The sequence below is a fragment of the Pseudomonas gorinensis genome (assembly GCF_042015035.1).
Lineage (GTDB): Bacteria > Pseudomonadota > Gammaproteobacteria > Pseudomonadales > Pseudomonadaceae > Aquipseudomonas > Aquipseudomonas gorinensis.
The window spans coordinates 6,005,054-6,062,724 of sequence record NZ_CP167125.1; the positions used below are offsets into that span (position 1 = coordinate 6,005,054).

The 57,671-nt window shown below is 60.6% G+C and carries 46 protein-coding genes, 2 tRNA genes and 1 pseudogene (2 of these 49 running past the window's edge); 28 read left to right on the forward strand and 21 right to left on the reverse strand.

Translation table 11 applies throughout. From position 1 onward, the window contains the following. The 4 genes from AB7933_RS27450 to AB7933_RS27465 form a co-directional block, all read left to right on the forward strand. Positions 1 to 447, forward strand: the end of a protein-coding gene (locus AB7933_RS27450) for a fumarate hydratase (RefSeq protein ID WP_024077182.1). The gene continues 1,077 nt to the left of window position 1, outside the view; 447 of the gene's 1,524 nt are visible here — the last part of the coding sequence; its start codon lies beyond the left edge, outside the window; the stop codon is at positions 445 to 447. Positions 448 to 839: 392 nt separating this feature from the next. Further along, positions 840 to 2,606 carry an ATP-binding protein gene (locus AB7933_RS27455; RefSeq protein ID WP_041161010.1) on the forward strand — a complete coding sequence of 589 codons (1,767 nt, stop codon included), beginning with the start codon at positions 840 to 842 and terminating at the stop codon, positions 2,604 to 2,606. Then, the gene (locus tag AB7933_RS27460) at positions 2,600 to 3,925 is read left to right on the forward strand and encodes a sigma-54-dependent transcriptional regulator (RefSeq protein ID WP_024077184.1); all 1,326 of its coding nucleotides are present in this window, start codon (positions 2,600 to 2,602) and stop codon (positions 3,923 to 3,925) included. Before AB7933_RS27455 ends, AB7933_RS27460 begins: the two co-directional genes overlap by 7 nt. Positions 3,926 to 4,219: 294 nt before the next feature. Next, positions 4,220 to 5,539 carry an MFS transporter gene (locus AB7933_RS27465; RefSeq protein ID WP_024077185.1) on the forward strand — a complete coding sequence of 440 codons (1,320 nt, stop codon included), beginning with the start codon at positions 4,220 to 4,222 and terminating at the stop codon, positions 5,537 to 5,539. Positions 5,540 to 5,594: 55 nt separating this feature from the next. Here the strand turns inward: AB7933_RS27465 and AB7933_RS27470 are convergent, their stop codons facing one another. After that, complete coding sequence (locus AB7933_RS27470) at positions 5,595 to 6,350, reverse strand: membrane protein (RefSeq protein ID WP_024077186.1); 756 nt, start codon at positions 6,348 to 6,350, stop codon at positions 5,595 to 5,597. A 195-nt stretch (positions 6,351 to 6,545) separates the two neighbouring features. Here AB7933_RS27470 and AB7933_RS27475 point away from each other — a divergent pair, with 195 nt between their 5' ends. Continuing rightward, complete coding sequence (locus AB7933_RS27475; RefSeq protein WP_024077187.1) at positions 6,546 to 7,178, forward strand: flavin reductase family protein; 633 nt, start codon at positions 6,546 to 6,548, stop codon at positions 7,176 to 7,178. Positions 7,179 to 7,301: 123 nt separating this feature from the next. Here the strand turns inward: AB7933_RS27475 and AB7933_RS27480 are convergent, their stop codons facing one another. Together AB7933_RS27480 and AB7933_RS27485 are read right to left on the reverse strand one after the other, a co-directional pair. Beyond that, positions 7,302 to 7,547 (reverse strand): hypothetical protein, encoded by a 246-nt coding sequence (locus AB7933_RS27480; protein WP_024077188.1) that lies wholly within the window; start codon positions 7,545 to 7,547, stop codon positions 7,302 to 7,304. Between the two features lie 42 nt (positions 7,548 to 7,589). Beyond that, positions 7,590 to 7,931 (reverse strand): antibiotic biosynthesis monooxygenase family protein, encoded by a 342-nt coding sequence (locus AB7933_RS27485; protein ID WP_024077189.1) that lies wholly within the window; start codon positions 7,929 to 7,931, stop codon positions 7,590 to 7,592. 328 nt (positions 7,932 to 8,259) lie between these two features. On the opposite strand from AB7933_RS27485, the gene AB7933_RS27490 reads away from it, so the two are divergent. Further along, the gene (locus tag AB7933_RS27490) at positions 8,260 to 9,189 is read left to right on the forward strand and encodes an AraC family transcriptional regulator (RefSeq protein WP_024077190.1); all 930 of its coding nucleotides are present in this window, start codon (positions 8,260 to 8,262) and stop codon (positions 9,187 to 9,189) included. 62 nt (positions 9,190 to 9,251) lie between these two features. Here AB7933_RS27490 and AB7933_RS27495 read toward each other — a convergent pair whose 3' ends face one another. The 4 genes from AB7933_RS27495 to edd form a co-directional block, all read right to left on the reverse strand. Continuing rightward, positions 9,252 to 10,721, reverse strand: coding sequence for an ATP-binding protein (locus AB7933_RS27495; protein WP_024077191.1), 1,470 nt, complete (start codon positions 10,719 to 10,721; stop codon positions 9,252 to 9,254). Then, positions 10,711 to 11,445, reverse strand: a complete 735-nt coding sequence (locus tag AB7933_RS27500; RefSeq protein WP_024077192.1) for a response regulator — start codon at positions 11,443 to 11,445, stop codon at positions 10,711 to 10,713. Before AB7933_RS27500 ends, AB7933_RS27495 begins: the two co-directional genes overlap by 11 nt. A gap of 133 nt (positions 11,446 to 11,578) precedes the next feature. After that, entirely contained in the window at positions 11,579 to 12,535 is a 957-nt protein-coding gene (locus AB7933_RS27505) for a glucokinase (RefSeq protein WP_024077193.1), read from the reverse strand. Then, positions 12,532 to 14,358 carry a phosphogluconate dehydratase gene (gene edd / locus AB7933_RS27510; protein WP_024077194.1) on the reverse strand — a complete coding sequence of 609 codons (1,827 nt, stop codon included), beginning with the start codon at positions 14,356 to 14,358 and terminating at the stop codon, positions 12,532 to 12,534. The genes AB7933_RS27505 and edd overlap by 4 nt, the downstream gene beginning before the upstream one ends. A gap of 221 nt (positions 14,359 to 14,579) precedes the next feature. On the opposite strand from edd, the gene gap reads away from it, so the two are divergent. The 7 genes from gap (at position 14,580) to AB7933_RS32530 (ending at position 23,769) form a co-directional block, all read left to right on the forward strand. Further along, a complete protein-coding gene (gene gap, locus AB7933_RS27515; protein WP_024077195.1) occupies positions 14,580 to 15,581 on the forward strand; it encodes a type I glyceraldehyde-3-phosphate dehydrogenase in 1,002 nt (333 codons plus the stop codon). Positions 15,582 to 15,931: 350 nt separating this feature from the next. Beyond that, entirely contained in the window at positions 15,932 to 16,450 is a 519-nt protein-coding gene (locus AB7933_RS27520; protein WP_024077196.1) for an RNA polymerase sigma factor, read from the forward strand. 77 nt (positions 16,451 to 16,527) lie between these two features. After that, complete coding sequence (locus AB7933_RS27525) at positions 16,528 to 17,493, forward strand: FecR family protein (protein WP_051448906.1); 966 nt, start codon at positions 16,528 to 16,530, stop codon at positions 17,491 to 17,493. A gap of 116 nt (positions 17,494 to 17,609) precedes the next feature. Beyond that, entirely contained in the window at positions 17,610 to 20,174 is a 2,565-nt protein-coding gene (locus tag AB7933_RS27530; RefSeq protein ID WP_024077198.1) for a TonB-dependent receptor, read from the forward strand. A 133-nt stretch (positions 20,175 to 20,307) separates the two neighbouring features. Beyond that, positions 20,308 to 20,916, forward strand: a complete 609-nt coding sequence (locus tag AB7933_RS27535) for a biliverdin-producing heme oxygenase (protein WP_024077199.1) — start codon at positions 20,308 to 20,310, stop codon at positions 20,914 to 20,916. Between the two features lie 173 nt (positions 20,917 to 21,089). Next, complete coding sequence (locus tag AB7933_RS27540) at positions 21,090 to 21,491, forward strand: YbaN family protein (protein WP_024077200.1); 402 nt, start codon at positions 21,090 to 21,092, stop codon at positions 21,489 to 21,491. 139 nt (positions 21,492 to 21,630) lie between these two features. After that, on the forward strand, positions 21,631 to 23,769 hold the full coding sequence (locus tag AB7933_RS32530) for a methyl-accepting chemotaxis protein (protein WP_024077201.1): 2,139 nt from the start codon (positions 21,631 to 21,633) through the stop codon (positions 23,767 to 23,769). A 128-nt stretch (positions 23,770 to 23,897) separates the two neighbouring features. On the opposite strand, the gene AB7933_RS27555 is transcribed toward AB7933_RS32530, so the two are convergent. Beyond that, complete coding sequence (locus AB7933_RS27555; protein WP_024077202.1) at positions 23,898 to 24,461, reverse strand: NAD(P)H nitroreductase; 564 nt, start codon at positions 24,459 to 24,461, stop codon at positions 23,898 to 23,900. Positions 24,462 to 24,601: 140 nt separating this feature from the next. Between AB7933_RS27555 and AB7933_RS27560 the strand changes: the two genes are divergently transcribed. The 5 genes and pseudogenes from AB7933_RS27560 to AB7933_RS27580 form a co-directional block, all read left to right on the forward strand. After that, positions 24,602 to 26,029, forward strand: coding sequence for a di-heme oxidoredictase family protein (locus AB7933_RS27560; protein ID WP_024077203.1), 1,428 nt, complete (start codon positions 24,602 to 24,604; stop codon positions 26,027 to 26,029). A gap of 31 nt (positions 26,030 to 26,060) precedes the next feature. Continuing rightward, entirely contained in the window at positions 26,061 to 27,125 is a 1,065-nt protein-coding gene (locus AB7933_RS27565; protein ID WP_024077204.1) for an imelysin family protein, read from the forward strand. Between the two features lie 2 nt (positions 27,126 to 27,127). Continuing rightward, positions 27,128 to 28,225: a DUF1513 domain-containing protein gene (locus AB7933_RS27570; RefSeq protein WP_041161011.1), complete on the forward strand. Its 1,098-nt coding sequence runs from the start codon at positions 27,128 to 27,130 to the stop codon at positions 28,223 to 28,225. Between the two features lie 192 nt (positions 28,226 to 28,417). Further along, positions 28,418 to 29,563, forward strand: a complete 1,146-nt coding sequence (locus AB7933_RS27575) for an efflux RND transporter periplasmic adaptor subunit (protein WP_024077206.1) — start codon at positions 28,418 to 28,420, stop codon at positions 29,561 to 29,563. After that, positions 29,560 to 32,577 (forward strand): annotated as a pseudogene (locus AB7933_RS27580) (multidrug efflux RND transporter permease subunit); the annotation flags it as partial. The gene AB7933_RS27575 and the pseudogene AB7933_RS27580, both read left to right, overlap by 4 nt. A gap of 640 nt (positions 32,578 to 33,217) precedes the next feature. On the opposite strand, the gene AB7933_RS27585 reads toward AB7933_RS27580, so the two are convergent. The 5 genes from AB7933_RS27585 to colR form a co-directional block, all read right to left on the reverse strand. Then, positions 33,218 to 33,445: a hypothetical protein gene (locus AB7933_RS27585; protein ID WP_024077208.1), complete on the reverse strand. Its 228-nt coding sequence runs from the start codon at positions 33,443 to 33,445 to the stop codon at positions 33,218 to 33,220. Further along, positions 33,442 to 34,161, reverse strand: coding sequence for a lipopolysaccharide kinase InaA family protein (locus AB7933_RS27590; RefSeq protein WP_024077209.1), 720 nt, complete (start codon positions 34,159 to 34,161; stop codon positions 33,442 to 33,444). The genes AB7933_RS27585 and AB7933_RS27590 overlap by 4 nt, the downstream gene beginning before the upstream one ends. Before the next feature lie 4 nt (positions 34,162 to 34,165). Then, on the reverse strand, positions 34,166 to 34,846 hold the full coding sequence (locus AB7933_RS27595) for a class I SAM-dependent methyltransferase (protein ID WP_024077210.1): 681 nt from the start codon (positions 34,844 to 34,846) through the stop codon (positions 34,166 to 34,168). Between the two features lie 188 nt (positions 34,847 to 35,034). Further along, positions 35,035 to 36,315, reverse strand: coding sequence for a sensor histidine kinase (locus tag AB7933_RS27600; protein ID WP_024077211.1), 1,281 nt, complete (start codon positions 36,313 to 36,315; stop codon positions 35,035 to 35,037). Next, on the reverse strand, positions 36,305 to 36,988 hold the full coding sequence (gene colR / locus AB7933_RS27605) for a two-component system response regulator ColR (RefSeq protein ID WP_016975511.1): 684 nt from the start codon (positions 36,986 to 36,988) through the stop codon (positions 36,305 to 36,307). Before colR ends, AB7933_RS27600 begins: the two co-directional genes overlap by 11 nt. 201 nt (positions 36,989 to 37,189) lie before the next feature. Between colR and AB7933_RS27610 the strand changes: the two genes are divergently transcribed. Next, positions 37,190 to 39,139 (forward strand): LTA synthase family protein, encoded by a 1,950-nt coding sequence (locus AB7933_RS27610; RefSeq protein WP_024077212.1) that lies wholly within the window; start codon positions 37,190 to 37,192, stop codon positions 39,137 to 39,139. Between the two features lie 49 nt (positions 39,140 to 39,188). Continuing rightward, positions 39,189 to 39,926, forward strand: coding sequence for a phosphatase PAP2 family protein (locus tag AB7933_RS27615; protein ID WP_024077213.1), 738 nt, complete (start codon positions 39,189 to 39,191; stop codon positions 39,924 to 39,926). A 305-nt stretch (positions 39,927 to 40,231) separates the two neighbouring features. Here AB7933_RS27615 and AB7933_RS27620 read toward each other — a convergent pair whose 3' ends face one another. The 6 genes from AB7933_RS27620 to AB7933_RS27645 form a co-directional block, all read right to left on the reverse strand. Continuing rightward, positions 40,232 to 41,257, reverse strand: coding sequence for an IS110 family transposase (locus tag AB7933_RS27620; RefSeq protein WP_024074122.1), 1,026 nt, complete (start codon positions 41,255 to 41,257; stop codon positions 40,232 to 40,234). Between the two features lie 125 nt (positions 41,258 to 41,382). Next, positions 41,383 to 43,029 carry a chaperonin GroEL gene (gene groL, locus AB7933_RS27625; protein WP_024077214.1) on the reverse strand — a complete coding sequence of 549 codons (1,647 nt, stop codon included), beginning with the start codon at positions 43,027 to 43,029 and terminating at the stop codon, positions 41,383 to 41,385. Between the two features lie 50 nt (positions 43,030 to 43,079). After that, the gene (locus AB7933_RS27630; RefSeq protein ID WP_003175874.1) at positions 43,080 to 43,376 is read right to left on the reverse strand and encodes a co-chaperone GroES; all 297 of its coding nucleotides are present in this window, start codon (positions 43,374 to 43,376) and stop codon (positions 43,080 to 43,082) included. A gap of 246 nt (positions 43,377 to 43,622) precedes the next feature. After that, positions 43,623 to 44,099: an FxsA family protein gene (locus AB7933_RS27635; protein ID WP_024077215.1), complete on the reverse strand. Its 477-nt coding sequence runs from the start codon at positions 44,097 to 44,099 to the stop codon at positions 43,623 to 43,625. Between the two features lie 67 nt (positions 44,100 to 44,166). Next, positions 44,167 to 44,898 carry a HugZ family protein gene (locus tag AB7933_RS27640; protein WP_024077216.1) on the reverse strand — a complete coding sequence of 244 codons (732 nt, stop codon included), beginning with the start codon at positions 44,896 to 44,898 and terminating at the stop codon, positions 44,167 to 44,169. Between the two features lie 114 nt (positions 44,899 to 45,012). Continuing rightward, positions 45,013 to 46,020 carry a DUF481 domain-containing protein gene (locus AB7933_RS27645; protein ID WP_024077217.1) on the reverse strand — a complete coding sequence of 336 codons (1,008 nt, stop codon included), beginning with the start codon at positions 46,018 to 46,020 and terminating at the stop codon, positions 45,013 to 45,015. A 194-nt stretch (positions 46,021 to 46,214) separates the two neighbouring features. Between AB7933_RS27645 and AB7933_RS27650 the strand changes: the two genes are divergently transcribed. From AB7933_RS27650 to AB7933_RS27665, 4 genes are all read left to right on the forward strand, one after another. Then, positions 46,215 to 46,529, forward strand: a complete 315-nt coding sequence (locus AB7933_RS27650) for an MGMT family protein (protein ID WP_206379640.1) — start codon at positions 46,215 to 46,217, stop codon at positions 46,527 to 46,529. Between the two features lie 43 nt (positions 46,530 to 46,572). After that, positions 46,573 to 48,105, forward strand: coding sequence for an AmpG family muropeptide MFS transporter (locus AB7933_RS27655; protein ID WP_024077219.1), 1,533 nt, complete (start codon positions 46,573 to 46,575; stop codon positions 48,103 to 48,105). Between the two features lie 205 nt (positions 48,106 to 48,310). Then, positions 48,311 to 50,026, forward strand: a complete 1,716-nt coding sequence (locus tag AB7933_RS27660; RefSeq protein ID WP_024077220.1) for a proline--tRNA ligase — start codon at positions 48,311 to 48,313, stop codon at positions 50,024 to 50,026. 20 nt (positions 50,027 to 50,046) lie between these two features. After that, complete coding sequence (locus AB7933_RS27665) at positions 50,047 to 51,000, forward strand: hypothetical protein (RefSeq protein WP_024077221.1); 954 nt, start codon at positions 50,047 to 50,049, stop codon at positions 50,998 to 51,000. A 225-nt stretch (positions 51,001 to 51,225) separates the two neighbouring features. On the opposite strand, the gene dinB is transcribed toward AB7933_RS27665, so the two are convergent. Next, positions 51,226 to 52,284 (reverse strand): DNA polymerase IV, encoded by a 1,059-nt coding sequence (dinB, locus tag AB7933_RS27670; RefSeq protein ID WP_024077223.1) that lies wholly within the window; start codon positions 52,282 to 52,284, stop codon positions 51,226 to 51,228. Between the two features lie 276 nt (positions 52,285 to 52,560). Between dinB and AB7933_RS27675 the strand changes: the two genes are divergently transcribed. The 4 genes from AB7933_RS27675 to AB7933_RS27690 all read left to right on the forward strand — a co-directional run bounded on the left by AB7933_RS27675 (position 52,561) and on the right by AB7933_RS27690 (position 57,111). Next, a tRNA-Met gene (locus AB7933_RS27675) sits at positions 52,561 to 52,637 on the forward strand. 208 nt (positions 52,638 to 52,845) lie between these two features. Next, positions 52,846 to 52,922, forward strand: a tRNA-Met gene (locus tag AB7933_RS27680). Between the two features lie 266 nt (positions 52,923 to 53,188). Next, the gene (gene mprF, locus AB7933_RS27685) at positions 53,189 to 55,831 is read left to right on the forward strand and encodes a bifunctional lysylphosphatidylglycerol flippase/synthetase MprF (RefSeq protein ID WP_024077224.1); all 2,643 of its coding nucleotides are present in this window, start codon (positions 53,189 to 53,191) and stop codon (positions 55,829 to 55,831) included. Beyond that, the gene (locus tag AB7933_RS27690; protein WP_024077225.1) at positions 55,831 to 57,111 is read left to right on the forward strand and encodes a virulence factor family protein; all 1,281 of its coding nucleotides are present in this window, start codon (positions 55,831 to 55,833) and stop codon (positions 57,109 to 57,111) included. The genes mprF and AB7933_RS27690 overlap by 1 nt, the downstream gene beginning before the upstream one ends. Before the next feature lie 136 nt (positions 57,112 to 57,247). Here AB7933_RS27690 and recJ read toward each other — a convergent pair whose 3' ends face one another. Next, positions 57,248 to 57,671: the end of a single-stranded-DNA-specific exonuclease RecJ gene (gene recJ / locus AB7933_RS27695; protein ID WP_024077226.1), read on the reverse strand. 1,286 nt of this gene lie beyond the right edge of the window; 424 of the gene's 1,710 nt are visible here — the last part of the coding sequence; its start codon lies beyond the right edge, outside the window; the stop codon is at positions 57,248 to 57,250.

Here is a 57,671-nt window from a genome sequence, read left to right on the forward strand (position 1 = left end):
GGCGAAGCCCTGCCGGTGGACCTCAAGGGTCGCTTCATCTATTACGTCGGCCCGGTTGATCCTGTGCGCGAAGAAGTGGTTGGCCCTGCCGGCCCGACCACCGCAACGCGGATGGATAAGTTCACCCGCCAGATCCTCGAGCAAACCGGCCTGCTGGGCATGATCGGCAAATCCGAACGCGGCCCGGCCGCCATCGAAGCGATCAAGGACCACAAGGCCGTGTACCTGATGGCCGTCGGCGGCGCTGCTTACCTGGTAGCGCAAGCCATCAAGAAGTCGCGTGTGGTGGCTTTCGCCGAACTGGGCATGGAAGCGATCTACGAGTTCGACGTGAAAGACATGCCGGTCACCGTGGCGGTGGACAGCAAGGGCGAATCCGTCCATATCACCGGTCCTGCCATCTGGCAGAAAAAGATCAGTGAAAGCCTGGCGGTGGAAGTGCAGTAAGCACTTTCCCCGCAAGGATAAAGGCGACTGCGGCGATAAGCCCGGTCGCCTTTTTTTCTGACTGCCGATTGCCCTTTGGCAATCGAGGCGGTCACGGGCGACCAGGCGTCCTGTGGCAAGCGGGCTTGCCATAATGCCGTTCAGTTAAGGCTTTTTTGTAGGAGCGAGCTTGCTCGCGAAGAACTCACAGGCGCCGCGTTCACTCAGGAAACACGCGTTATCGTTGACGTTTTTCGCGAGCAAGCTCGCTCCTACAGAAGGCGATGTACGCTTAACTGAACGGCATTAGGGCTTGCCACAACAAGCCCTCTAGCCACCGTAGCCTCTCCCACCACAAGATCCAGGCAGCTCATGCTATGGTGCTCCCCCTTACTGTGCCTGTTCATCATCGTATGATCGTGATCCCTCGCCCACTGCGCCTGACCTTCTATTCCCTGCTCATCATCGCCGGTGCACTGCTGGCCGCGGCCCTGGCCACGCGCCACGCCGAACGCGTGGCCCTGGTGGACGATGCCGCCCGCGCCAACCAGCAACTCGCGTTGTACGCCAACTCCCTGCACACCTTGATCGAACGCTACCGCGCCCTGCCCGCCGTACTGGCCTTGGACTCGGAAATGATCAGCGCCTTGAAAGGTCCGCTGGATGCCACCACCCAGGACATGCTCAACCGCAAACTGGAACGCATCAACGGTGCCGCCCAGTCTTCCACCCTGGAGTTGATGGACCGCACCGGCCTGGCCGTGGCCGCCAGTAACTGGAACCTGCCCAGCAGTTATGTCGGGCACAACTACGCGTTTCGGCCTTACTTCAGCCAGACCCAGAGCCAGGGCGCCGGGCGCTTTTATGCGGTCGGGGTGACCACCGGGGTGCCGGGGTACTTCCTCTCCAGTGCGGTGCTCGATGAACATGAGCAGTTCCTCGGCGCCATGGTGGTCAAGCTGGAATTCCCCGAGCTTGAACGCGAGTGGGCCCAGGGCAATGACCTGCTGCTGGTCAGCGACGCGCGCGGTATCGTGTTTATCGCCAACCAGCCCGGCTGGCGTTATCGCAACCTGAGCCCGCTGTCGGCCAGCGACCTGGCCGAACTCAAGGCCACCCGCCAATACGACAAAAAACAATTGCAGCCCCTGGAAACCCAGGCGTTGCAACGCTTCGACGACAACAGTCACCTGATGCGAGTCAACGGACCTGACGGCAACGCCAACTACATCTGGGAATCCTTGCCGCTGAAGGCCGAGGGCTGGACCCTGCACCTGCTGCGCAAGCCCCAATTCGCCTTTGAAGACCAACGCAACGCCGGCCTGGCCGCCGCTGGCTCATGGCTGGCGCTGGTGTTCCTGGTGCTGTTCCTGACCCAGCGCTGGCGCCTGGCCCGCTTGCGGCAGCGCAGCCGCGAAGAGCTCGAACAGCTTGTGGAGGAGCGTACCCAGGCGCTGCGCACCGCTCAGGACGGCCTGGTGCAATCGGCCAAGTTGGCGGCGCTGGGGCAGATGTCTGCCGCCCTCGCCCATGAAATCAACCAACCGCTGACCGCCCAGCGCATGCAATTGGCGACCCTGCGCCTGCTGCTTGACCACGGCCGTATAGACGATGCCTACAAGGCCCTGACCCCACTGGACGATATGCTCACACGCATGGCCGCGCTGACCGGCCACCTCAAGACCTTCGCGCGCAAGAGCCCCAGCGGCCTGCGCGAACGCCTGGACCTGGCCACCGTAGTCGATCAGTCTCTGCAGTTGCTCGACGCGCGCCTGCGCGATGAAGGCATCGGCACCCTGCTGGACCTGACCCGCCCCGCCTGGGTACGCGGCGATGCGATCCGCTTGGAACAGGTACTGATCAACCTGCTGCGCAATGCCCTGGATGCGATGGCGAACAAGCCGCGCAAACGCCTCGAAATCCACCTGCACGCTGATGAGCAGCTGTGGCGACTGACCGTCAGCGACAGCGGTGGCGGCATTGCCGAAGAACACCTGAACAGCGTGTTCGACCCCTTCTTCACCACCAAGCCGGTGGGAGACGGCCTCGGGTTGGGGTTGGCGGTTTCCTACGCTATCGTGCACGAACTGGGCGGGCGCCTGATCGCCGGCAACCGTGGCGACGGCGCCGTCTTCACCCTGACCCTGCCTATCGCACTGGAGACACCCGACCTATGTTGAATGCGGTGATTGTGGTCGATGACGAAACCAGCATTCGCACGGCCGTCGAGCAATGGTTGAGCCTGTCGGGATTTGAAGTGCAGCTTTTCAGCCGTGCCGAAACGTGCCTGGCGCAGTTGCCCAAGGATTTTCCCGGGGTGATTCTGAGCGACGTGCGCATGCCCGGGCTCAGCGGCCTGGAGCTGCTGGCCGAAGTGCAGCGCCGTGATGCCGACTTGCCGGTGATATTGCTCACTGGCCATGGCGACGTACCGATGGCCGTCGAAGCGATGCGCGACGGTGCCTACGATTTCCTGGAAAAACCCTTCAGCCCCGATGCGCTGCTCAACAGCCTGCGCCGCGCGCTGGACAAACGTGGGCTGATTCTCGAAAACCGTCGCCTGCATCAACAGGCCGACCACCGGGAGAAACTGGAGAACAGCCTGCTGGGGGTGTCCCGAAGTTTGCAAAACCTGCGACGCCAGGTGCTGGACCTGGCGACGTTGCCGGTCAATGTGCTGATCCGTGGCGAAACCGGTAGCGGCAAGGAAATGGTCGCCCGCTGCCTGCATGATTTTGGTCCTCGGGCGAAGAAGCCGTTTGTGGCGCTCAATTGCGCGGCGATCCCAGAGCAGCTGTTTGAAGCCGAGTTGTTCGGCCACGAAAGCGGTGCATTCACCGGCGCCCAGGGCAAGCGCATCGGCAAGCTGGAATACGCCCACGGCGGCACCCTGTTCCTGGATGAAATCGAAAGCATGCCCCTGGCCCAGCAAGTGAAATTGCTACGGGTGCTGCAGGAGCAAAAGCTGGAGCGGCTCGGCTCCAACCAAAGCATCCACGTCGATTTGCGCATCATCGCCGCCACCAAGCCGGACCTGCTGGAAGAGGCTCGCGCCGGGCGCTTTCGCGAAGACCTGGCCTACCGGTTGAACGTCGCACAACTGCGCCTGCCACCGCTGCGTGAGCGCCGCGAAGATATTCCCTTGCTGTACGAGCACTTTGCCCAGAGCGCCGCCGAACGCCTGGGCCGCAGTGCCGAGCCATTGAGCGGCCCGCAACTGGGACGCCTGCTCAGCCATGACTGGCCGGGCAATGTGCGCGAACTGGCCAACGTCGCCGAACGTCAGGTCCTGGGGCTGGGCGATCCGGAACCCGAGGGCATCGAGGTCGGGCAATCGCTGGCGGCGCAGCAGGAGGCGTTCGAGGCGCACTGCCTGAAAGCCGCGCTGGCGCGGCACAAGGGCGATATCAAGGCGGTGCTGGCCGAGTTGCAACTGCCGCGCCGTACCTTCAATGAAAAGATGCAGCGCCATGGGTTGGTGCGGGAGATGTTTCTCTAGGCGAATCCTTGTGTTGACTCGCAGGCCGCTATCGGGGCAAGCCCCCTACCACATTTTGATCTGTGAACACGCTCAAGTGTGGGAGGGGGCTTGCCCCCGATGAGGCCTGCAGCGATAAGCGGATTTCCGCTCACCCCCCTTAAAACCATCAGCGACTTTCCGCTCAAAAAATCCGCCAAAACCCTCTAGACCGGGCGTTCATCCAGCTGGCACAGCTCCTGCTATAGCTCGAACCAGGCTGCGTTCGCTTTGCTCACGCCGCTCCATAAAAACAACTAGATGAAGGATCCTTCAATGGATAACTCCAACGCCCTGCCTCTGGGGTCGGCGGCCGCGCCGACAAAAGAGCGCACCACTTCCAGCCGGATCAAGTCGATTTTCAGCGGCTCTGTCGGCAACATGGTCGAGTGGTACGACTGGTACGTCTACGCCGCTTTCTCGTTGTACTTCGCAAAAACCTTTTTCCCGAAAGGCGACACCACCGCCCAACTGCTCAATACCGCCGCGATCTTCGCCGTGGGCTTCCTGATGCGCCCGATCGGCGGCTGGCTGATGGGCCTGTACGCCGACAAAGTGGGGCGTAAAAAGGCCTTGATGGCCTCGGTGTACCTGATGTGTTTCGGCTCGCTGCTGATTGCCCTGAGCCCGAGCTATGAAGTCATCGGTATCGGCGCGCCGATCCTGCTGGTATTTGCCCGTTTGCTGCAGGGCCTGTCGGTCGGGGGCGAATACGGCACCTCCGCCACCTACCTCAGCGAGATGGCAACCAAGGAGCGTCGTGGTTTCTACTCCAGCTTCCAATACGTGACCCTGATCTCTGGCCAGCTCATCGCTCTGGCCGTACTGATCGTGCTGCAACAATTGCTGACCACCGAGCAGTTGTATGCCTGGGGCTGGCGCATCCCGTTCGCCATCGGCGCCCTGTGCGCGGTCGTGGCGCTGTACCTGCGTCGTGGCATGGAAGAAACCGAGTCGTTCACCAAGAAGGAAAAAGCCAAGGAAAGCGCAATGCGCACCTTGATGCGCCACCCCAAGGAACTGATGACCGTGGTCGGCCTGACCATGGGCGGTACCCTGGCCTTCTACACCTACACCACCTACATGCAGAAGTACCTGGTGAACACCGTCGGCATGAGCATCTCCGACTCCACCACCATCTCGGCGGCCACACTGTTTCTGTTCATGTGCCTGCAACCCCTGGTCGGTGGGCTGTCGGACAAGATCGGCCGTCGGCCGATCCTGATCGCATTCGGTATCCTCGGCACCCTGTTCACCGTGCCGATCCTCACCACCCTGCACACCATCCAGACCTGGTGGGGCGCGTTCTTCCTGATCATGGCGGCGCTGATCATCGTCAGCGGCTACACCTCGATCAACGCGGTGGTGAAGGCCGAGCTGTTCCCGACTGAAATCCGCGCGCTGGGCGTGGGCCTGCCGTATGCACTGACCGTGTCGATCTTCGGCGGTACCGCTGAATACATCGCGCTGTGGTTCAAGAGCATTGGCATGGAAACCGGTTATTACTGGTACGTGACGGCCTGTATCGCGGTGTCTCTGGCGGTCTATGTGACCATGAAGGACACCCGCAAGCATTCGCGGATTACCACGGACTAACCGCTGGATGCAGTAGAAAATGTGGGAGGGGGCTTGCTCCCTCCCACATTTGGCATCAGGACAACTCTGCCACTTCGCGCCGCACATAGCGCCGCTGTGCGTACGACGCCCCGACAATCATCACCACCAGCACCGCCGCCAACACCGCCGACGAACCGATGGTGCCGAAGTCCAACCCGCCCTTTTCGTGGGGCTTGGTCAGGAAATCGCCCAGGGTCGCACCAAATGGCCGAGTCAGCACGAAGGCCACCCAGAACAACAACACCGACGAAATCCGCGTGAAGTACTTGAGCGCCACCACCGCTGCGATGGTGGAGCCAATCAACAACGCGCCACCGGCGAAGCCGAGCCCGGAATCATCCGCCAGGAAGTCGCCCAGCGCGGTCCCCAGGGTGTTGGAGAACAGGATCGCCATCCAGTAGAACAACTCTCCCCGGAAGGTCTGCACCTTGTTCACGTTCAGCGAGTCGCCACTGAGGTGCCACAACGCAAAGATGATCATCAAAATCACGATCAGGATCATCGACCCCGTGGCATAACCCAGGCCCAGGCTGCGGTCCATGAAGTCCGACATGGTGGTGCCGGCAGTGCTGGTGGACAGGATCACAATCCAGTACAGCACCGGGTTGTAGGCTTTCGACCAGAGTTGCGTCACCAGGGTAACCAGGAACACGCTGATCAGGATCATCGAGCTGATGGCGTAGCCAACGTTCAGGGTCATCGACAGCAAGTCCCCGGCGGTTTCGCCCAGGGTGGTTGCGCAGATTTTCATGACCCAGAACGCCAGGGTGATCTGAGGAAGTTTGTTCATTGGGGGGCAAGGCTCCGAAGCTTCAGTCTGTCAAATAGCCGACTTATAGGGGGTGTCGACGTTGCGCGCAGACTGAACGGGGCGCTGTGAAAAATAGGTGGGCGTTGAATGAAAATTCCATAGGGCCAATGGAAATTCACTGCCGTGAATTGCACTATGGCTACCTTCCCGAACCCCGCAGCAGGAACCCCGGCCATGCCTGACGATATCTATTTCTACGAACCCGCCAACGGCCACGGCCTGCCCCATGACCCGTTCAATGCCATCGTCGGTCCACGGCCGATTGGCTGGATCTCCTCACACGACAGCGACGGCCGCCTGAACCTGGCGCCCTACAGTTTCTTCAACGCGTTCAACTACATTCCGCCGATCATTGGTTTTTCCAGTGTCGGGCGCAAAGACAGCCTGAACAATATCGAACAGACCGGCGAGTTTGTCTGGAACCTGGCCACCCGCCCGTTGGCCGAGCAGATGAACCAGAGTTGCGCGGCGGTAGGACCAGAGGTGAACGAGTTCGAGTTGTCCGGGCTGACACCGGTGGCTTCGAAGATCGTGAGCGTTCCGCGGGTGGGCGAGAGCCCGGTATCGTTCGAGTGCAAGGTCACGCAGATCATCCAGCTGCAACGTGCGGACAAGCAACCAGTGCCAAGCTGGCTGGTGCTGGGCGAGGTGGTCGCGGTGCACATTGCCAAGTGGCTGCTCAAGGACGGGATCTACGACACCGCCGCCGCCGAGCCGATCCTGCGGGGCGGCGGCCCGGCGGATTACTTCCAATTGGGCCCTGAGGCGCTGTTCAAGATGTATCGCCCAGGCGCCACCAAACCCTGACTGAAATACAGTCAAAAAAAGGGGGGGGCTTGCCCCGATGGCAATGGCACATTCAACATCTTTGTTGACTGTCACACTGCTATCGGGGGCAAGCCCCCTCCCACATTAGATTGTCGGCGTTGTTCAGCTGGCGGCGCTCGCCCAGGTCAGTTGACCCTCTTCATCAACATCGATCAACCGCTCAAGCTGCACGGTGGCCGCATCATCGGCGTCGGAGGCCGTCTTGAACGTCTGCCCATCCAGGATCTTGTGAAATTTCGGGGCGCCCATGCCATCCAGTGCCTTGACGGCGACGGCAGCGCTGTAGGCCCCTTCACCCGGTACTACGGCGGAAACGGCTTCGTGGTGGGCAAATTGTTTACGTGCCATGTTGCAGGTCCTGGCCAATGGAAAAGTTGGCCATTCTAACCATTAACCGGCCAGTTGCAGGTACTCACCGTAGGCGTTGGCGGCGGATGCATCGGTGAAGGTCTGGAAGTCCATGCTGCGCACCACCATGTCGTTCAACAATTCGGTGAAGAGCATCAGGGCCGGCGAACTGAAGTAAGCGCTCATTGCCTGCTCGCTGCTCCAGAAGCCGGAGACCAACCAGACATCGGGGTCGACCTGGGAATGCTGCAACGAAAATTGCAAGCAACCCTGAGCCTGGCGGCCCGGTTCGATCAAACTGCTCAAGCGTGCACCGAGTTCGGTGCTGCACCCGCTGCGGGCGCGGATAAAGGCCATATGGCTCGCGGGAATGGGGGTGGACATATTCGACTCTCCCGTTGAGAAGTGATGCTCGGCAAGCACTGTGAGGGTGTGTTGCCACAGGATCAAAGATAGCGGCGCAATGGTGAGCGCGGTTAGTCGATTCCTGCCGGCTTATTGCACAATCCTGCGAAAAGCGTAGAGAAGGACGCTCGGCCCGCCGGTTTATTCCGTGGGCAAACGCCTTGTTTCAGGGAGATGACAGCCCCTACGCTTGCCTGATTCACGAAAGGTCGCAGGATCAGGCAAGGATTGTGCAGAATCGTCGTAACACTGTTTGAAAAGCGGCCGCTAAGCTGAGCCCATCAAAAAAGCATGCAGAGGACGCCTCATGTCGTCGCCAGAACATCAGTCCATGCCCCTCGATGCCGAGACGGAAAAACAGCGCGCCGAGCTGGCGAGTATCGTGCATCGTCATACCTGGGAAGACGGCTCCTATGGCACGGCGATTACGTCACTGTTCTTGAACCGCCACAACACGCCGCGTGACTTCATGCCGGTGCTGGTGGAACCGGCGTTGTGCATCCTCGCCAACGGCAGCAAGGAAGTGCGCCTGGCCGACGAAATCTTTGCCTACGACCCGCTCAACTACCTGGTGTTCTCGGTGGCGATGCCGGTGGCCGGGCGGATCATCGATGCCACGCCGGAAGATCCGAACCTGTCGGTGCGCATCAATATCGACCCGGCGCAGCTCACGGCCTTGATCGCCGAAGCCGGCCCCATGGGCGTGCCCACGCGTCCGACATCGCGCGGGATGTATGTGGACCGCATCGACCCCCAGTTGCTCGACGCCGTGCTGCGCCTGGCGCGCCTGCTGGATACCCCGAAAGACATCGCCATGCTCGCGCCGTTGATCAACCGTGAAATCCTCTACCGCTTGCTGCGTGGGCCGCAAGGTTATCGGTTGTATGAAATTGCCGTGGCCAACAGCCAAAGCCATCGGGTCAGCCAGGCGATCAAGTGGCTCAACGGCAATTACGAACAACCGCTGCGCATTGATGACTTGGCCAAGGAAGTGAACCTGAGCGTCTCGACCTTGCACCACCGCTTCAAGGCAATCACCGCCATGAGCCCGCTGCAATACCAGAAACAGTTGCGCTTGCAGGAGGCCCGGCGCCTGATGATCGCCGAAGGGCTGGAAGCGTCGGCGGCCGGGTATCGGGTGGGGTATGAAAGCCCGTCGCAGTTCAGCCGGGAGTACAGCCGGTTGTTTGGGGCGCCGCCGCTGAGGGATTTGGCAAGACTGCGCCAGAGCGTCTGAGCCAATGAAGATCAAAATGTGGGAGGGGCTTGCTCCCTCCCACATTTGATCGGCGCTGTTTGCTAATCCAGGGTTCGGGGGAGTTGTAACGTGACTCGCAAGCCGCCTTCGCGCAAGTTCTGCAAACTCACCTCGCCGCCATGGCTATGGGCGATATTGCGCGCAATGCCCAGGCCCAAGCCGTAGCCCTGCTGCTGGCCGGCAAGGCGGAAGTGCGGTTCGAAGACTTGCTCCAGACGCTGTTCCGGTACGCCGGGACCTTCGTCATCCACGTGCAGGATAAATTCCGCGCCATCGTCCTCGATGTGCAAATGCGCGTTCTGCCCATACTTCAAGGCATTGTCGATCAGGTTGCCGATGCAGCGCTTGAGCGCCAGCGGCTTACCCGGGTAAGGCGCCAAGGCATAGCCGTCCAACGTGACGCGGCCGTTGCCGTTGGGCGCCACATACGGCTCCACCAGGCATTCGAGCACATGATTGAGGTCCACCGGTTCGATGTTTTCGTGGATGTCGGTGTCTTTCACACATTGCAGCGCGCCTTTGACCAGCAACTCCAACTCATCCAGGTCGCGGCCGAACTTGGTTTGCAGGTTCTCATCTTCAAGCAATTCAACCCGCAGGCGCAGGCGGGTAATTGGCGTGCGCAGGTCGTGGGAAATGGCGCTGAACAACTGGCTGCGTTCGGTCAGGTAACGGCTGATGCGTTCGCGCATGGCGTTGAACGCACGGCCTACCTCCACCACTTCACTGCCGCCGCCTTCGGCCACCGGCTCCACGTCGGCGCCCAGGGACATATCCCGCGCCGCCCGTGCCAGGCGCTTGAGCGGCCGGCTCTGCCAGTGCACCAGCAGGCCGATGAACAGCAGTAAAAAGCCACTGGTCAGCACGATAAACCACACCTGCTGAGACGGCAGGCCCTGTTCTTCGAGACTGGTGTAGGGCTCGGGCAACAGCGACGCAATGTACAACCATTCGCCGGGGGCGAGTTGGATCTGGGTGACCAGTACCGGTGGATTCACCGGCTCCAGGGTCAGCGCGTAATGCGCCCAGGAGCGGGGCAGTTCATCGAGCTTCAAACCGGCGTTGAAGATGCGCAGGTCTTCGGCGCTGACGAACTCCACCGAGATATGCACGTCGGCGCCCAGGGTCTGGCGCAGCACTTCGTCGACCGCTTCCAGCACCGCTTGCTTGCGCGGGGTCTGCGGCAATATCGCCATGTCCAGCGGGCGATCGTTGAGGGTGACCACAAACCGGGTGCCGCCCATGCTGCGCAACTGGTCGAGCACCAAGGGGCGGTAAGCCACCGGCAGCGAACGGAAATAACTCACGCTCGCGGTCATCGAGTGCGCCAGGCTGCGGGCGCTGGTGACCAAGCCTTCGAGCTGGGTGGCGCGCAATTGCGAAACCCAGATCACGCTGGACAGCGCCTGGGCGAACAACACCGCGAGCAAAGTCAGCAGCAGCATGCGCCCCAGCAACGAACGCGGTACCGGGAAGCGCCGGCGACGCTCGGTCAGGTGTTCAGTGGGCATTGCCGGCAACCACGCTGGCTGCCAGTTGATAACCGCTGCCACGCACAGTGCGGATCAGCCTCGGGGGTTTTTCGGTATCGCGCAGGCGTTGGCGCAGGCGGCTGACGGCCATGTCGACGATGCGGTCCAGCGGCATCAGGTCACGGCCACGGGTGGCGTTGCCGATGGTGTCGCGGTCGAGGATCTGTTGCGGGTGATCGAGAAACAACTTGAGCAAGGCAAAGTCGGCACCGGAGAGAATCACCTCTTCACCGTCCACATGAAACAGGCGGTGGCTGATCATGTCCAGGCGCCATTCATCGAACACCAGCACGTCGCCATTGCCGCTGCGCTCCTGGCCAAACTGGCAGCGGCGCAACAGGGCCTTGATGCGCGCTTGCAACTCGCGGGGGCTGAAGGGTTTGCCGATGTAGTCATCGGCGCCCAGCTCCAGGCCGATCACGCGGTCGGCTTCGTCGGAACTGGCCGTGAGCATAATGATGGGCACCTGCGCCTGGCGCGGGTGCTGGCGAATCCAGCGGCAAAGGCTGAAACCGTCTTCGTCCGGCAGCATCACATCAAGGATAACCAGGTCGCACGGCGCTTCGTTCATCGCCTGGCGGAACCCCGCGCCATCCGGCACGCCACGCACCTGGAAGCCGGCACGACTGAGGTAGGTTTGCAGCAATTCGCGGATTTCCTGGTCGTCATCGACGAGGAGAATCGATTTACTGATTACGCTCACGGGGTCCTCCTTGTTGTTATGGGGGTGTTATTGATGGCCTCATCGGGGGCAAGTCGAATCGTCGCACCACCCCTCCTACATTGGAATACGTTCCAAATGTGGGAGGGGCTTGCCCCGATGAGGCCATCAGTCCCTATGCAAACGCCTGTTCCAGTGCGACGCCAGCCCCGGTCAACCCGGAATACGGCGCGGTCACCAACCACACCGGAATACCTTTGAAGTAGTCGCTCATGCAGCCTTTGTCGCTGAAGCTTTTGGCAAAACCGCTGTGGATAAAGAAGTCGGCAAACCTCGGTATCACACCGCCCACGATGTAGACGCCACCGCGACCACCCGTGGTCAGCACGTTGTTACCCGCGACCCTGCCCAGCCAGATGCTGAACTGATCCAAGACTTCCATCGCCACCGGGTCGCCGGCCAGGCCTGCCGCCGTCACGGCTTCAGGAGTTTCCAGCACCGGGGTGTGGCCGTCCACGGCACAGATCGCCCGGTACAGACGCGGCAAACCGGCGCCACTCAAGACGCTTTCGGCGCTGACATGGCCGATCTCATTGTAAATGTGCTGCCACAGCTGGGCTTCCCGCGGGCTGCTCAGGGGCAGGTCGACATGACCGCCCTCCCCCGGCAACGCGGCCCAACGGCCGCCGCCCAAGTCCAGCAAGGTGCCGACACCCAGGCCGGTGCCCGGGCCGATCACCACCGCCGGGCGCAACGGCTCCGGCGTGCCTTCGCAGACCACGCGGAACTCGTCGGGCTTAAGGCGGGTCATGCCCAGGGCCATGGCCGAGAAATCATTCACCAGCAACAGCTCATCCACCTGCAAAGCCCGGCAAAACGCAGTCTTGCTCAAACGCCAGTGATTGTTGGTGAATTTAAATTCATCCCCGCTCACCGGACCGGCCACCGACAGGCACACCGCACCGATGTCGCCGATTTCCAGGCCTTCTTCCTGGAGATAGACCTTGATCGCGTCTTCAGGGCTCTTGTGATCCGCCGTGGCATGCACACGAATCGAATGCAGGGCCTGATCCCGCCACAACGCAAAACGGGCGTTGGTACCCCCGATATCACCGACCAGCGCAAGCTTCACTTAAGCGTCTCCAGGGCAGAGGTAAAGGCGCTGGCGCCTTGCTCTGCGGAGCTTGCGGCCAAGCGCATAAATGCAAACAGCTCGCGACCGGCCCCCACGTTATTGCCCAACAGGCCCGTGGCTGGCGCGCGCGCTGCAAATTCTTCGGCGTCCACCTTAAGCTCCAAGGTGCCTTTCACGCCATCCACACGAATGATATCGCCATCGCGCACCCGTGCCAGCGGCCCGCCGCTCTGGGCTTCGGGGTTGACATGAATCGCGGCGGGGATCTTACCCGACGCGCCCGACATACGCCCATCTGTCACCAACGCCACCTTGAAGCCACGGTCCTGCAATACGCCAAGGAACGGCGTCATCTTGTGCAGTTCCGGCATGCCGTTGGAGCGTGGCCCCTGGAAGCGCATCACCGCGACGAAGTCTTTTTCCAACTGGCCGGCCTTGAACGCATCGGCCAGGTCCTGCTGGTCCTGGAACACCACCGCCGGAGCTTCGACGATCTGGTGCTCCGGCGCCACGGCGGAGACTTTCATCACGCCACGGCCCAGGTTGCCTTCCATCACGCGCAAGCCGCCTTCCGGGGAGAACGCACGGGCCACCGGGCGCAGGATGGCTTCATCGAGGCTTTCGATCGGGCCATCGCGCCAGATCAGCTCGCCGTCGACCAGGAACGGTTCCTGGGTGTAGCGGCTCAGGCCCTTGCCGGCCACGGTATTGACGTCTTCGTGGAGCAGGCCGGCTTCCAGCAGTTCGCGGATCAGGAACGACATGCCGCCCGCCGCCTGGAAGTGGTTGATGTCGGCCTTGCCGTTTGGATACACGTGGGACAGGGTGGGCACCACCTCAGAGAGGTCGGCCATGTCTTGCCAGGTCAGGATGATCCCCGCCGACATGGCGATGGCCGGCATATGCAGGGTGTGGTTGGTGGAACCGCCCGTGGCGTTGAGGGCGACGATGGAGTTGACGATGGATTTCTCGTCGACGATCTCACCGATTGGCGTGAAGTTGCCGTTCGCCTTGGTCAAGCGCGTGACCTGATGGGCGGCTTCGCGGGTCAGCGCATCGCGCAGCGGCGTGTACGGGTTGACGAACGAGGCGCCGGGCAAGTGCAGGCCCATCACTTCCATCAACAGCTGGTTGGTGTTGGCAGTGCCGTAGAAAGTGCACGTGCCAGGGCTGTGGTAGGACTTCATCTCCGATTCCAGCAGCTCTTCGCGACTGGCCTTGCCTTCGGCGTAGCGCTGGCGCACATCGGCTTTCTGCTTGTTGGAGATGCCCGACGGCATGGGCCCGCCAGGAACGAAGATCATCGGCAGGTGGCCATAGCGCAGTGCGCCCATCATCAGGCCGGGCACGATCTTGTCGCAGATGCCCAGCATCAGCGCCGCGTCGAACATGTTGTGGGACAGCGCTACCGCCGTGGACATGGCGATCACTTCACGGCTGAGCAGGCTCAGTTCCATGCCGGGCTCGCCTTGGGTCACGCCGTCGCACATGGCCGGGGTGCCGCCGGCGAACTGGCCGACCGAGCCGACTTCGCGCAGGGCTTTCTTGATCTGTTCAGGGAAATGTTCATACGGCTGGTGCGCCGAGAGCATGTCGTTATATGACGAAACAATTGCCACGTTGGCGGCGTTCATCATGCGCAGGCTATTTTTATCTTCGGTGCCGCAACCGGCCACGCCATGGGCAAAGTTGGCGCATTGCAGCTTGCCGCGCATCGGGCCGTCGCTGGCTGCGCCGCGAATGAGCGCAAGGTATGCCTCACGGGTTGCACGACTGCGGGCGATAAGCCGTTCGGTGACCTCAAGAACGCGGGGATGCATGTGTAGAACTCCAGGCTAACGGATGTGGCGACCTGAGTGTCTATGCTGATCAAACGCCCGCAGCACATGGGATGGCAGGGAGTCGTTTAAATCATCGGACCAGTTGATTCAGGTCACTCGTTGTAGATTGAACAAAATATTGCCACTAAAAAGGCTTGTTTTCTATTTTTATGCGAATAATCTTGTAATTCTTACAACAAATCGACGACAGGCACTTTCCAATGACTCTTCGAATCGCAATCAATGGTTTTGGCCGTATCGGCCGCAATGTCCTGCGCGCACTGTATACCCAAGGCTACCGCCAGGATTTGCAGATCGTCGCCATCAATGATTTGGGCGACAGTTCGATCAATGCCCACCTGCTCAAATACGACACCGTACACGGTACTTTCGAGGCAGAGGTCGCCCACGATCAGGAAAGCCTGACCGTCAACGGTGACCGGATCGCCGTCAGTGCCATTCGCAACCCGGCCGACCTGCCATGGGCCGCGCACAAGATCGACGTGGTGTTCGAATGCACCGGCCTGTTCACCGACCGCGACAAGGCGGCCGCCCATATTACCGCTGGCGCGCGCAAGGTAATCATCTCGGCCCCGGCCAAGGGCGCGGACGCTACCGTGGTCTACGGCGTGAACCATGACATTCTGCGTCAATCCCACCAGATCATCTCCAACGCCTCCTGCACCACCAACTGCCTGGCGCCGGTGGCCCAAGTGCTGCATCGCGAGCTGGGCATCGAAAGCGGCTTGATGACCACGATTCACGCCTACACCAACGACCAGAACCTGACCGACGTCTACCATACCGACCCGTACCGGGCGCGTTCGGCCACCCAGAACATGATCCCGAGCAAGACCGGCGCCGCCGAAGCGGTTGGCCTGGTACTGCCGGAACTGGCGGGCAAACTGACCGGCATGGCCGTGCGGGTACCCGTGATCAACGTGTCGCTGGTGGACCTCACCGTACAACTGAAGAAAGAAGCCAGCGCGGAAGAAGTCAACGCGCTGCTCAAGGAAGCCAGCCAGCACTCGAAAATCCTCGGCTACAACACCCTGCCGCTGGTATCCAGTGACTTCAACCATAACCCGTTGTCGTCGATCTTCGACGCCAATCACACCAAGGTCAGCGGCAAATTGCTGAAGGTGCTGGCCTGGTACGACAACGAATGGGGCTTCTCCAACCGCATGCTGGATAACTGCCTGGCGCTGTGCAACGCCGAATAACGCCTGTGTTCAGGCGGGGCTTGTTGTGGCGAGCGGGCTTATTTTGGTGAGCAGGCTTACTGTGGCAAGCGGGCTTATGCGGCAAGCAGGCTTATTGCGGCAAGCGGGCTTGTTGTGGCGAGCGGGCTTGCCCCGCGTTGGGCTGCGTAGCAGCCCTAATAAGAACACCGCGTTTTTCCAGGCAAAACGCGGCGGCAGTTTTTGGGGCTGCTACGCAGCCCAACGCGGGGCAAGCCCGCTCGCCACAAAAGCGCGCGTCTGCCGAGTTCACCGTGTTGCAGCAAAGTGCCACTTGCCATTTGCATTGATGATAAGCATTATCATTAACTGCCAATCGGTCAGGTATCACTGTGAGCCTATCTCGCTTCAACCATGTCTTTCTCAGCCAACGGCTGATTCTGCTACGCACCTTGCAGCGGATGGTGAATAACCCCAGCACCGCCGAAGACCTGGTGCAGGAAACCTACCTGCGCGTCACCCGGGCCCTGAGCGAGCGGCCGATCGACCACCTTGAACCCTTCGTCTACCAGACCGCCCGTAACCTGGCGCTGGATCACTTGCGCTCGCGCAGGGTCCAGGCCCGCACGCTGCAGGAAGATGTGCCACTGGACATCCTGCAAAGCGTCGCTGCCCCCATCAGCACCCCCGAAGACGCCACCCAGGCCGAACAATTGCTCGAACACTTGAGTGTCAGCCTTGGCCGGTTGAGCGCGCGCCAGCAGCAGATTTTCATCCTCAGCCGCCTGCACGGTTGCAGCTACCAGGAGATTGCCGATCAGTTGAACGTGTCCTTGAGCACCGTGCAAAAGGAACTGAAATTGATCATGGCCATCTGCGTAGGTGTGGCCGAACGGCTGGATCAGCCTTAAGCTTCATCCGACAGAAATGTCGACCAAGGCTGTAGAAAAGATAAACAAAACGTGGCGAAGACCCGAGGCACACCGTGATGGACCCGAATAACCTGCGCCCCCATGAGCTGGCGGATGAGGTGTTGCAAGACCCGGCTATGGACCAGGCACTGGACTGGCTGATCGCCTTGCAGTGCCCGCGGGCCGGGCAGCAGGCCGAGTTTGAAGCGTGGCTGGCCCGCGACCCGGCGCACGTCCACGCGTTCGGGAAGGCGCAGGCTGCCTGGGGTGGCGCTCCCGTACACAGTGCCGCGGTGGCCCTGGCGGCGCCACGCAAACCCAGCGCCTGGCGTCGCCTGCAGCCGCATTGGAAACCCTTGGCCACCGCTGCCGTGTTGCTGCTGGGGTTGTTCAGTTTCAGCAACCTGCCCGTGCGCCTGCAGGCGGACCATCTCACCGTGGTAGGTGAGCGCCAGCGCCTGCAATTGGACGATGGGTCGAAAGTACTGCTGAATACCAATTCGGCGTTTTCCAGCCGCATCGAGGACCATCAGCGCATCGCCCGCCTGTACCAGGGCGAGGCGTTTTTCGAAGTGCTACCCAGCCGCGGCCTGCCCCTGGAAATCGACGCCGGCCCCGTCCGCGCCAGCGTGCGCGACACGGCCTTCGCCGTGCGCTACCTCAATGGCGAAGCCCAGGTGCAAGTGCAGCGCGGCGATGTCGACCTGAGCACTACCTTCGACGACGCCCGTGTGCGCTTGAGCGCGGGCGAAAGCATCCGTATCGGCCCCAAGGGCTTTGGGCCGCCCGCCAAACTCGATGCCAACAAAGACCTGGCCTGGGTCCAGGGCCGGCTGATTTTCGAAAACTGCCCGATGAGCGAAGTGCTTGCCGAATTGCGCCGCTATTACCCGGGCTGGATCGTCAACACCAACGACAAGCTCGCCAGCATCGCCGTCACCGGCAATTACCGCCTCGACCAACCGCTGGACGTGGTGCGTTCCCTGGCGCACATCACCTCAGCCAAGCTGTCGGAATATCCGGCGCTGGTGATCTTGAACTAAATGAGAATTATTTTTACTCGATAGCCTGCGGCAGTACGTCTCGTCTTAGCCAATGCAACTGATTCCTATTTGGAGCGGTTCGCAACTATAAGACTCGTACCTCCGGAGCGCTCTCGATGTCCTCTCGTTTCAACCGCCGGTCTTCTTCGCCCGTGCTGTCCTTGCTGACCGTCGCCATCCTGCTGGCCGGTGCGCCCGTGATGGCCGCCACGACCACCGAGCCCGTTGCCCGCAGCCACGGCAACTACCGTTTCAGCATTGAGCAGCAGCCGCTGGTCTCGGCCCTGAATGCCTTCACCAGCGTGACCGGCTGGCAAATCGGCCTGCCGGCGGAGCTGGGCCAGGGTGTATCGTCCCCTGGCGTACACGGTGCGCTGTCACCGGAAAAAGCCCTGGAGCGCTTGTTGGTGGGGACCAACCTGAGCTACCGCAAATTGGGCAATAACAACATCGTGCTGGAAAAGCGCGTGGCGGGCAGCACGTTGAATCTGCAACAGGTGACCATCAGCGCCACCCGTAATGAGCAGGACATCAACAGCGTACCGAGCACCGTCAGCGTGCATGGCCGCGAAGAGCTGGACCGCCAGAACGTCAACACCATTCGCGAACTGGCGCGCTACGAGCCCGGCGTCTCGGTGGGCGGCGCAGGCACCCGTTCCGGCAACGCGGGCTACAACATCCGTGGCATCGACGGCGACCGCATCCTCACCCAGGTGGATGGTGTCGAAGTGCCGGACAACTTCTTCAACGGCCCCTACGCCAAGACCCGTCGCAACTACGTCGACCCGGAAATCGTCAAGCGCGTGGAGATCCTGCGCGGACCGGCCTCGGCCCTGTACGGCAGCAGTGCCATCGGCGGCGCGGTGAGTTACTTCACCCTTGACCCGGATGACATCATCAAGCCCGGCCAGGACGTCGGCGCCCGTCTGAAAACCGGCTACAGCTCCGCCGACGAAAGCTGGCTGACCTCCGCCACGGTCACCGGCCGTATGCAGGACTTCGACGGCCTGTTGCACCTGAGCCAGCGCAATGGCCATGAAACCGAATCCTACGACGGCAACAACGCTACCGGCCTGGCCCGCACGGGCGCCAACCCGGAGGACGCGCGCACCACCAACGTGCTGGCCAAGTTGGGCTGGAATTATGGCGATGACAACCGCCTGGGCGTGACGTATGAGAAGTACAAGGATGATCGCGACGTCAACCTGAAGAACGCGGTGGGCGGCCCGTTCATCGGCGGCCGAGGCTTCAACCTCTACCGTGATCGTCGCGGTAACGACACCATTACCCGTGAACGTTTCGGCCTGGAAAACAGCGTTGCCCTTGAGTCGCCGATTGCCGACCGCATCAAGACCAGCCTCAACTACCAGATCGCCAAGACCGACCAGACCACCGCCGAAATCTATCAATCGGGCCGTCGCGTCTTGCGCACCCGCGACACGCTTTACGAAGAAAAACAGTGGGTTTTCGACGCGCAGTTGGACAAAGCGTTCAGCCTCGGTGAGACCGATCACCAAGTGACCTATGGCACCACCCTCAAGCAGCAAAAAGTCACCGGCTCGCGCGAAGGCAGCGCCACCTGCCTGGTCGTCGGCAGTGGTTGCACGGCCGTGGGCGCGCCCAGCCCAATGGCCAGTGACAGCGTGAATAAATCCAGCGACTTCCCGGACCCGACCATCAACACCTATTCGCTGTTTGCACAAGACCAGGTCACCTGGGGCAGGTGGACCTTCCTGCCCGCCGTGCGCTACGACTACACCCAGCTCAAGCCCAAGCTGACCCAGGCGTTCCTCAATACCGTAAACCCCACGGGGGCCGACCCCGTGAGCGACCAGGAAAAGACCTGGCACCGCGTGACGCCCAAGTTTGGCCTGACCTACGCCCTGACCGATCAATACACCTGGTTCGGCCAATATGCCGAAGGTTTCCGTACACCCTCCGCCAAGGCGCTGTACGGCCGCTTTGAAAACCTGAACCTGGGCTACACCGTCGAGCCGAACCCGGACCTCAAGCCGGAAACCAGCAAGGGTCTCGAAACCGGGATTCGCGGCAAGTTCGACGCGGGTTCCTTCGAGATCACCGCGTTCTATAACAAGTACCGCGACTTCATCGACGAAGACAACGCCGTTGTCGGCGGCACCCTCGAACAGTTCCAGGCCATCAATATCAAGCGCGCCACCATCAAGGGCGCGGAAGCCAAAGGCCGCCTGAACCTGGATGCGTTCGGTGCACCTCAGGGCCTGTACACCCAAGGTTCGGTGTCCTATGCCTACGGTCGCAACGACGATAACGGCGAACCGCTGAACAGCGTCAACCCGCTCAAAGGCGTATTCGGCCTGGGCTACGAGCAGGACAACTACGGTGGCCTGCTGAGCTGGACCCTGGTGAAAAAGCAGGATCGCGTCGACAGCAGTACCTTCCACGCACCGGACGGCGACACCAGCGGCCCCTTCAAGACCCCTGGTTTCGGTGTCGTCGACCTGACCGCCTTCTACAAAGTCACCAACGACGTGACCATCAATGGCGGCCTCTACAACCTCACCGACAAGAAGTACTGGAACTGGGATGACGTGCGCAGCTACGACAGCGTGGGTGAAGCCGCGGTGACCGGCCCTGCCAACCTCGACCGCCTGACCCAGCCCGGTCGCAACTTTGCGATCAACGTGATCTGGGATATCTGACAACACCCGACTCACCTCGTCGAAATGTCAGCGACGAGGTGAGGATTTTTTACTGTGCCGCGTCTTCTTGTTCGTCTAGTTGATAACAGCTCTCTTCAGGGCAACAGGCGCTCCCCTTCTCAAGGACTTTTTCATGACCGCTTCTCCTACCGCAGAACGCCCAAGCCTGCGCTCCCAACGCCTGAACCAGATCACCCACGCGCCACATACCCGGCTCGACGCGCTGGTGAAGGCACATGCACCGTTTGAATCCCAGGCCAACTTCGCGCGTTTCGTGGTCGCGCAGTACCTGTTCCAGTCGGAACTGGTGGCGCTGTACAACGATGCCGCGCTGATCAAGATCATCCCCGACCTGGCCGAACGCTGCCGCGCCGAAGCGGCCAAGCTGGACCTGGCCGACCTGGACACGCAAGTGCCTGCACCGGTTGCCGGCGCGGTGAACAACCCGAGCAAGGCCGAAGCCCTGGGCTGGCTGTTCGTGTCTGAAGGCTCCAAGCTGGGCGCGGCGTTCCTGATCAAGCGTGCCGTGGGCTTGGGCCTGAGCGAAACCTTCGGGGCTCGCCACCTCGGTGAGCCGGCCGGCGGTCGTGCCGAAGGCTGGAAGCGCTTCACCCGTACCCTCGACGCGCTCGAATTGAGCGCCGAAGAAGACGCCGCAGCGGAAAAAGGCGCGGTGGATGCGTTTGTGCGCTTCACCGTGCTGCTGGAACAGGCGTACGCTAGCGCCCCTGAACTGGCCTGATCCCCCAGATTGAAATGCGGTCGACATGTGGGAGGGGGCTTGCCCCCGATAGCAGTGCATCAGCCAACAAATAGGTAACTGACCCACCGCCATCGGGGGCAAGCCCCCTCCCACATGTTGATCGCATTTCAGTGCGGACTTCTTTGTAAACCTTCCCCCAGAAAAGCTTCACCATGACCGGCAAAACCCAATCCACCTCGAAAATCGCGCAGATTCTCTTCGGCCTGCTGGCCTACGTCAGCCTGGGCATCGGGCTGGTGGCGATTGTCGTGCCGGGTTTGCCCACCACCGAATTCATCCTCCTGGCCGCCTGGGCCGCGACCAAAAGCTCGCCACGCCTGAGTGCCTGGCTGGAAAACCACCGCCTGTTCGGACCGATCCTGTTCAACTGGCGCAACGGCAAGATCATCACGCGCCGGGCCAAGTTCAGCGCCACCGTCAGCATGCTGCTGTGCGCCGGGCTGATGCTGGTGATGCTGGATCACGGCTGGCCGGTCTACCTCGCAATCGCCGGGATGAGCCTGGGCAACCTGTGGATCTGGTCACGCCCCGAACGGCTCGCACAGCCCGTGTGACGCCGACTGTAGCCGTTTTCCTACCGCTTATCGCCTACCTCTCATGAATTGATTTGTTACGCCGATGTTTCAGACATAGCGCTGAATGGAATTGGCCTGAATTGCTTGCCCTCCAACACGTTCATTCGCGAGTAAGCCTATGTTCATCAGCCTCTCCATCCGCCTGAAAATCGTGCTGTTGTCCGGCCTTTGCCTGCTGGGGGTGATTGCCCTGGTCGTCAGTATCAATATCTACAACACCACCCAGAACGATCAGTTGGTCAGCGATTCAAGCTCACGAATGCTCACTGCCAGCGTGGAACAACTGCTGCAGGCCAAGGCCGGGGAGCAAGCGGTACAGTTGCAGAAGACCTTTGGCGATAGCCTGGTGGCCCTGACCGCCCTGGCCGACCAGATCAAAGACCTGCGCAACCTCGGGACCAAGCGCTCCCTTGAGGCCGGCGCCCTGCGTGAGGAACTCAACCAGAGCGTAAAAACCGCCTTCGAGCGCAACAACAAGGTGCTGGGTTTCTGGCTGTCGTTCGAACCCAACGGCCTGGATGGCAAGGACAGCGAATTCATCAATGACAAGGCCCGTGTGTCCAACGAAAAAGGCCGCTTCTCCAGCTACTGGAGCCGCGCCGGCGGCGAGGGCTTGAACACGATCATGGTCGAGGATGACCTGAACAAGACCACCCTCACCCTCAACGGTACGCCCTACAACATCTGGTACACCTGCCCACGGGACACCCGTAATACGTGCCTGCTGGACCCGTATGAAGATACGGTGGGCGGCAAACCCATGCTGATGACCACCATCGCCCAGCCACTGATCGTGGACGGTAAAATGATCGGCGTGGTCGGTGTCGACATCGCCCTCAACACCCTGCAAGCCGCCACCGATGCCGCGCAGCACGACCTGTTCAACGGTGCGGCCCACCTGGAGATTCTCTCCAGCACCGGTCTGATTGCCGCCTACAGTGGCGAGCCGGCCAAGATCGGCAAGAACCTGATCGATACCCTTGGCGCCGAAGGCAAGGAAATCGTGCAACTGCTGGCCAGCGATAACCGCATGATCCGCGAACAGGACGGGACCATTCGCGCCGTGTACCCGGTCAAGCCGATTGCCGACGCCAAAGCCTGGGGCATCGTGATCAAGCTGCCCAAAAGCGTGATGCTGGCCGATAACGTCAAGCTGCAAGCGTTGCTCGACGACGCCCAGGCCAGCGGCACGCTCAAGGCCTTGCTGGTGGCGGCGGCTGCCGGTTTGCTGGGCCTGCTGCTGGTCTGGCTGACCGCCACCGGCGTGACCCGCCCGATCAACAGTGTGGCCGCCATGCTCAAGGACATCGCCAGCGGCGACGGTGACCTGACCCAGCGTCTGGCCTACGCCAAGAAAGATGAACTGGGCGAACTGGTGAACTGGTTCAACCGCTTCCTCGACAAGCTGCAACCGACCATCGCGCAAATCAAGCAAAGCATCACCGAAGCGCGCGGCACGGCTGACCAGTTCTCGGCCATTGCACGCCAGACCAGCGAAGGCATGCAGGTGCAATTCCGCGAAATCGACCAAGTGGCCACCGCCTCCAACGAAATGAGCGCCACCGCCCATGACGTCGCCAACAGCGCCTCGAATGCCGCCAGTGCCGCACGCGGGGCGGACCAGTCGGCGCGTGAAGGCATGTCGATCATCGAGCAAAGTACCCGCGACATCACCACCCTCGCTGAAGAAGTCAGCAAAGCCGTGAGCGAAGTCGAAGCCCTGGCCGTCAACAGCGAGCAGATCGGTTCCGTACTGGAAGTGATCCGCAGCATTGCCGAACAGACCAACCTGCTGGCCTTGAACGCCGCGATTGAAGCCGCACGTGCCGGGGAAAGCGGGCGAGGGTTTGCGGTGGTAGCCGATGAAGTGCGCAACCTGGCCAAACGCACCCAGGACTCGGTCGAGGAAATCCGCCTGGTGATCGAACGCATCCAGAGCGGCACCCGAGGAGTGGTGGCGACCATGCACTCCAGCCAGCACCAGGCCCAGAGCAACGCCGGGCAGATCCATCAGGCAGTGCAGGCCCTGGGCAAGATCAGCGACGCAGTGACGGTAATCAGCGACATGAACCTGCAAATCGCCAGCGCCGCCGAGCAGCAGAGCGCGGTGGCCGAAGAGGTCAATCGCAACGTCTCGGCGATCCGCAGCGTGACCGAGACCCTGACCGAACAGGCCACCGAGTCGGCGGCGGTCAGCAGCCAACTCAACGCATTGGCCAGCCAGCAGATGAAGTTGATGGATCAGTTCAGGGTTTAAAAAACACAACAGGACCCATGTGGGAGGGGGCTTGCCCCCGATGGCTGAGTGTCAGTCAACTTATCTATAAATGACACACCGCTATCGGGGGCAAGCCCCCTCCCACATTTGGATCACACTTGCTTGCCTTAAAGACCGGTCCAGGCGCTGACAAACTGCGTCAGGTCTTCTTTAGCTGCCGTACGCGGCGGATTCTGCGGTGTACCCAAATAGAGGAAGCCAATCACTTCCTCATCCGCCGTCAGCCCCAGGCCCTTGGCCACGTGGGCCGAGTACGACAACTCACCCGTGCGCCACACCGCACCAATCCCCTGGGCATAGGCCGCCAGCAGAATGCCGTGGGCTGCACAAGCCGCCGCCAGCAACTGCTCCGATTTCGGCACCTTGAAGTGTTCCTGCAGGCGAGCAATCACCACCACCACCAGCGGCGCGCGCAACGGGCCATTCTGGGCCTTGTCGATCAGCGCTTGCGGTGCGTCGGGGTCCTGCAGGCGCGCGGCTTCGGCCAGCAACGTGCCCATCTGCTCACGGGCGGCGCCTTCGACAGTCAGGAAACGCCAAGGGCGCAACTGGCCATGGTCGGGCGCACGCATGGCGGCGGCGAACAGCACATCGCGCTGCTCCTGGGTCGGTGCAGGCTCCAGCAAGCGCGGCACGGAAACACGGTTGAGCAAAGCGTCGAGAGCCTGCATTGGCCACCTCCAGAAAAAAATGTGCGGTCATTCTAACGGGAATGAATCGGGATGCCATCAAACGATAATTGCTCTTATTCAAACTGCCCCGCCCTGTTAGACTTTGCGACCTGATTTTCAGCCTTCGTCCGGGAAACTCGATGTTCCGTCCGCTATTCCGCCTGTCTGCCGCATTAATGGCCTTGAGCCTGACCGCGTGCGACGACGCCCCGCACTTCACCCAGGCCGAGCCCGGTGAAGCACGAGCCGGCGGCGCGACGACGGTGAATAAACGCGACCAGAACGCGTTCTCCCTGCCCTCGGCCAACCTGGCGCCGACCCGTCGCCTGGATTTCAGCGTCGGCAACAGTTTCTTCCGCAGCCCCTGGGTGATCGCGCCCTCCACCACCACCGCGCGCGATGGCCTGGGCCCGCTGTTCAATACCAATGCCTGCCAGAACTGCCATATCAAGGACGGCCGTGGCCACCCACCGTTGCCCGATGCGCCGAATGCGGTGTCGATGCTGGTGCGCCTGTCGATCCCGGATACGCCGCCTTACGCCAAGGTGATCGAGCAGCTCGGCGTCGTGCCCGAACCGGTCTACGGCGGGCAATTGCAGGATATGGCCGTGCCTGGGGTGGTGCCGGAAGGCAAGGTGCGGGTCGACTACACGCCGGTCAATGTGACGTTCAAGGACGGTACCGTGGTCGAGTTGCGCAAGCCGGACCTGCGCATCACCCAGCTCGGCTACGGGCCGATGCACCCCGATACGCGTGTTTCCGCGCGTATCGCCCCGCCGATGATCGGCCTGGGGTTGCTCGAAGCCATCCCTGATGCGGATATCCTGCGCAACACCGACCCGAAGACCGCCGCCAAAGGCGCCATCGTCGGCCGGGCCAATTGGGTCTGGGACGATGCCCAGCGCAAGACCGTCCTCGGGCGTTTCGGCTGGAAAGCCGGGCAACCCAATCTCAATCAACAAAATGTTCACGCATTTTCCGGTGATATGGGCCTCACGACCTCCCTGAGGCCCTTCGATGACTGCACCGACGCCCAAGTGGCTTGCAAACAGGCGCCCAACGGCAACGGCCCCGATGGCGAACCCGAAGTCAGCGACAATATCCTGCGCCTGGTGCTGTTCTACACCCGCAACCTTGCCGTGCCCGCACGCCGCGACGTCAATGCGCCGCAAGTCCTGGCCGGGAAAAACCTGTTTTACCAGGCCGGTTGCCAGGGCTGTCATGCTCCGGCCTTCACCACGGCGGCCAACGCCGCCGAACCTGAACTGGCCAACCAGGTGATCCGCCCCTACAGCGACCTGCTGTTGCACGACATGGGCGAAGGCCTGGCCGATCACCGTACCGAATTCAAGGCCAGCGGCCGCGACTGGCGCACCCCGCCGTTGTGGGGCATCGGCCTGACGCAAACCGTCAGTGGCCACACCCAGTTCTTGCATGACGGCCGCGCCCGCAACCTGCTGGAGGCCGTGCTCTGGCACGGCGGTGAAGCACAGGCGGCGCAGCAGCATGTGTTGTCCTTCAATGCCGAACAGCGCGCTGCGTTGCTGGCGTTCCTGAACTCTTTATAAGCGTCACCCCCATTACAGAAGGGAGCTCGACATGTTCCGTCCCAAGTTGTTGTTCACCAGCCTGGCCGCCCTCGCCCTCGGCGCCTGCTCGCCTCAAGACCCGCAAGCCGTGACCTCGGCGGCGATCGCCAAGCAAGTGATCCTGCCAACGTATAGCCGCTGGGTCGAAGCCGACCGTCAACTGGCCGTCAGCGCCCTGGCCTACTGCCAAGGCAAAGAAAGCCTGGATACCGCGCGCGCCGACTTCCTTCACGCGCAAAAGGCCTGGGCCGAGTTGCAACCGCTGCTGATCGGCCCACTGGCCGAGGGCAACCGTTCGTGGCAGGTGCAGTTCTGGCCAGACAAGAAAAACCTGGTGGGCCGCCAGGTCGAGCAACTGGTCAGCACCCAGCCACAGATCGATGCGGCCACCCTGGCCAAGTCCAGCGTAGTGGTGCAGGGCCTGTCGGCCTATGAATACATCCTCTACGACGCCAAGACCGACCTCGCCGACGACGCGCAGAAAGCCCGTTACTGCCCGCTGCTGGTGGCGATTGGCGAGCGCCAGAAAGCCCTGGCCGAAGAGATCCTGGCCAGCTGGAACAGCACCGACGGCATGCTCGCGCAGATGAGCAAGTTTCCGAACCAGCGCTATGCCGACTCCCACGAAGCCATCGCCGACCTGTTGCGTGCGCAGGTTACCGCCCTGGACACCCTGAAGAAAAAACTTGGCACCCCGATGGGCCGCCAGACCAAGGGCATTGCGCAACCGTTCCAGGCCGATATGTGGCGCAGCCAATCCTCCCTGCAAAGCCTGGAAGCCAGCCTGGCCGCCGCCCAGACCGTATGGGTCGGGGTCGACAACAAGGGCCTGCGTGGCCTGTTGCCGTCAGCGCAGAAGCCATTGGCCGACAAGATCGACGCCGCCTATGCCGCCGCCCTGAAACTGTTCGCCAGCAACCAGCACACGCTGAACGAACTGTTGGCCGATGACGCCGGCCGCCAGCAGCTTAACGATATCTATGACAGCCTCAATGTCGTCCACCGCCTGCACGAAGGCGAACTGGCCAAGGCGCTGGGCATCCAACTGGGCTTCAACGCCAACGACGGTGACTGATGATGCTCAGGCGACAAGCTTTGGCGATGGGTAGCCTGCTGCTCAGCGCAGTGACGTTGGGTGGCTGGACGTTGTTCAAGCAGAAGGACAAGGGCCCACTGCTGCTGTCGGCACGCGATGATGCAGACGGCAAGCACTACGCCGTGGGCTATCGCCTGGACGGCCAGCGGGTGTTTGCCACCCAGGTCGGCCAGCGCTGCCACGACATCATCAACCACCCGACGCTGCCGATAGCGCTGTTCGTCGCCCGTCGCCCGGGCACCGAGAGTTACCTGATCGACCTGCGCAACGGCGCGCTGCTGCAAACTGTCACCTCCCATGCCAATCGCCACTTCTATGGCCATGCGGTGATCCACAAGAGCGGCGACTGGTTGTACGCCACCGAGAACGACACGTCCGACCCCGGCCGTGGCCTGCTCGGTGTCTACAGGTTCGAAGGCGAGCGCCTGGTGCACAGCGGTGAGCTATCCACCCACGGTATCGGCCCGCACCAGGTGTCGTGGATGCCCGACGGCGAAACCCTGGTCGTCGCCAACGGCGGCATTCGCACCGAAGCCGAAAGCCGCGTGGAGATGAACCTCAATGCCATGGAACCGAGCCTGGTGCTGATGCAGCGCGACGGTACGCTGATCAGCAAAGAAACCCTCGGGCAGCAGATGAACAGCGTGCGCCATATGGGCATCGCCAATGATGGCACCGTCCTTACCGGGCAACAGTTCATGGGGCCGTCCCAGGAGCGTTCCGAGTTGCTGGCGATCAAGCGCCCAGGGCAACCGTTCGTGGCGTTTCCAGTGGCGGATGAACAGTTGCAGGCAATGGGTCATTACACCGCCAGCGTCGCGGTGCACAGTGAGTTGCGCCTGGTGGCATTGACCGCCCCACGGGGTAACCGCTTCTTTATCTGGGACATCGACAGCGCTGAACTGCGCCTGGACGCTCCGTTGCCGGACTGCGCCGGTGTCGGGCCGGTGGCGGATGGGTTTGTCGTCACGTCAGGCCAAGGCCGTTGCCGCTTTTACGATTGCCGCCAGAAAGAGTTGCTAGCAAAACCGTTGGAGTTGCCGGCTGGGCTCTGGGATAACCATCTCCACCTGATCTGACGCCGCTCTCGGCAGAATGCTCACATACCCGCTGGCGGCACTGCCTGGCGGGTATATTCCTACAAGAAGCAGAAAGGCTTCCTTCTTCTGATAGCTATATGCCCTTCATCCAAAGGGGATTTTTCGGCTTACCCGCCCCTACGGCCCTAATAACAATCGACGCCTTCGTCATTGTTACCCAAGGAGCCATCTATGCCTGGCCGCCGCATGCTCGCGATGCTTGGTGTCGTTCTCGTCGTGGTATCGATGCTAGCGGGCTACAAAGCGTTCTGGATCAACCAACAACTGGCACGTCTGAATGCCCCCAAGCCGCCCGCCAGCGTATCGGTGGCACCGGTCGTCACGCAGCTCTGGCAGCGCCAACTGCCGGCGGCTGGCAGTCTCAAAGCGCTTAAGGGAATCGATCTGAGTATCGAAGTGCCTGGTGTCGTCACGCAGGTGCATTTCGAGTCCGGACAAGCCGTTACAGCCGGGCAATCCTTGTTGCAATTGGAAAACCAGATGGAGACGGCCCAGCGGGACATCGCCCTGGCAAACCGTAGCCTGGCCCGACAGAATTTCGAGCGCGGCCAGATGCTGGTGGACAGTCAGGCGATCTCAAAAGGTGAGTTTGATCGGCTCTCCTCCGAGTTCAATCGACACAATGCGCTGGTCAAGCAGTACACCGCAGCGCTGGAAAAGAAACATATCACCGCCCCTTTCAGTGGCACCATCGGCATTCGCCAGGTCAATATCGGCGACTACCTGCAAAGCACGGCAGTGATCGCAAGCCTGCAAGACACCAGCAGCCTTTACGTCGACTTCCACGTACCCGAGCAAGCGGTCCAGTTCATTGAAATCGGCCAATCAGTACAGGTTGAAGTTTCTGCACGCCCCGGGCAGCACACCCTTGGCCTGGTCAGCGCCATCAACCCCATCGTCGATGACAGTACCCGGAATGTCAGGGTCCGGGCGACCCTGCCCAACCCGCACAACCGTTTACTGCCGGGCATGTTCGCCAGTTTGCAGGTGCAACTGGCACAGCCAACGCCGCAGGTCGTCGTTCCTGAGGAGTCAATCAGCTATAGCCCTGCTGGCCAGTATGTCTATGTTGTATCGCCACACGAGGCTGCCCCTGAAACCGCCGGTACGGTACTGACCGCCGAACAACGCCCGGTAGAGACCGGCGAGCGGCGCAATGGCCAGGTGATCATCACCAGGGGGTTGGCGCCCGGTGAACAGGTGGTCACCGCGGGCCAACTCAAGCTCAAACATGGCGCCCCCGTCATCGTCAGCGCCGACAGGAACCTGTCGCCGCACGCCCCGCTCTTCTCTGGCGACAACGGTGCCGCACCATGAGATTTACCGATCTGTTTATTCGCCGCCCGGTACTCGCCATGGTGGTCAGCCTGTTGATCCTGTTGCTGGGGCTGCAGGGCTACCACCAATTACCCCTGCGCCAATACCCGCAAATGGAAAATGCCCAGATCACCGTGACGACCCTGTACCCGGGAGCCAACGCCGAAACTATTCAGAGCCTTGTCACGCAGCCACTTCAGAAAAGCCTGGCAGGCGCTGAAGGCATCGACTACATGAAGTCCACGAGCCGCCAGAATGTCTCGGTGATTACTCTGCACAGCCGTACCGGCGCCGACAGCGATCGCTTGTTTACCGAGTTGCTGGCCAAGATCAACGAAGTGCGCAACCAACTGCCCCGCGAGGCGCAAGACCCGGTACTGAGCAAAGTCGCGACGGATACGACCGCCTTGATGTACCTGAGCTTCTCCAGCAATACGATGAGTAGCGCCCAAGTCGCCGACTACCTGCAACGGGTGGTACAACCCCGACTGTCGACGCTGCCCGGCATGGCAGACGCAGAAATCATCGGCAATCAAACCCGCGCCATGCGCCTGTGGCTGGACCCCATCAGGCTCGCCGGCTTCGGCTTGAGCGCCAGCGACGTGAGCCAGGCCGTCAATAGCTACAACGTGCAGTCGACAGCCGGTGAGGTCACGGGTGCCTATGTCGTCACCGGCGTCCATGCCAATACGCTGCTGCGCACGGCCGAGGATTTCGAGGCGATCACCTTGAAAAGTACGAATGACAGCCAGGTTCGCCTCGGTGACGTGGCACGGGTGGAGATCGGGGCGGAAAACTACAACAGTTTCAGTTCATTCAATGGCATGCCTGCCACCTATATCAGCATCAAGCCTGCACCGGACGCCAACCCTCTTGAGCTCGGCGAGCAGGTGCGTGAGTTCATTCTCGCGCTGCAATCACAGCTGCCGCCCGATCTGGCGGCCGATATTGCCTTTGACTCCACGCAGTTTATCCAAGCCTCCCTCGACGAAGTCGTGACCACGCTGCTGGAGGCCGTACTGATCGTGGTGATCGTGGTGTTCCTGTTCCTGGGCACACTGCGCTCGGTGATTATTCCCATCGTCACCATCCCCTTATCCTTGATCGGGGTGATGTTTTTCATGCAACTGATGGGCTATTCCATCAACGGCCTGACGCTGTTGGCCATGGTCTTGGCCATCGGGCTGGTGGTGGATGACGCCATTGTGGTGATGGAAAACATTCATCGGCACATTGAAAATGGCTGGCCCCCCTTCAAGGCCGCGATCATAGGGGCTCGGGAAGTATGCGCCCCGGTCATCGCCATGACGATTACGCTCGCGGCGGTCTATGCCCCCATCGGTTTTTTGCAGGGGCTGACGGGCTCGCTGTTCAAGGAGTTTGCCTTGACCCTGGCCGGGGCCGTGGTGATATCCGGCATCGTGGCACTGACCCTGTCACCGATGATGTGCACACTGTTGCTACGCAAGGGGAAGCCTTCCCAAGGGTTCGCACTGACGCTGGATCGCATTTTCGAACGCCTGAAACAGCGTTATCTACGCCTCCTGCAAGAGGTGCTGAATGCACGCCCGGTCGTACTGGTGTTCGCTATGATCGTTCTGCTCCTGATCCCGGCGATGCTCATGTTCACGCCTTCACAGCTGGCGCCGGATGAGGACAAAGGCGTTGTCTTTATGCTCACCCAAGCGCCGCAAGCCTCCAACCTCGCCTATTTGAACGCCCACACCAAGGACTTCACGTCGCTGTTCGAGACACTCGCCGAGTATCAGGGGTCGTTCCAGATCAACGGCCTGAACGGCGCGCAATCGGGCATCGGCGGCTTCCTGCTCAAACCCTGGGGGGAACGTGAGCGTACTTCGATGCAGATACTGGAACAGTTGCGCGAGAAACTGGACAGCATTCCCGGCCTTCAGGTACTTGCCTTCAACCTGCCCGCCCTACCGGGCACCGGTGAAGGCCTGCCCTTCGGTTTCGTGATCAGTACGCCCGGCGATCATCAGTCACTGCTCGATGTAGCGGAACGGGTCAAACAACGCGCCATCGACTCAGGAAAATTCGCTTACGTCGACATCGACCTGGCCTTCGACCGGCCAGAAGTCGTGATCGACATTGACCGAAACAAGGCGTCACAGATGGGTGTTTCAATGCAAGACCTGGGGCTGACCTTGTCGACACTGCTGGCGGAGACAGAAATCAACCGATTCAGCATGGATGGCCGTCATTACAAAGTGATTGCCCAAGTCGAACAAGCGTTCCGAAACACGCCAGACTGGCTGAACCACTACTACGTCAAAAACGCCAAAGGACAGTTGCTGCCCCTGTCCACGCTGATCACGGTGTCCGAACAGAAAGCACGACCACGCCAGCTCAATCAGTTCCAACAAATGAACTCAGTACTGATCGCGGGTTTCCCGATTGTCAGCATGGGCGACGCCATCGACACCCTGCGCGACATTGCGCAAGAGGAAGCCCCACCCGGTTTTACCTTTGACTACAGCAACGCCACGCGTCAGTTCGTTCAGGAAGGCGGCGCGTTATGGGGCAGCTTTGGCCTGGCACTGGCGATCATCGGCCTGGTACTGGCCGCCCAGTTTGAGAGCTTTCGCGACCCACTGGTGATTCTGGTCAGCGTACCGCTGTCGGTCTGCGGGGCGTTGGTCGCCCTGTTCCTGGGATGGTCGAGCCTGAACATCTATACACAGATAGGCTTGGTCACGCTGATTGGCCTGATCAGCAAACATGGAATCCTGATCGTCGAATTCGCCAACCAGTTGCGCCGAGAGCAGGGGTTAACGATTCGCGAAGCTGTCGAACAAGCCGCCGCTACGCGTCTGCGTCCGATTCTGATGACCACCCTCGCCACCGTCCTGGGCGTCGTGCCGTTGATCCTGGCCAGCGGTGCCGGGGCGGTCAGCCGATTCGATATCGGCCTGGTGATTGCCACCGGCATGTCCGTGGGCACCCTGTTCACCTTATTTGTACTGCCCTGCATCTACACCCTGCTGGCAAAACCCGGAATGCTACCCGGCAGTATCTTACCGCTGCCGGTGTATCCCTCACCCTTCGGAGGCTACGGCCGGCTTGAGATCCTTCCTCAAGCGCCGCCGCTACTCGGCCATGCGCTGCCGGCCCCCCTGCCAGGCCTGTCAACATTGCCAGCGGCCCCCCCTGGGAAAGACGGAGTAACGTTTCGATTCGTCGGCCCCAATCCGTCCAAGGAACCGGAAGGTGCCATGCCGACGCAGGTTGATCGTAGGGGGTGTGGTGCGGCTGATCGCCCTGCCACGGGCGGATTACACGGCCTTTTCTATCTACCTGCTGATCCCGGTCTTTTCCAGGCCCAAACCGCCAGAGAGTGTCCTCGTGGCGATGGCCGTCGAGCAGCCCAGGCAACCACGCTGACCATCAGTGAGTACACGGAAGGCCTTGAAGGGCGTGAACCTGAGTCTGGTGATTGCGCAGGCAATCAAGGATATGCAGCTCGAGTCCGGGCAGATAGTGAAGAGCCGCCAACCGCGGGTACCACTCGATAGCGCCGTCGAAAGCACCGCCACAGCCAAGCTGGTTGTGCTTCGCGCAACGCGCCATGCCTGGTGCACACCCCAAAAAAAAGGGCCTCGCATCGCAAGGCCCTTTCCGGGGGTTTCAATCGTTTCAACTTTGCGGCCTCATCCCTTGAGACATTCCAAACATAAACAGCAGTAACTCGTGGTCAGGCTTGACCGCCACACTCGCCTTGGCGACGCGCGGCAACAGGCATTGCCCGCCGCTTTGCACCGCGCTGAGTACTTGTGTGCGAGGTTGTTCCCAGGCGACCAGGGCCAAGGCTGCAATGCCCAATGCCCCCACCAGGAACAGACCTCGTGCTATTTCTAGCTTCATTTGGTTAAACCCTTGATAGCGCTGCCAAACGCCGTCTCGTAAAAGTAGCTGAGTTTTTCCCAGTCGCTATCGCTCCACGACGAATGGCGGCGCAATTGCAGCATATCGTGGGACGCTGCCCGATAGGCGGTCAGGCGCTGGCGACACTTTTCAAAATCCAGCAATGCCACTTCCACGGTGGCCGAGTCGCCTTCGCCGGTGACCCGCGCAAAAATGTGCTTGATGTACAGGCAACCATGTTGCCAGCGCCCCTTGTGCATACGCGCCAGGGTTGTCGCCACTTCCTTGAGCAGGCGCTCATGGACTACTTCGCCGTACTGTTCACGGCCACCGGCGGCGTACCACTTTTCGATTTCATCGAAGCCATCCAGCGAAGCGGTCACCAACAATGCCTTCCATTGGTGCTCCGGATCACGACGTGCCTCGCAGAACACCATTTCCGGTACGCGCACATTCAGCAAGCGCAGGCCCTTGAGGGCATCGCGCTCGCGCAACACGGTGGGACGTCCAAAAGGATGCAGCCAACTGCGGTAGATATGCCCGGTCTGACGTTTGCTGTAGAGCAAGCGCCCATTGGGGCCCACCACCCGCTGCACACCACTTTCACCACCGCGCCGACGATTGGGCTCTTCGACCCATTCGCCCTGCTGGCGCCAGAAATAATCAAATCGCTCTTCGGGAGCTACGTGACTGCCTGCTACGCACTCAACTGCCATCCTGTTACCTCTTGCGCAATACGTACACCCGCCACATGGCGTAGAGCGGGATGAAGTCCAGGGATTCCTGAACACGGAAACCGGCCTGCTCAAACTCTGCCTCAACAGTAGCAGCCGGTAACACAAATCGGTTTTGGTAACCTTCCTGCTCACCTTTCTTACGACGTTTTACTTCGGCACGCTTACGTTTCCAGGCCTTGAAGTTGCCATCCACCCACAGCGAGATGATCACGCTGTCGCGGGTTACACGCTGAAATTCGCGCAGTATCGCCAGCCTGTGCTCAGGATCACCAATGTGATGCATCAAGCGCATACAGAAGATGCTATCGACCGAGTTATCGGGTAAATCGATATCGAAGGCAGATGTCTGCAAGGGTCGTACCCGTTTGACCACGTCCGCCGGTTGCGCGTGCATCGCAACCTTCAACATCGACTCCGAATTGTCGGCACCGATAATCACGCGGTTGGGTTTTTCGGCCAGCAGCGGCCAGAAGCGCCCAGCCCCGCAAGGCAAGTCCAGAACCAGCCCCGGTTCACCGGCCATGGCCAGTGCGCCGCGCGCCAATTGCTCGTCACGTTTGTGGGACAACCGGCGAGCCAAATTGTCCTGATGCTTGAGCAAATAATTCTGCGCATGCTGATCGTCGTATTTTTCAGAAAATTCGAGCTTGATCGGGGTAGGCATCGCTGATCTCCAGTTACTGATGCCTACAACCTTAGGCAGCTAACTGTGATCAACAGGTCAACCAAGTGTGAAAAACTTGTCCTGTCCAATCTCATACATTTCAAAATTTTACAGATACAGTCAGTAGCACGGGGCCATCTTCGCCGAACAGCGGGGAATCTGCCGCAGCATAGCGGCAGGGTGGGCGGTCAAGGTTTGACCTGGCTCAACTCGACATGAAAGCGGCAACCGTTGGGTTCCATGGTGCTCAGGCTGACGCTCCAGCCCTGGTTCTCACAGATGCGCTGCACCAGGGACAAGCCCAGGCCAAGGCCTTCGCCGCGCTTCTCGCTGCCACGCACAAAAGGTTCGAACATCGCCTCGCGCTTGTCTTCGGGAATGCCAACACCGGAATCCTCCACCACGAAACCACTGGGCTCCAGCGTGAGGCGGATAAAGCCCCGTTCGGTGTAATGCAGGGCGTTGCGCAACAGGTTGCCCATCACCGCGTGCAGGAAGGTGGTGTTGTAGCGGGTGTCCAGGGGGTTGCCCGGTTGATAGATCAACTCCAGCCCCTTTTGCTCGATAGGTTCGCGCCAGATGCCCAGCAAATCGTCCGCCACCTGGGTGAGGGTCACCCGCGGCGACATGGTGGCATCGTTGTGCTGGGCGCGTGCCAGCATCAGGAAGGTCTGGACCAGCTCGCGCATTTCTTCACAGGCCCGTGCGATGCGCAGCACCTGGTTACGGCCGCGCTGGTCGATGGCCGGGTTTTCCAACAGCAGTTCGCAGGAACTGGCCAGTACCATCAAGGGTGTGCGCAACTCGTGGCTGACATCGCTGGTGAACAACTGCTCACGGGACAATGCCTGGCGCAGACGGCCCAACGTGGCATCAAAGGCCACTGCCAACTCGCCCACTTCATCGGCGGCATAATCCGGCGCCAAGGGCGGCGCCAGGCCGAGCAACTGGTCGCGATGGCGAACCTGGCGCGCCAGTCGCACCACCGGGGCCATGACCTTGCGGGCCAACACCCAGCCGAGGAAGACTGCCAGTGCCAGGCTGAGCACGAAGCCCACCAGCACCACGGCAAACAACACGCGCTCACGTTCCTCGAAGTCACTCTGGTCTTGCAGCAGCACATAGCGCCGGCCATCCACCACTTCGACCATGGCGTGATACGACAGCGCCTCGCGGAACACTTCATGGAACCCCGGCTCCAGGTGCCGCAGGTCCTTGGGTAGCTCAAAGTCCCCGCGCCCGCCGCTGAAATAGAACAGCTGGTCCGGCTCGGGTCGGTGGCTCCAGTCTTCGACGCTGTCCATCAGCAGCAGGCGCTGCAGATCGCCGCCCAGGCCAGCCGATATCAGCTTCTCTTCCACCAGGTGCACCGTCGCGACGATGCCCATGGCGAAGGCCCCCGCTACCAATGCGCTCATCAAGGCAAAGGCGATGATGATGCGCTGGGCAAGGCTCTGCTTAAACTCCATCACGACCCTCGGCCAGGCGGTAACCCACGCCGTGCACGGTTTGCAGCAATGGCTTGGCGAACGGTTTATCGATCACCTGGCGCAACTGGTGGACGTGACTGCGCAGGCTGTCACTGTCCGGGCAATCGTCGCCCCACAGCGCTTCTTCGAGAATTTCCCGACGCAGCACGTGAGGGCTTTTCTGCATCAATACCGCCAGCAGCTTCAGGCCCACCGGGTTGAGTTTGAGCAGGCGCCCTTCGCGGGTGACTTCCAGGGTATCGAGGTCGTAATGCAAGTCGGCCACCTGCAGGGCCCGCCGCCCACCACCCTGGGCACGGCGCAGCACGGCTTCAATGCGGGCAGCCAGCTCCGACAGGGCGAACGGCTTGAGCAGATAGTCATCGGCGCCGGACTTGAAGCCCTGCAGCCGGTCATCCAGCTGGTCACGGGCGGTGAGCATGATCACCGGCGTATCACGCCGCGCGTCTTCGCGCAGGCGTTTGCACAGGGTGTAGCCATCGATGCCAGGCAGCATGATGTCGAGCACGATCAGGTCGTAATGCTCGGTGGCGGCCAGGTGCAGGCCCGATAAACCGTCCTGCGCGCAGTCCACGGTGTAGCCCTTGAGGCCCAGGTAATCCGCCAGGTTGGCCAGAATATCGCGGTTGTCTTCAACCAATAAAATTCGCATGGGCAGTGTCTCCGTACTTTCGTGACGACCGTGTTGGCTCGCGCAGCTTAAGGCCAAGTGGGACGCAGGGATAGAGCTGAGGGGCGCGTCGATAAAGGTTTTCAACCGATTAAATAAACCAACGAGTTTTTCACTATAGCTTCACAAACTGACTACAGTGTCAGGCCGAAGATCGCCACCCATTGATATAAGGAAGATGACATGGGGTTTCTCAAAACAGCGCCTATGCGCTATCTGCTGCTGGTAACGGGTACCTGGCTGGTTATTTTCCTGCTCACACGCAGTGTGCTGCTCGTCACTCACCTGGATGAAGTCGGCGGCAATCTGCTGCCAGTGTTCGGCGTGGGTTTGCTGTACGACCTGGGTTTCCTGACCTACGCCGCCCTGCCCTTGGGCTTGTACCTGCTGCTGTGCCCACCGGCGCTGTGGCGTCGCCGCGGTCACCGTTGGTTCCTGCAAGCGGTGCTCACCATCAGCGTGTTTGCAATGCTGTTTACCTCAGTGGCCGAATGGCTGTTCTGGGATGAATTCGGCGTGCGCTTCAACTTTATCGCCGTCGACTACCTGGTGTATTCCAACGAGGTATTGAATAACCTGCTGGAGTCCTACCCGATCGGCAAGTTGCTCAGCTTGCTGGCAATGCTCGCCATCGTGCTGAGCCTGGCCTTGCGCAAACCGTTCAATGCCGCGCTGAACGCACCACTGCCGCCGATGCGTGGCCGCCTGCTGAATGCCCTGGCGTTGCTGGTCGTCGCCGGTCTGAGCCTGCAACTGATCAGCCAGGACAGCCCACGCGCCCAGGGCGGCAATGCCTACATGAACGAACTGGCGAGCAATGGCCCCTATCAGTTCTTCGCCGCGTTCCGTAACAACGAGCTGGATTACTCGCAGTTCTATAAAAGCCTGTCGACCGACGTGGTGGCCAAGCAATTGCGCGCCGAACTCAGCGAACCGAATGCCCGTTTTATCGGCCAGGACCCGCTGGATGTCCGCCGCGCCATCACCAACCCAGGCACGTTGCGCAAACCCAATATCGTGCTGGTGACCATTGAAAGCTTCAGCGCCAAGTACATGGGCAGCAATGGCGACGGGCGCAACCTTACGCCCAACCTCGATGCACTGCGCCAACAAAGCCTGTATTTCAATAACTTCTACGCCACCGGTACCCGCACCGATCGAGGCCTGGAGGCGATCACCCTGGCGATTCCACCGACGCCCGGGCGCTCTATCGTCAAGCGCATTGGCCGTGAAAGCGGTTTCGCCAGCCTGGGCCAGCAGCTCAGTGCCATCGGTTATGACAGCGTGTTTGTCTACGGCGGCCGTGGCTACTTCGACAACATGAACGCATTCTTCAGCGGTAACGGTTATCGCGTGGTCGACCAGAGCAGCGTGCCCGAATCGGAAATCTCCTTCAAAAACGCCTGGGGCATGGCTGACGAGGACCTCTACAAACAAACCTTGAAGCTGGCTGATGCCGACTACGCCAAGCAACAGCCGTTCTTGCTGCAACTGATGACCACTTCCAACCATCGCCCCTACACCTACCCGGACGGGCGCATCGATATCAAATCCGGCAATGGCCGCGACGGCGCAGTGAAGTACACCGACCACGCCATCGGCCAGTTCCTGGAAGCTGCACGCCAGAAACCCTGGTTCGATAACACCATCTTCGTGTTCGTCGCCGACCACACCGCCGGCAGCGCGGGCAAGGAAGACCTGCCCATCATCAACTACCAGATTCCGCTGTTCATCTATGCACCCAAGCTGATCGACGCCCGGGAAAACGCGCAACTGGCCAGCCAGATCGACCTCGCGCCAACCCTGCTGGGCCTGATCAACCTGAGCTACGAGTCAACCTTCTTCGGCCGCAACCTGTTGCAAGACAACCCATTGCCACCTCGGGTAGTGGTCGGCAACTACCAGCACCTGGGGTTATTCGACGGCAAGGACCTGGCGATCCTCAGCCCACGCCAGGGCCTGCGCCGCCACGACCAGGCCCTGGGTGAGAGCCAGGAACTGCGGGTCGGCAGTGATGATCCGCTGATCCAGCGCGCGATTACCTACTACCAGGCCGCGAGCTACGGCTTCAAACAACAGTTGCTGGGCTGGAGGGCACCCAAGGACGAGGCCCCGGCACTGAGCACGCGCTAACCAAAACGTCCCGTACCGCTGAGTACGGGACTTTTTTCCAGGGTTCACCATGCCATCCACCTCTGCAGTGCCGGTTTCCAAACCTCTCAATTTCTGGCTGTGCCTGGGCATCCCCGCCGTGGCTGCGCTCCTGATGCTGTTGCTGGAGCTGACATCGCTGGACATGGACCTCGCCAAGCGCTTCTACAACGCGGCGGACGGCGGCTTCATCGGCCGCTACAGCTTCTTCCTCGAAGACATCCTGCATGACCGCGCTAAACAGCTGGTGATCCTGTTTTCAGTGCTGGCAATTCTGGGGCTTATCGGCACGTTCATCCTGCAACGGCTCAAGCCGTACCGCCGCGAGCTGGTGTGCCTGGTGCTGTCCCTGGGCCTGGCCACCGCCTTCGTCTCGCCGTTGAAAACCATCACTGCCGTACAGTGCCCCTGGAGCCTCAAGGAATTCGGCGGCCAGGAAACCTATAGCGAACTGCTCAGCCCACGCCCACCCACCGACAAACCCGGGCGCTGCTGGCCGGGCGGTCATGCGGCTACCGGGTTTGCCCTGTTCGCCTGGTTCTTTGCACTACGGGATCGGCGGCCGCGGATGGCGCGCAAGGCGTTCATCTTTGCTGTTGCGCTGGGTAGCGTTTTTTCAGTGAGCCGCATGCTGCAAGGCGCGCACTTCTTTTCCCATAACGTATGGACGGCGATTTTCTGCTGGCTGATCTGCCTGGGGCTGTACTGCCTGTTGCTCTATCGGCCATCACGCGTTGAGGCGGCAAATACTCAGGCAGTGAATCCGTAGACCGGCTCATTCACTCAACCGCCGGCGTTTCCTGAGGGCCATAAAAAATCTATGGTCCCCCCCATTTTTGCAATACTGATTAACGGGCGATGTGGTTGGCTTGCTTAAATCTATCCGGCGTCTGTTTGGGGCTTGCCCCAGCGCCACGATGAGAGTCGCGCCTGACGATCCTTAAAAGCCCGTCGGCTTCTGAAGCCGATTTTTATGTCAGGATCTTCGCCAGGCCGGTAGGCCGTTCACGTCATCCGTTGTTCAGCTATCGCAAAACCTGAAGGGTGAATTGTGGTACTGCAACAACCGCAGGGTCAGGCGTTCAAGGCGTCTGGCCCTGCTTCATATTGCGCATGGTGAGCCGCTATCGCCCAAGCGATACGCGCCAGTTTGTTGGCCAGGGCACAGGCCACCACATTCGAGTGTCGTCGGCGCAGCAGCGCTCGCACCCAGTCGGCCAAAGCCCCCTTCTGATGATCCAGCCTCTGCATGTAAACCCTGGAGCATTGCACCAGCAGTTGCCGCAGGTGCTTGTCACCCCGCTTGCTGATCCCCAACAAATTGGCTTTGCCGCCCGTGCTGTACTGTCGCGGCACCAAGCCCACTGAAGCCGCAAAATCGCGACTGCATCGGTATTGCTTGCCATCGCCCATTTCTACAGCCAGAAGGCTGGCGGTGATCGGACCGACACACGGCATGCTAAGCAAACGGCTCCCCAGATCATCGTCGGCCAGCTGGCAAGCCAGTTGTTTGTCCAGTTCCTTGATCTGTTCATCCAGGTAAACGAAGTGATCGTGCAGGCGTTGCAACAGCACTGTCAGCCGCACAGGCAGCTCATGCTCGGCCAAAACAGCTGCCAAACGCTTCATGATGGCTGAGCCTTTGGGCAGGCTGATGCCAAATTCCAGCAGGAAACCGTGCATCTGATTGGCTGTCTTGGTGCGGTCATGCACCAACGACTCGCGCATGCGATGCAGGACAGACAGGGTTTGCTGAGACTCGGTTTTAGGCGTAACGAAGCGCATGGACGGACGGGAAGCCGCCTCGCAAATGGCCTCTGCGTCGATAAAGTCATTTTTGTTGCCCTTGACGAAAGGGCGGACAAACTGCGGTGAAATCAACTTGGTCGTATGCCCCATCGCCGCAAGCTGACGGGCGATGAAGTGAGAGCCGGCACAGGCTTCCGTTACCACGACGCAGCTCGGCAAGTTGCCGAAGAACCGCATCATCTGCGCTCGCGAGAGCTTTTTGCGAAACACCTCGCGGCCCGATTTGTCTTGGCCCAGAAGGTGGAAATTATGTTTGCCGAGATCGATCCCGATCAGTGCTGACTCGCTCATGATGATGGCCTCCAAAAACAAAACACCCTGCGAAAGCGTAGCCCTCGCAGGGTGTGGGGGTGACCATCTCATTACCCCGCCTGCATCGCTGCAGGCGGGGTTTTTATTAGCCGGGTAAGACTGGCTTACATCATGCCGCCCATGCCACCCATGCCGCCCATGTCTGGCATACCGCCGCCAGCCTGGCCTTCTTTCTTCGGTAGATCAGCGATCGCTGCTTCGGTGGTCAGGATCAGACCGCCGATGGAGGATGCCGCTTGCAGCGCGGAACGAGTCACCTTGGTAGGGTCCAGGATGCCCATTTCGATCATGTCGCCATACACGCCAGTCGCAGCGTTGTAACCGTAGTTACCTTTGCCGTTCTTGACTTCGTTGACCACTACGCTTGGCTCGTCGCCGGAGTTCGCAGCGATCTGACGCAGCGGAGCTTCAACAGCACGACGCAGCACAGCGATACCGACGTTCTGGTCAGCGTTGTCGCCGGTCAGGTCAGTCAGGGCTTCCAGAGCACGGATCAGCGCAACGCCACCGCCAGGTACCACGCCTTCTTCAACGGCTGCGCGAGTTGCGTGCAGGGCGTCTTCAACGCGGGCTTTCTTCTCTTTCATTTCAACTTCGGAACCCGCGCCAACCTTGATCACTGCAACGCCGCCGGACAGCTTGGCCAGACGCTCTTGCAGTTTTTCACGGTCGTAGTCGGAGGAAGTTTCGGCCACCTGGGCGCGGATCTGAGTGATACGCGACTGGATGTCCTGGTCTACGCCAGCACCGTCAACGATGATGGTGTTTTCCTTGGAGATGGTCACGCGCTTGGCGCTACCCAGGTTTTCCAGAGTGGCGCTTTCCAGGCTCAGGCCGATCTCTTCGGAGATAACGGTACCGCCGGTCAGGACGGCGATGTCCTGCAGCATGGCCTTGCGACGGTCGCCGAAGCCTGGAGCCTTGACGGCTGCAACTTTGACGATGCCACGCATGTTGTTTACAACCAGCGTCGCCAGGGCTTCGCCTTCAACGTCTTCGGAAACGATCAGCAGTGGGCGGCCAGCTTTGGCAACGGCTTCCAGCACTGGCAGCATTTCGCGGATGTTGGAGATTTTCTTGTCGACCAGCAGGATCAGCGGGCTGTCCAGCTCGGCAACCATGGTTTCTGGCTTGTTGACGAAGTACGGGGACAGGTAGCCACGGTCGAACTGCATGCCTTCAACAACCGACAGTTCGTTTTCCAGGCCAGTGCCTTCTTCAACGGTGATCACGCCTTCTTTACCGACTTTTTCCATGGCTTCGGCAATGATGTCGCCGATGGAGCTGTCGGAGTTGGCGGAGATGGTGCCTACCTGAGCGATAGCCTTGGTGTCAGCGCAAGGCTTGGACAGTTTTTTCAGCTCGGCGACGATAGCGATGGTCGCCTTGTCGATGCCGCGCTTGAGGTCCATCGGGTTCATGCCGGCAGCGACGGCCTTGTAGCCTTCGTTGACGATTGCCTGAGCCAGAACGGTGGCGGTAGTGGTGCCGTCGCCTGCGTCATCGTTGGCACGGGAGGCAACGTCTTTGACCAGCTGCGCGCCCATGTTTTCGAAACGGTCTTCCAGTTCGATTTCTTTAGCGACGGAAACGCCGTCCTTGGTGATGGTCGGAGCGCCGAAGCTCTTCTCGATGATCACGTTACGGCCTTTCGGGCCCAGGGTCGCTTTTACTGCGTCAGACAGGACGTTGACACCAACGAGCATTTTCTTGCGGGCGGAATCGCCGAATTTAACTTCTTTAGCAGCCATGATCGATATTCCTTAAATACTTTGTAGTAACGGGAAAATGAGCGGGGAAATCAGTCTTCCAGAACGGCGAGAATCTCGTTCTCAGCCATAACCAGAAGGTCTTCGCCGTCGACTTTCACAGTGTTGCTGCCGGAGTAAGGGCCGAATACGACTTTGTCACCGACTTTAACGGCCAGCGCACGTACGTCACCGTTTTCCAGAGTCTTGCCTGGGCCTGCAGCGACGATCACACCGTGGTTGGCTTTTTCAGCAGCCGAACCTGGCAGAACGATACCGCCAGCGGTTTTCTTTTCTTCTTCGCTGCGACGGATAACGACGCGGTCGTGCAGAGGACGAAGCTTGCTCATTGTCGATCTCTCCTAATTGTGTTTTTCATCGGCCGGTGTCAGTACCGGCAGGTTAAATCCGGCGGTGCCGGTCGCGGTTCGCTGGGCGAAACGCGGAAGTCTGTCTGGTGTCGCCACCAGAAACCTTGCGGTGACCGTTACATAAGGGCGCATCAGCTGATTACAAGGGGCGTGGAATGAATTTTTTTGCGTTTGCCAGTCCAGAAAAGCAACACGGCACCCGAAGGTGCCGTGTCGGTGAAGCGGTTATTTGCTGTCGCGATGCTCGAACTCGCCTTCGATCACATCACCTTCGCGCCCCAACGGCTGGCGTGGAGCCGGGCCGCCACGGGGTTGCAGGTCGTCGGCAAACGCGCGCTGGCGAATAGCAGCCTCTTCGGCGCGCTGGCGCATCTTGCCGGCCAGCAGCTTGCGGGTGAAGGGCAGCAACATGACCAGGCCGACCACATCGCTGATAAAGCCCGGCAGGATCAATAGGCCACCGGCCAAGGCCATCATCAGCCCTTCGAGCATGGTCTGGGCCGGCAATTCACCACGATTCAGGCTTTCACGGGCACGCAGCGCCGTGGCCAGGCCGGCGACGCGCAGTACCAGTACGCCGAGCATCGAGCCGAGAATGATCAGCAGCAGAGCCGGGAAAAACCCGATCGCACCGCTGACTTGAACGAATACGAACAGCTCCAACACCGGGAACAGCAGAAAGAGCAATAAAAAAGGGCGCATCAAATTGTTTCCTCAACGCAAGAATGCCTTGCCAGTCCACCTTAGATGACGTCGCCATTTCGTGAATTCAAGCTTCAGCGCTGGCTTTTTTCGGCCAGACCTCGGCGTGAGCCAATAAAACCAAGGCCTCGCGCACTTGTGTCGGCGTGTTGCAAGGCTCGGCAAAGGGCAACCAGTGCAGGGCATGGCCGATACGCAGGTGCATGCCCTCGCTGTCGATGCCGGCCAGTTGCGCAGGCTCGTGGTTCGGCAGGCCGGCCAGTTCGACGTAATGCGCGATAGCCTTGGCGTGATCGCTGTTCATGTGCTCGATCATGCTGCGCTCGGCCGCACCAAAGAACGGATTGGCCAAGGTCAGTTGGTCGACCCAGTGAATTGCGCCAAACCCGCCGATATAACGATGGCGTACCGGCTTGAGGACCCAGAAGTCGAAATCGTGGGCCTTATGGTAGTTGGCCGACTCGGGGAAGTAGCGGTAATAGCGTTCGGCCGCCGCTTCAATCGCAGCGCCCTCCTCCAGCTTCTCGGCTTCGGCCAGGCAGGTCAGGCGCCCCACCGCCTGCACATCATCCGCTTCGCGCTCGCCGACCAGCAGTGAACACTTGGGATCTTTCTGCAGGTTGTGGGTGTGCTGGGCAATCCGGCTGATCAGGATCAGCGGCCGGCCTTCTGAGTCCAGGCAATAGGGCACCACCGAACCAAAGGGAAAGCCGGGCATGGCCTTGGACAATGTGGAGAGAGCCCCACGGTATTCCTTGAGCAACAGCTCTCGGGCGTTCTTGGCAACGTGCGCGCTCAACGTATGACTCCTCGGGTATTCGGCCGCCCTGGCCTATGGGAATGGATCTCAACCCAAGGTAATCAATATCCGCACAGGTTGCCAGCGGCACCCCGGCGGGCGGGTTCAAGCTGATTACCAGGCGACGCCAAAGCCTGCGGTGTAGCGGGTCTTGCTCAAGCTGCTTTCCGACTCGCCGCTGATAATGTCGCGTTCAGCCTTGAGGTTGAGCGAGGCCCACTCGGTGACTTTGTAGCGCAGGCCCATTTCCGCATCGAGGGAATATTCGGACGGGCCGCCGATGGGCTTGCCGACTTCGCCGTTGGTGAAGAACTCGACCGTCTTGCCGACCAGATAGCGGTTGTAGTTCCACTTCATGGCCAGGGAATAGAAGTTGTCCTTGCCGCCATCGGAGTATTCGTAATCGGTGCGGTTGACCAGCGACCCCAGCGAGAAAGCCCCCAGCTCATCATCCCAGAACTGGTAGCCCGGGCCGGTGCCCACGGTGCGTTGACGGGACAGGTCTTCAACCTTGTCGCGCTTGTAGGTCAGACGCCCCTGCCAGAACCAGTGCTCGGTCAGGAAGCGGTCGAGGTCGTACTCCAGGGCCCAGTTGTCGGTGGTGGTGACGTCGTCCTGGAACTCGCGGTTGTATTCGCCCTGCCCCGTGTGGCGCCATTGACCATGGCGCGCGATGGTCTTGAAGTCGATGTCGTAGTCATTGGTGTCTTTCTCGGCACGCCTGTAGTCCAGTGCCATGTCGACATTGCCTTTCCATACCAGGTCTTCGATCACCGGCTTGGGCTTGATGATCTGCTGGATGCTCGCCAGTTCGACGGTCTTGGGCGCCTCGCCATTGGCCAGCACCACCTTGCCGTCATCGGCGGCCTTTAACGATTTGGCTTTCTCGCCGGTATAGGCATCCTGCTTGACCAGCAACTCCTGGTCACTCTCCAGGGTTTTCACCTGCTTCCAGTCCACCGGGATCGCGCCCGCGTAGTCAGTCTGGATCAGCAGCTTGCCACCGTCGAAGACTTTGATCTTGCCAGTCAGGCGGTCACCGTTCTTCAACCAGACGGTATCAGCCAGCAAGGGCGCGGAAGCGCTGAGAACAGCAAGGCACAGCAGGGTTCTGGGCAACATAAGCGATTAAGGAGCTCAAGATTGGCGAAAAAGGACGAATATCGTATTAGATAGCTACGACTGACTCGGGGATCTATATTGAGTTCAATACTCATCCGCATACTTATCAGACGCTTCTTACAAAACGACCCAGGATCCGAACGGATATACCCCCAGTGAACCCACCCAATGAAGCCCCGCAAAGCCCCGCCGAGATGCGCCGCACCGCGCTTTACTTGACACTGGCGCAAGTACCCGAAGGTTGTGTGGTGAGCTACGGTGAACTGGCCCACCTCGCCGGGTTGGGGCGTGCGGCACGCTGGGTCGGACGCACGCTCAGCCAGTTGCCGCAGGACACTCGCCTGCCCTGGCACCGGGTGCTGGGTGCCGGCGGTCGGATAAGCCTGCCAGTGGGCAGTGCCTCAGGCGACGAGCAACGTGCGCGTTTGCGCAGCGAAGGTGTCACTATCCTGAACAATCGCGTGGATATTCAGCGTCATGGCTGGCGCCCGGTAGAGCACAGCGGTTAGAGTGCGCGCTTTGTTTCCGTGAATCTGAGGCAGACTCCAGCCCATGCCCCGTAAAACCTGGCGCGCCGCGCTCGCCGCCTATGCCAGCCCCTCGACGTTAGTGCTGTTGTTGCTCGGCTTTGCCGCCGGCTTGCCTTACATGTTGGTGTTCTCGACGCTTTCAGTATGGTTGCGCGAGGCCGGTGTGGCCCGCGAGACCATCGGCTATGCGAGCCTGATCGGTTTGGCGTATGCCTTCAAATGGGTGTGGTCGCCGCTGCTCGACCAATGGCGCCTGCCGCTGCTCGGCAAACTCGGACGTCGTCGTTCCTGGCTGGTACTGGCCCAGTCGCTGGTGATCCTCGGATTGATCGGCATGGGGTTCTGCGACCCGCAGAAACACCTGTCCTGGCTGATTGCCATTGCGGTCGTGGTCGCCTTTGCATCGGCCACCCAGGATATCGCGGTCGACGCCTATCGCCTGGAAATCGCCGATGACAGCCGCCAGGCAGCCCTGGCGGCCAGCTATATGTCCGGTTATCGCATTGCCGCCCTGCTGGCCACGGCGGGTGCGCTGTTCTTCGCCGAAGGCTTCGGCTCCACCGGTTTCAACTATAAGCACTCGGCGTGGACCGGCACCTATGTCCTGTTCGGCGTGCTGATGATCCCGGCGCTGCTGACCACCCTGTTCATGCGCGAACCCAATGTGCCATTGCGCACCCAGTTGCAGGCGGGGCGCTACAGTTTCGTGCATCAATTGGTGTCGGTGTTCGTGCTGATCGTGCTGCTGGTGTCGGTACCGGCCATGTTCACCCAGCTGTACAACACCGATTTCGCCAGCGTGCTGTTTCACGGCGTGAGCCTGTGGGAATTGCTGATGGAAGACCGCGCCTTCCTGCGCGCCATCCTGTACATCACCCTCACCGCGTTGTGCCTGTCGGCCATGGGCCGTCGCGGCCTGGCGCCGGTGCTGACACCGGTCAACGACTTTATCCTGCGCTACCGCTGGCAGGCGTTGCTGCTGCTCGGGCTGATCGCCACCTACCGCATGTCCGACACGGTGATGGGCGTAATGGCCAACGTGTTCTACATCGACCAAGGCTTTACCAAGGACCAGATCGCCGGGGTCAGCAAGATCTTCGGCCTGATCATGACCCTGCTCGGCGCCGGCATGGGCGGCCTGCTGATCGTGCGCTTCGGTATCCTGCCGATCCTGTTTATCGGCGGCGTCGCCTCGGCCGGTACCAACCTGCTGTTCGTGATGCTCGCCGACATGGGCCCGGACCTGCAGATGCTGATCTTCACCATCTCGCTGGATAACTTCAGCTCGGGCCTGGCCACCTCGGCGTTTGTCGCCTACCTGTCGAGCCTGACCAACCTCAAGTTCTCCGCCACCCAATATGCGTTGCTCAGCTCGATCATGCTGTTGCTGCCACGCCTGATCGGCGGCTATTCGGGGGTGATGGTAGAGAAGTTCGGCTATCACAACTTCTTCCTGATCACCTGCGTGCTGGGTGTACCGACGCTGCTGCTGATTGCGCTGCACTGGTACCAGGAGAATCGGCGCATTCGGTTGAGCCCGCCCGCCGAAGACTGACAGAGCCACCCCCTGCAGGAGCGAGCTGGCTCGCAAAGAAGTCACAGACACCGCGTTTATCCCGGTTTCCCGCGTCATCGTTGACGATCTTCGCGAGCCAGCTCGCTCCTACAGGCAGCCCAACATTCTGATGCCTGTACGGCGGCAGTTTGCGCCCGTACAATCCCAAGTCATTTCAAGTTCAAGCAACCGACAACGGCCTACCATGCGTACCAGTCAATATTTGCTCGCCACACAGAAAGAAACGCCTTCCGATGCGGTCGTGATCAGCCATCAGCTGATGCTGCGCGCCGGTATGATCCGCAAGCTGGCCTCCGGCCTGTACACCTGGCTGCCCATGGGCTTGAAGGTGATGCGCAAGGTCGAAGCGATCGTTCGCGAAGAAATGAACGCCGCCGGCTCTCTGGAAGTGTTGATGCCGAGCACCCAACCGGCCGAGTTGTGGCAGGAATCCGGGCGCTGGGAAGAGTACGGCCCTGAGTTGCTGCGCTTCAAGGATCGGCATGGCCGCGACTTTTGTGCGGGCCCGACCCACGAAGAAGTGATCACCGACCTGATGCGCAACGAGTTGAGCAGCTACAAGCAACTGCCCCTCAACCTGTACCAGATCCAGACTAAATTCCGTGATGAAATCCGCCCACGCTTCGGCTTGATGCGTGGCCGCGAGTTCATCATGAAGGACGCGTATTCGTTCCACGCCGACCAGGCTTCCTTGCAGGTCACCTACGACCGCATGCATACCGCCTACTGCAACGTGTTTACGCGCCTGGGCCTGAAATTCCGCCCGGTTGAAGCGGATAACGGCTCCATCGGCGGCGCCGGCTCCCACGAGTTCCACGTACTGGCCGAGTCCGGCGAAGACGATATCGTGTTCAGCAACGGTTCCGACTACGCGGCGAACATCGAGAAAGCCGAAGCCGTGCCACGGGAAACGTCCCGTCCAGCCCCGGCAGAAGAGCTGCGCCTGGTCGACACCCCGGAGACCAAGACCATTGCGGCCCTGGTGGAAAAATTCAATCTGCCGATTGAAAAGACCATCAAGACCCTGATCGTGCATGCCGAAGAAAAAGGCAAGCTGATCGCCTTGGTCATCCGCGGCGACCACGAACTCAACGAAATCAAAGCCGCCCAGCAACCTGGCGTGGCCAGCCCGCTGGTCATGGCCTCCGATGCCGAACTGCGTGACGCCATTGGCGCCGGCGCCGGCTCCCTGGGCCCGCTGAACCTGCCACTGCCGATCATCATCGACCGTTCGGTCGAGCTGATGAGCGACTTCGGTATCGGCGCGAACATCGACGACAAGCACTACTTCGGCGTGAACTGGGAGCGCGACCTGCCAGTACCGACCGTGGCCGACCTGCGTAACGTGGTGGCCGGCGACCCAAGCCCGGATGGCAAGGGCACCCTGGAAATCAAACGCGGCATCGAAGTCGGGCATATCTTCCAGCTGGGTAACAAGTACAGCAAGGCGATGAAGTGCGAAGTGCTGGGCGAGAACGGCAAGCCGATCACCCTGGAGATGGGTTGCTACGGCATTGGCGTTTCGCGCGTGGTTGCCGCTGCGATCGAGCAGAACAACGACGAGAAAGGCATTATCTGGAGTGACGCCCTGGCGCCGTTCCAGGTGGCCCTGGTGCCGCTGCGCTATGAAACCGAGCAAGTCCGCGAAGCCACCGACAAACTGTATGCCGAACTGACGGCAGCCGGTTTTGAAGTGTTGCTGGACGACCGCGACAAGAAAACCAGCCCGGGCATCAAGTTCGCCGACATGGAACTGATTGGCATCCCGCACCGGATCGTGGTCAGTGACCGCGGCCTGGCCGATGGCAATCTCGAATACAAGAGCCGGACCGAAGCCGAAGCCCAACCGTTGCCGGTGGCTGACGTGCTGTCTTTCCTCCAGGCGCGTATTCGTCGCTGAAAACCAGATCAAGAGAAGTCATGTTCAAGCGAAACACCAGAGCCCTGGGGGGCGCCGCCTTGTGCGGCGCCCTGCTTGTCAGCGGCTGCGCCAACCAGATGTCGCAACGCAGTGAGCACGAGGAGCGGGTCGAGCGGAAATTGCTCGACCACAGCCTGCAGATCGATGTCGGCGAACCCAAAGTGCTGGAGCTGCCGCAACGCCGGGTTCGCATTCATGAGCAGAAGACCTTCGAGGTCACCGAGTTCGAAGTCACCCGTCGTTACGACCGCTACACCCCTTACCAACCCTGGCGCAAACTCTATGAGATGCCCTTGGGAGCAGTTGCCCTTGTGGCGGGCGCGGGCGCGAACGTGGCGAATATCTTTGCCCTGGGGCACTTGCCCACCAGCATGACCCATGACTGGCTGACCTACGGCGTGGACGGGCTCAACCCGTTCATGAACGTGCAATCCCATGGCCGTGCGCAACAGAACCTGGCGGGTATTGATGAAGTCCAGCGCGACAAGCGTGTGGAATATTCGAGCCTGCCCTGGAGCGAGCGTCCGGTACAGGTCACCGCCGGCCGGCAAGTGCATGAGCTGACCACCGACCGTAATGGCGTGCTGCGCCTGAACCTTTTGGACAGCCCGTTCGCCGAGCAGGACTTGAACCGCATCACGACCTTGAAGATCAGCGTGGAAGATGGCCAGGACGACGTGCATTCGGACTCGACCCTGGCGATCAGCAACACCCTGCGCGGCAAGCTGCTGGAAGCGCATGCCCTGATCTACGACGACCTGGAAGATGACGAAGTCAGCCAATGGGTGCATCGGGTCAAGCGCCTGTCGGAACTGGGCCTGGAAGAAGAAGCCAGCGAGCTGGAACAAAGCCTGATTGAACTGACCCGCAATGATCCGGAGTTGCAGCAGGAATTCCTGCAAGCGCTGACCAAGGATGCGGGGCGCTTGGTGGCGGATCCCGGCGCACGCTGATACTTCGGAAACGCTTAGATCTAAATGGGTGAGGGCAAGCCCGAATGCCATTCAGTTAAGGCTTTTTTGTAGGAGCGAGCTTGCTCGCGAAGAACCTCAACGATAACGCGTGTTTCCTGAATCAACGCGGTGCCTGTGAGTTATTCGCGAGCAAGAACTATGCGTCCCCCTCGCTCCTACAGAAGGCGATGTACGCTTGACCCTCCCACATTTTGTTCCCGGTTTCTACCAAGAGAACTCTAACTGTTCGTTGCCACCACTCAGGTCGAGCAACCGCACCCCAATCCCCAGCAACCGCACCGGTTTGCCACCGCGATTGAATGCCTGGGTCATCAGCTGTTGATAACTCTCCAGGTCCCGCCCTGCCCCGGCCTGCTCCAGCGTGGTCTGGGTAAAGTCATGAAACTTCACCTTCACGAACGGCTTGCCCGCGCGGTAACTGCTGTCGATGCGCGCCATGCGCCCGGCCAGGGTTTCCATCAGTTCGGGGAGTTTCGCCAGGCAACTTGAGAGATCTGGCAGGTCAACATCATAGGTATTTTCCACACTGATCGATTGCCGGCGGCTGTCATTCTGCACCGCACGCTCATCAATCCCACGGGCCAGGCTCCACAGCCGTTCACCAAAACTGCCAAATTCGCGCACCAGTGCCAGCTTGTTCCACTCGCGCAACTGCAAGCAGTCTTCAATGCCCAGGCGCGCAAGCTTGTCCGCCGTCACCTTGCCAACGCCATGCAGCTTGCTCACGCGCAACTGGGAGACAAAGTCTTCGACCTGGTCGGGGGTGATCACAAACAGGCCGTTGGGTTTCTTCCAGTCGCTGGCGATCTTGGCCAGGAATTTATTCGGCGCCACCCCGGCGGACACGGTGATGTGCAGTTGGTTGGAAACCCTGCGGCGAATGTCCTGGGCGATACGCGTGGCACTGCCGCCAAAGTGCGGGCTGTCAGAGACATCCAGGTAGGCTTCATCCAGCGACAGCGGTTCGATCAGGTCGGTGTAGTCGCGAAAGATCGTCTGGATTTCCTTCGACGCTTCTTTATAGGCATCCATGCGCGGCTTGACGATGGTCAGGTCCGGGCAGAGCTTCAGGGCATGGTGAGAGGACATCGCCGAGCGCACGCCATAGGCCCGCGCTTCGTAGTTGCAGGTGGCAATCACACCACGCCGATCGGCCGCGCCCCCTACCGCCAGCGGCTTTTGCGCCAGGCTCGGGTCATCGCGCATCTCGATGGCGGCGTAGAAGCAATCACAGTCGACGTGGATGATTTTGCGCTGCGTCATATAAAGGGTGTAGTTCAACGGGTGGCCAGTATCGCACTCACCCCTGTATATAGCACCAGTAGTTTGATTCTTCCGTCTGAGCGGTAGGAAAAATCCAAGGTGAATTTATTTTTTCAATCGAAATTGTCCACCCAATAGAGCTGAAACCCTCAGCCAGACTGGGCCCGAGCGTACCGAGCTACGCGCTTGGAGAGCTAAGCAATTGAACCACAAGCGCTTTTCTTCAATTCACAGGTTGACACACCCGCGTTCCTCTGTAGAATGCCGACACACAGACGCGGGATGGAGCAGTCTGGTAGCTCGTCGGGCTCATAACCCGAAGGTCGTCGGTTCAAATCCGGCTCCCGCAACCAAACATCAAAAAAGGCTACTCGAAAGAGTGGCCTTTTTTGTGCGTGTCTGTTTTGTGTCTGTATGAAAATTGTAAGACAAAAAAATCTTTACTCATCGCGCACTTACCTTCCGCGGTCGACCTCCCCCCTCTCATTTCACACTTATTTGACCCATCGGCCCATTAACGGTTGACACCTCGCCGCTGGACTGTAGAATGCCGCCCACAGACGCGGGATGGAGCAGTCTGGTAGCTCGTCGGGCTCATAACCCGAAGGTCGTCGGTTCAAATCCGGCTCCCGCAACCAAACATCAAAGAAGGCTACTCGAAAGAGTGGCCTTTTTTGTATCCGGTGAAAAAGCTCTTCTGAAACAATGGCATGGCATCTTTCATGAAACCGTATAGGGTTTATAGAGTCCATTCCATTGCACACTATGCTTAATCCTCTACGACCAATGGCCGCAGTCGCCGCCCCCGGCGATACGCGTTAATATTTGTAATTATTTTGTCCATAGGGATTGGTAACTTGGCTGGATACCTCCATCCTGTCGCGCACAATCCACGAGGTGATTGATGCGCGCCAACTCGTCTGAACCACAAGACTCCGTCACAGCAGAACAACCGATCACTCCCACCCGTTTGCGCTGGCTGGATCTGTTGAGCAAATATCGCCAACCCATCGGGCTGGCAGTAACCTTGTTGCTGTTTGCAATCGCCCTCGTCGCCTGCCGCCACCTGCTGCTGGAGCTGGACCTCTACGCCCTCCACGACTCGATCCTGGAAGTGCCCAAGCCTTCACTGCTCGGCGCATTCGCCGCCGCCGTCGCCGGTTTCATCATTCTGTTGGGCTATGAGTTTTCCGGCGCGCGCTATGCCGGCGTAAAACTACCTGCCAAGACCCTGGCCCTCGGCGGCTTCACTGCCTTTGCGATCGGTAATGCCATTGGCCTGTCGATGCTCTCGGGCGGTTCGGTACGCTACCGTTTATATGCACGCCACGGTATCGGCGCTTCAGAAGTCGCTCATATGACCGTGTTCGCCAGCCTGGCCCTGGGCTGCGCCCTGCCGCCGCTGGCTGCATTGGCCACTTTGAGCAACTTGCCTGCTGCGTCCACCGCCCTGCATGTATCGCAAGGTTTGCTCGGCGCTATTGCCGGTGCCGTGCTGCTGTTGTCGGCCGCACTGTGCATCGGCATTTATCGCCGTCGCCTGCCGGAGCAACCCTACCCGGACAACCTGCTGGTCAAAGTGGGCCGCCGCACGCTGCGCCTGCCCGGCCGACGCCTGACGTTCCTGCAACTGATCATCACCGCGCTGGATGTCGCCGCCGCCGCCACCGTCCTTTATATGCTGCTGCCGGAAGCGCCGCCCTTCGGCCCGTTCCTGCTGGTGTACCTGCTGGCCCTGGCCGCTGGCGTGCTCAGCCATGTGCCGGGTGGCGTGGGGGTATTCGAGGCCATCCTGCTGGCCGCCTTCGCCGACAAACTGGGGGCCGCCCCCTTGGCCGCCGCCCTGCTGCTGTACCGCATGATCTACGTGGTGCTGCCGCTGCTGATCGCCTGTGTGTTCCTGCTGGTCAACGAGGCACAGCGCCTGTTCCAGACCCAACAGAGCCTGCGAGTGGCCTCGGGCCTGGCGGCGCCGGTGTTGGCCGTACTGGTTTTTTTGTCCGGCGTGGTCCTGCTGTTTTCCGGCGCCACGCCCGAAATCGACTCGCGCCTGGAAAACATCGGCTTCCTGATTCCCCACCGCCTGATTGACGCTTCGCACTTCGGTGCCAGCCTGATCGGCGTGCTGTGCCTGTTGCTGGCCCAAGGCCTGCGCCGCCGTTTGTCCGCAGCCTGGATGCTGACGATGGTGCTGTTGCTGACCGGCGCCCTGCTTTCACTGCTCAAGGGGTTCGACTGGGAAGAAGCCAGCCTGATGACCATGACCGCCGTGTTGCTGGCCATTTTCCGGCGCTCGTTCTACCGGGCCAGCCGCCTGACCGAGCTACCGTTCTCGCCGCTCTACCTGGTGGCCAGCGTATGCGTGCTGGGTGCGTCGATCTGGCTGCTGCTGTTCGCTTATCAAGACGTGCCTTACAGCCACCAACTGTGGTGGCAGTTCACCCTGGATGCCAACGCCCCACGCGGCCTGCGCTCGCTGCTGGGTGCCGCCGTGCTGCTGGTGATCGTGTCGCTGACCTGGCTGCTGCGCACGGCGCGCCCGGTGATCCACCTGCCGACCGCGGAGGAGCTGGAGCGTGCCACCAAAATCCTGATGGCCTCGTCGCAGCCCGACGGTGGCCTGGCACTGACCGGTGACAAGGCGCTACTGTTCCACCCCAACGACGAGGCCTTCCTGATGTATGCCCGTCGCGGGCGCAGCCTGGTGGCCCTGTACGACCCGATCGGCCCGACCCAACCCCGCGCCGAGATGATCTGGCAGTTCCGTGACCTGTGCGACATCCACCATGCGCGCCCGGTGTTCTATCAGGTGCGGGCGGAGAACCTGCCGTACTACATGGACATCGGCCTGACCGCGATCAAGCTGGGCGAAGAAGCCCGGGTCGACCTGAAACGCTTTGACCTGGAAGCCAAGGGCAAAGAGATGAAGGATTTGCGCTACACCTGGAACCGTGGCACCCGGGACGGCCTGTCCCTGGAAATCCATGAACCCGGTACCGCACCGATGGACGAACTCAAGGTCATTTCCGACGCCTGGCTGACCGGCAAGAACGTGCGGGAAAAAGGCTTTTCCCTGGGCCGCTTCAGCGACGACTACCTCAAGCACTTCCGTATCGCGATCATTCGCTTCGAAGGGCACCCGGTAGCCTTTGCCAACCTGCTCGAGACCTACAACCACGACCTGGCCAGTCTCGACCTGATGCGCGCCCACCCGGACGCGCCAAAGCTGACCATGGAATTCATGATGGTCGGCCTGATTCAACACTATAAGAGCCACGGCTATGCCCGCTTCAGCCTCGGCATGGTGCCGTTGTCGGGCCTGCAACCGCGACGCGGTGCGCCGCTGACCCAACGCTTGGGCTCAATGGTGTTCCGTCGTGGCGAGCAACTGTATAACTTCCAAGGGTTACGCCGCTTCAAAGACAAGTTCCAGCCTGACTGGGAACCCCGTTACATGGCCGTGCCCGCGGGACTTGATCCGCTGGTTGCACTGGCCGATACCGCCGCCCTGATCGCGGGCGGCTTGACTGGATTGGTGAAACGCTGATGATTCGACGCTCCTGGCGGTATGTATTGGCCTTTGTAGTGCTGCTCGCCCTAGTCCTGGGTGGCGGCTATTGGTACTGGAACCGCCCTGCCCCGCAGCCGACCCTGGAACAACTGCCCCAGGCCGACGGCTCGGTGATGACCCGCGTGACCCCGGCCGGTACGGCGAAAGCCCGGGTCGCCGTGGCCGTGATGGCCGACGAAACCCTGACCGACAGCCAACTGATAGCCCTGAGCCAGGGCGGCAAGGCACAGATTGTCCAGGTGATCCTGCCCAAGGACGACTGCAAGCTGCAGGAACAAGCACTGCAAGGCGCCCTGGGCCAGCTCAATGGCCCGGCGACGCTGGTCAGCGGCATTGGCCCTGGCGCCGCCCTCGCCTGGCGCTGGCTGGCCACACAGAACGACGACAAGGCCAATGCCATTTCCGTCGGCTTCGCCCTGGTGCAGGAAGGCTGCAAGGACCCGCTGCCGAAAACATCCGCCCATGGCAACTGGCTGGTCGCATGGAATGACAACCCCGACGATGAAAGCGCCAGTTTCGTCCGCGACACACCGCGCGCCACCACCAGCATCAGCGACTACGACATTCACTACCCGCAAGTGCTGAACAACGAACTGCGCAAGCAACTGGTGGGCTCGGACAACGGCGGCCTGGCGATTCCCGTCGTGGAAGTGCCGGCAGGCCAGGCCAAGGACACCGTGACCCTGTTCCTGTCCGGCGATGGCGGCTGGCGTGACCTGGACCGCGACGTGGCCGGCGAGATGGCCAAGATCGGCTATCCGGTCGTAGGCATCGACACCCTGCGCTACTACTGGCAGCACAAGACCCCGGAACAAAGCGCCAAGGACCTCACCGAGCTGATGCAACACTACCGGCAGAAGTGGGGCACCAAGCGTTTCGTGCTTACCGGTTATTCGTTCGGTGCCGACGTCCTGCCAGCGATCTACAACCGCATGCCGGAAAACGAACAGCAGCGCGTCGACGCAATCATCCTGCTGGCGTTCGCCCGCACCGGCAGCTTTGAAATCGAAGTAGAAGGCTGGCTGGGCAATGCCGGCAAGGAAGCCGCGACCGGCCCGGAAATGGCCAAGCTGCCGGCTGATAAAGTGGTGTGCATCTACGGTGCCGAAGAGGTCGACGAGAGCGGCTGTACCGACAAGACCGCCGTGGGCGAGGCTGTGAAGCTGCCAGGCGGGCATCACTTCGACGAAAACTACCCGGCGCTGGCCAAGCGTTTGGTGGATATCATCGTCAAGCACCAGGCCAAGGCCGAATAAACCCGAGCCTTACACAAATCAAACTGTGGGAGGGGGCTTGCCCCGATACCTGAGTGTCAGTCAATAATGCTGTGACTGACCTACCGCTATCGGGGGCAAGCCCCCTCCCACAGTTGTTTTGCGGTGTTAGTAAAATCTAGCGCGGCTCGATGTGGGCAATCATCAGTTGCACGGTTTCATTCCCCCGAAACTCGTTCACGTCCAGCTTGTAGGCCAACTCCACCCAACGCACCGTCGGGTTCGGCCACACTTCGCGGTCCACTCCAAACGCAATGCCATCAAGCTTCACCGACCCGCATTCGGTCTTGAGCACCACTTTCAGGTGTCGCTCCCCCACCACTCGCTGCTCCACCAACTGGAACACGCCGTGAAACAACGGCTCGGGAAAGTGCTGCCCCCACGGCCCGGCATGCCGCAACGCGCGGGCCAGTTCGAGGTGAAACTCCTCAACCGCCAGGGTGCCATCGGACAGCAACCGGCCGGTGAGGTCTTCTTCGCGCAATTGCCGACGTACTTCAACGTCAAAGGCTTCGGCAAACAGGGGAAAATTCGCCTCGGGC

Excerpts from the sequence above, each read along its gene's own strand:
- AB7933_RS27455 (WP_041161010.1), top strand. The coding sequence starts at position 840 with ATGATCGTGATCCCTCGCCCACTGCGCCTGACCTTCTATTCCCTGCTC.
- AB7933_RS27460 (WP_024077184.1), top strand. The coding sequence starts at position 2,600 with ATGTTGAATGCGGTGATTGTGGTCGATGACGAAACCAGCATTCGCACG.
- AB7933_RS27465 (WP_024077185.1), top strand. The coding sequence starts at position 4,220 with ATGGATAACTCCAACGCCCTGCCTCTGGGGTCGGCGGCCGCGCCGACA.
- AB7933_RS27470 (WP_024077186.1), bottom strand. The coding sequence starts at position 6,350 with ATGAACAAACTTCCTCAGATCACCCTGGCGTTCTGGGTCATGAAAATC.
- AB7933_RS27475 (WP_024077187.1), top strand. The coding sequence starts at position 6,546 with ATGCCTGACGATATCTATTTCTACGAACCCGCCAACGGCCACGGCCTG.
- AB7933_RS27480 (WP_024077188.1), bottom strand. The coding sequence starts at position 7,547 with ATGGCACGTAAACAATTTGCCCACCACGAAGCCGTTTCCGCCGTAGTA.
- AB7933_RS27485 (WP_024077189.1), bottom strand. The coding sequence starts at position 7,931 with ATGTCCACCCCCATTCCCGCGAGCCATATGGCCTTTATCCGCGCCCGC.
- AB7933_RS27490 (WP_024077190.1), top strand. The coding sequence starts at position 8,260 with ATGTCGTCGCCAGAACATCAGTCCATGCCCCTCGATGCCGAGACGGAA.
- AB7933_RS27495 (WP_024077191.1), bottom strand. The coding sequence starts at position 10,721 with ATGCCCACTGAACACCTGACCGAGCGTCGCCGGCGCTTCCCGGTACCG.
- edd (WP_024077194.1), bottom strand. The coding sequence starts at position 14,358 with ATGCATCCCCGCGTTCTTGAGGTCACCGAACGGCTTATCGCCCGCAGT.
- gap (WP_024077195.1), top strand. The coding sequence starts at position 14,580 with ATGACTCTTCGAATCGCAATCAATGGTTTTGGCCGTATCGGCCGCAAT.
- AB7933_RS27525 (WP_051448906.1), top strand. The coding sequence starts at position 16,528 with ATGGACCCGAATAACCTGCGCCCCCATGAGCTGGCGGATGAGGTGTTG.
- AB7933_RS27530 (WP_024077198.1), top strand. The coding sequence starts at position 17,610 with ATGTCCTCTCGTTTCAACCGCCGGTCTTCTTCGCCCGTGCTGTCCTTG.
- AB7933_RS27535 (WP_024077199.1), top strand. The coding sequence starts at position 20,308 with ATGACCGCTTCTCCTACCGCAGAACGCCCAAGCCTGCGCTCCCAACGC.
- AB7933_RS27540 (WP_024077200.1), top strand. The coding sequence starts at position 21,090 with ATGACCGGCAAAACCCAATCCACCTCGAAAATCGCGCAGATTCTCTTC.
- AB7933_RS32530 (WP_024077201.1), top strand. The coding sequence starts at position 21,631 with ATGTTCATCAGCCTCTCCATCCGCCTGAAAATCGTGCTGTTGTCCGGC.
- AB7933_RS27555 (WP_024077202.1), bottom strand. The coding sequence starts at position 24,461 with ATGCAGGCTCTCGACGCTTTGCTCAACCGTGTTTCCGTGCCGCGCTTG.
- AB7933_RS27560 (WP_024077203.1), top strand. The coding sequence starts at position 24,602 with ATGTTCCGTCCGCTATTCCGCCTGTCTGCCGCATTAATGGCCTTGAGC.
- AB7933_RS27565 (WP_024077204.1), top strand. The coding sequence starts at position 26,061 with ATGTTCCGTCCCAAGTTGTTGTTCACCAGCCTGGCCGCCCTCGCCCTC.
- AB7933_RS27570 (WP_041161011.1), top strand. The coding sequence starts at position 27,128 with ATGCTCAGGCGACAAGCTTTGGCGATGGGTAGCCTGCTGCTCAGCGCA.
- AB7933_RS27575 (WP_024077206.1), top strand. The coding sequence starts at position 28,418 with ATGCCTGGCCGCCGCATGCTCGCGATGCTTGGTGTCGTTCTCGTCGTG.
- AB7933_RS27585 (WP_024077208.1), bottom strand. The coding sequence starts at position 33,445 with ATGAAGCTAGAAATAGCACGAGGTCTGTTCCTGGTGGGGGCATTGGGC.
- AB7933_RS27590 (WP_024077209.1), bottom strand. The coding sequence starts at position 34,161 with ATGGCAGTTGAGTGCGTAGCAGGCAGTCACGTAGCTCCCGAAGAGCGA.
- AB7933_RS27595 (WP_024077210.1), bottom strand. The coding sequence starts at position 34,846 with ATGCCTACCCCGATCAAGCTCGAATTTTCTGAAAAATACGACGATCAG.
- AB7933_RS27600 (WP_024077211.1), bottom strand. The coding sequence starts at position 36,315 with ATGGAGTTTAAGCAGAGCCTTGCCCAGCGCATCATCATCGCCTTTGCC.
- colR (WP_016975511.1), bottom strand. The coding sequence starts at position 36,988 with ATGCGAATTTTATTGGTTGAAGACAACCGCGATATTCTGGCCAACCTG.
- AB7933_RS27610 (WP_024077212.1), top strand. The coding sequence starts at position 37,190 with ATGGGGTTTCTCAAAACAGCGCCTATGCGCTATCTGCTGCTGGTAACG.
- AB7933_RS27615 (WP_024077213.1), top strand. The coding sequence starts at position 39,189 with ATGCCATCCACCTCTGCAGTGCCGGTTTCCAAACCTCTCAATTTCTGG.
- AB7933_RS27620 (WP_024074122.1), bottom strand. The coding sequence starts at position 41,257 with ATGAGCGAGTCAGCACTGATCGGGATCGATCTCGGCAAACATAATTTC.
- groL (WP_024077214.1), bottom strand. The coding sequence starts at position 43,029 with ATGGCTGCTAAAGAAGTTAAATTCGGCGATTCCGCCCGCAAGAAAATG.
- AB7933_RS27630 (WP_003175874.1), bottom strand. The coding sequence starts at position 43,376 with ATGAGCAAGCTTCGTCCTCTGCACGACCGCGTCGTTATCCGTCGCAGC.
- AB7933_RS27635 (WP_024077215.1), bottom strand. The coding sequence starts at position 44,099 with ATGCGCCCTTTTTTATTGCTCTTTCTGCTGTTCCCGGTGTTGGAGCTG.
- AB7933_RS27645 (WP_024077217.1), bottom strand. The coding sequence starts at position 46,020 with ATGTTGCCCAGAACCCTGCTGTGCCTTGCTGTTCTCAGCGCTTCCGCG.
- AB7933_RS27650 (WP_206379640.1), top strand. The coding sequence starts at position 46,215 with ATGCGCCGCACCGCGCTTTACTTGACACTGGCGCAAGTACCCGAAGGT.
- AB7933_RS27655 (WP_024077219.1), top strand. The coding sequence starts at position 46,573 with ATGCCCCGTAAAACCTGGCGCGCCGCGCTCGCCGCCTATGCCAGCCCC.
- AB7933_RS27660 (WP_024077220.1), top strand. The coding sequence starts at position 48,311 with ATGCGTACCAGTCAATATTTGCTCGCCACACAGAAAGAAACGCCTTCC.
- AB7933_RS27665 (WP_024077221.1), top strand. The coding sequence starts at position 50,047 with ATGTTCAAGCGAAACACCAGAGCCCTGGGGGGCGCCGCCTTGTGCGGC.
- dinB (WP_024077223.1), bottom strand. The coding sequence starts at position 52,284 with ATGACGCAGCGCAAAATCATCCACGTCGACTGTGATTGCTTCTACGCC.
- mprF (WP_024077224.1), top strand. The coding sequence starts at position 53,189 with ATGCGCGCCAACTCGTCTGAACCACAAGACTCCGTCACAGCAGAACAA.
- AB7933_RS27690 (WP_024077225.1), top strand. The coding sequence starts at position 55,831 with ATGATTCGACGCTCCTGGCGGTATGTATTGGCCTTTGTAGTGCTGCTC.